55 protein-coding genes, 1 tRNA gene, 2 pseudogenes and 1 riboswitch (1 of these 59 only partly in view) are annotated in these 56,676 nt (G+C 66.0%); of the genes and pseudogenes, 43 read left to right on the top strand and 15 right to left on the bottom strand.

What is annotated here, in order from left to right; genetic code table 11:
* The 3 genes from QNO00_RS07125 to QNO00_RS07135 form a co-directional block, all read left to right on the top strand.
* Nucleotides 1-1,492 (top strand): HNH endonuclease (locus QNO00_RS07125; RefSeq protein WP_284024078.1); only part of this gene is annotated, 1,492 nt, incomplete at its 5' end.
* A 38-nt stretch (nt 1,493-1,530) separates the two neighbouring features.
* Nucleotides 1,531-3,144 (top strand): bifunctional phosphoribosylaminoimidazolecarboxamide formyltransferase/IMP cyclohydrolase, encoded by a 1,614-nt coding sequence (gene purH, locus QNO00_RS07130; protein WP_284024079.1) that lies wholly within the window; start codon nt 1,531-1,533, stop codon nt 3,142-3,144.
* 175 nt (nt 3,145-3,319) lie between these two features.
* Nucleotides 3,320-4,540, top strand: coding sequence for an NADP-dependent isocitrate dehydrogenase (locus tag QNO00_RS07135; RefSeq protein ID WP_284015433.1), 1,221 nt, complete (start codon nt 3,320-3,322; stop codon nt 4,538-4,540).
* Between the two features lie 266 nt (nt 4,541-4,806).
* On the opposite strand, the pseudogene QNO00_RS07140 reads toward QNO00_RS07135, so the two are convergent.
* Together QNO00_RS07140 and QNO00_RS07145 are read right to left on the bottom strand one after the other, a co-directional pair.
* A pseudogene (locus tag QNO00_RS07140) lies at nt 4,807-5,199 on the bottom strand (Hsp20/alpha crystallin family protein); the annotation flags it as partial.
* A gap of 184 nt (nt 5,200-5,383) precedes the next feature.
* The gene (locus QNO00_RS07145) at nt 5,384-6,853 is read right to left on the bottom strand and encodes a glutamate-cysteine ligase family protein (protein ID WP_229964614.1); all 1,470 of its coding nucleotides are present in this window, start codon (nt 6,851-6,853) and stop codon (nt 5,384-5,386) included.
* A gap of 366 nt (nt 6,854-7,219) precedes the next feature.
* On the opposite strand from QNO00_RS07145, the gene QNO00_RS07150 reads away from it, so the two are divergent.
* Genes QNO00_RS07150 through QNO00_RS07165 form a run of 4 tightly spaced genes read left to right on the top strand, consistent with a single transcriptional unit; the run spans nt 7,220 to nt 9,278 of the window.
* Complete coding sequence (locus QNO00_RS07150) at nt 7,220-8,008, top strand: hypothetical protein (RefSeq protein WP_284024319.1); 789 nt, start codon at nt 7,220-7,222, stop codon at nt 8,006-8,008.
* A complete protein-coding gene (locus tag QNO00_RS07155) occupies nt 8,008-8,427 on the top strand; it encodes a phage holin family protein (protein ID WP_229964615.1) in 420 nt (139 codons plus the stop codon). The genes QNO00_RS07150 and QNO00_RS07155 overlap by 1 nt, the downstream gene beginning before the upstream one ends.
* Complete coding sequence (locus QNO00_RS07160) at nt 8,424-9,032, top strand: DUF3618 domain-containing protein (protein WP_284024080.1); 609 nt, start codon at nt 8,424-8,426, stop codon at nt 9,030-9,032. Before QNO00_RS07155 ends, QNO00_RS07160 begins: the two co-directional genes overlap by 4 nt.
* Nucleotides 9,033-9,086: 54 nt before the next feature.
* Nucleotides 9,087-9,278, top strand: coding sequence for a hypothetical protein (locus QNO00_RS07165; RefSeq protein ID WP_284024081.1), 192 nt, complete (start codon nt 9,087-9,089; stop codon nt 9,276-9,278).
* A 34-nt stretch (nt 9,279-9,312) separates the two neighbouring features.
* On the opposite strand, the gene QNO00_RS07170 is transcribed toward QNO00_RS07165, so the two are convergent.
* The 3 genes from QNO00_RS07170 to purU all read right to left on the bottom strand — a co-directional run bounded on the left by QNO00_RS07170 (nt 9,313) and on the right by purU (nt 12,049).
* Complete coding sequence (locus QNO00_RS07170) at nt 9,313-10,368, bottom strand: Gfo/Idh/MocA family protein (RefSeq protein ID WP_284024082.1); 1,056 nt, start codon at nt 10,366-10,368, stop codon at nt 9,313-9,315.
* A 238-nt stretch (nt 10,369-10,606) separates the two neighbouring features.
* Nucleotides 10,607-11,131: a gamma carbonic anhydrase family protein gene (locus QNO00_RS07175; RefSeq protein WP_284024083.1), complete on the bottom strand. Its 525-nt coding sequence runs from the start codon at nt 11,129-11,131 to the stop codon at nt 10,607-10,609.
* Between the two features lie 63 nt (nt 11,132-11,194).
* A complete protein-coding gene (gene purU / locus QNO00_RS07180; RefSeq protein ID WP_229965034.1) occupies nt 11,195-12,049 on the bottom strand; it encodes a formyltetrahydrofolate deformylase in 855 nt (284 codons plus the stop codon).
* 79 nt (nt 12,050-12,128) lie between these two features.
* On the opposite strand from purU, the gene QNO00_RS07185 reads away from it, so the two are divergent.
* Nucleotides 12,129-12,665 (top strand): GNAT family N-acetyltransferase, encoded by a 537-nt coding sequence (locus QNO00_RS07185; RefSeq protein WP_229964620.1) that lies wholly within the window; start codon nt 12,129-12,131, stop codon nt 12,663-12,665.
* A gap of 5 nt (nt 12,666-12,670) precedes the next feature.
* On the opposite strand, the gene QNO00_RS07190 is transcribed toward QNO00_RS07185, so the two are convergent.
* The gene (locus QNO00_RS07190; RefSeq protein ID WP_284024084.1) at nt 12,671-13,747 is read right to left on the bottom strand and encodes an NAD(P)-binding domain-containing protein; all 1,077 of its coding nucleotides are present in this window, start codon (nt 13,745-13,747) and stop codon (nt 12,671-12,673) included.
* A 127-nt stretch (nt 13,748-13,874) separates the two neighbouring features.
* Nucleotides 13,875-13,962: riboswitch (ZMP/ZTP riboswitch) on the top strand.
* A gap of 84 nt (nt 13,963-14,046) precedes the next feature.
* Between QNO00_RS07190 and glyA the strand changes: the two genes are divergently transcribed.
* The 5 genes from glyA (at nt 14,047) to QNO00_RS07215 (ending at nt 19,079) form a co-directional block, all read left to right on the top strand.
* The gene (glyA, locus tag QNO00_RS07195) at nt 14,047-15,330 is read left to right on the top strand and encodes a serine hydroxymethyltransferase (RefSeq protein WP_502863194.1); all 1,284 of its coding nucleotides are present in this window, start codon (nt 14,047-14,049) and stop codon (nt 15,328-15,330) included.
* Nucleotides 15,331-15,335: 5 nt separating this feature from the next.
* Complete coding sequence (locus QNO00_RS07200; protein ID WP_284024085.1) at nt 15,336-16,328, top strand: bifunctional methylenetetrahydrofolate dehydrogenase/methenyltetrahydrofolate cyclohydrolase; 993 nt, start codon at nt 15,336-15,338, stop codon at nt 16,326-16,328.
* Between the two features lie 78 nt (nt 16,329-16,406).
* Nucleotides 16,407-17,372, top strand: a complete 966-nt coding sequence (locus QNO00_RS07205) for an ABC transporter ATP-binding protein (protein ID WP_229964623.1) — start codon at nt 16,407-16,409, stop codon at nt 17,370-17,372.
* Nucleotides 17,365-18,270 (top strand): ABC transporter permease, encoded by a 906-nt coding sequence (locus QNO00_RS07210; RefSeq protein WP_229964624.1) that lies wholly within the window; start codon nt 17,365-17,367, stop codon nt 18,268-18,270. The genes QNO00_RS07205 and QNO00_RS07210 overlap by 8 nt, the downstream gene beginning before the upstream one ends.
* A complete protein-coding gene (locus QNO00_RS07215; protein ID WP_229964625.1) occupies nt 18,267-19,079 on the top strand; it encodes an ABC transporter permease in 813 nt (270 codons plus the stop codon). Before QNO00_RS07210 ends, QNO00_RS07215 begins: the two co-directional genes overlap by 4 nt.
* Here QNO00_RS07215 and QNO00_RS07220 read toward each other — a convergent pair.
* On the bottom strand, nt 19,042-19,611 hold the full coding sequence (locus tag QNO00_RS07220) for an O-acetyl-ADP-ribose deacetylase (RefSeq protein WP_284024086.1): 570 nt from the start codon (nt 19,609-19,611) through the stop codon (nt 19,042-19,044). The genes QNO00_RS07215 and QNO00_RS07220 overlap by 38 nt on opposite strands.
* A 190-nt stretch (nt 19,612-19,801) precedes the next feature.
* Here QNO00_RS07220 and QNO00_RS07225 point away from each other — a divergent pair, with 190 nt between their 5' ends.
* The 5 genes from QNO00_RS07225 to QNO00_RS07245 all read left to right on the top strand — a co-directional run bounded on the left by QNO00_RS07225 (nt 19,802) and on the right by QNO00_RS07245 (nt 23,752).
* Nucleotides 19,802-20,554 carry an SDR family NAD(P)-dependent oxidoreductase gene (locus QNO00_RS07225; RefSeq protein ID WP_229964627.1) on the top strand — a complete coding sequence of 251 codons (753 nt, stop codon included), beginning with the start codon at nt 19,802-19,804 and terminating at the stop codon, nt 20,552-20,554.
* Between the two features lie 112 nt (nt 20,555-20,666).
* Nucleotides 20,667-21,182: a hypothetical protein gene (locus QNO00_RS07230; protein ID WP_284024087.1), complete on the top strand. Its 516-nt coding sequence runs from the start codon at nt 20,667-20,669 to the stop codon at nt 21,180-21,182.
* Between the two features lie 93 nt (nt 21,183-21,275).
* Nucleotides 21,276-22,124: an exodeoxyribonuclease III gene (locus QNO00_RS07235; RefSeq protein WP_284024088.1), complete on the top strand. Its 849-nt coding sequence runs from the start codon at nt 21,276-21,278 to the stop codon at nt 22,122-22,124.
* Between the two features lie 11 nt (nt 22,125-22,135).
* Nucleotides 22,136-23,170, top strand: a complete 1,035-nt coding sequence (gene trpS, locus QNO00_RS07240; protein WP_284024089.1) for a tryptophan--tRNA ligase — start codon at nt 22,136-22,138, stop codon at nt 23,168-23,170.
* A 3-nt stretch (nt 23,171-23,173) separates the two neighbouring features.
* Nucleotides 23,174-23,752, top strand: coding sequence for a 2'-5' RNA ligase family protein (locus tag QNO00_RS07245; RefSeq protein WP_284024090.1), 579 nt, complete (start codon nt 23,174-23,176; stop codon nt 23,750-23,752).
* Here QNO00_RS07245 and QNO00_RS07250 read toward each other — a convergent pair.
* From QNO00_RS07250 to sdhC, 5 genes are all read right to left on the bottom strand, one after another.
* Nucleotides 23,749-24,513, bottom strand: coding sequence for an alpha/beta hydrolase family protein (locus QNO00_RS07250; protein WP_284024091.1), 765 nt, complete (start codon nt 24,511-24,513; stop codon nt 23,749-23,751). The genes QNO00_RS07245 and QNO00_RS07250 overlap by 4 nt on opposite strands.
* A gap of 112 nt (nt 24,514-24,625) precedes the next feature.
* Entirely contained in the window at nt 24,626-25,402 is a 777-nt protein-coding gene (locus QNO00_RS07255; RefSeq protein WP_284024092.1) for a succinate dehydrogenase iron-sulfur subunit, read from the bottom strand.
* Nucleotides 25,402-27,168 (bottom strand): succinate dehydrogenase flavoprotein subunit, encoded by a 1,767-nt coding sequence (sdhA, locus tag QNO00_RS07260; RefSeq protein WP_229964634.1) that lies wholly within the window; start codon nt 27,166-27,168, stop codon nt 25,402-25,404. The genes QNO00_RS07255 and sdhA overlap by 1 nt, the downstream gene beginning before the upstream one ends.
* 76 nt (nt 27,169-27,244) lie before the next feature.
* On the bottom strand, nt 27,245-27,724 hold the full coding sequence (locus tag QNO00_RS07265; RefSeq protein ID WP_229964635.1) for a succinate dehydrogenase hydrophobic membrane anchor subunit: 480 nt from the start codon (nt 27,722-27,724) through the stop codon (nt 27,245-27,247).
* Between the two features lie 3 nt (nt 27,725-27,727).
* Nucleotides 27,728-28,108 (bottom strand): succinate dehydrogenase, cytochrome b556 subunit, encoded by a 381-nt coding sequence (sdhC, locus tag QNO00_RS07270; protein WP_229964636.1) that lies wholly within the window; start codon nt 28,106-28,108, stop codon nt 27,728-27,730.
* A gap of 261 nt (nt 28,109-28,369) precedes the next feature.
* Here sdhC and QNO00_RS07275 point away from each other — a divergent pair, with 261 nt between their 5' ends.
* The 18 genes and pseudogenes from QNO00_RS07275 to QNO00_RS07355 all read left to right on the top strand — a co-directional run bounded on the left by QNO00_RS07275 (nt 28,370) and on the right by QNO00_RS07355 (nt 48,353).
* Nucleotides 28,370-29,509, top strand: a complete 1,140-nt coding sequence (locus tag QNO00_RS07275) for a mannose-1-phosphate guanylyltransferase (protein ID WP_229964637.1) — start codon at nt 28,370-28,372, stop codon at nt 29,507-29,509.
* 117 nt (nt 29,510-29,626) lie between these two features.
* Nucleotides 29,627-30,793 carry an amidohydrolase gene (locus QNO00_RS07280; RefSeq protein ID WP_229965036.1) on the top strand — a complete coding sequence of 389 codons (1,167 nt, stop codon included), beginning with the start codon at nt 29,627-29,629 and terminating at the stop codon, nt 30,791-30,793.
* Nucleotides 30,794-31,056: 263 nt separating this feature from the next.
* The gene (locus QNO00_RS07285) at nt 31,057-32,166 is read left to right on the top strand and encodes a BMP family lipoprotein (protein ID WP_229964638.1); all 1,110 of its coding nucleotides are present in this window, start codon (nt 31,057-31,059) and stop codon (nt 32,164-32,166) included.
* Nucleotides 32,167-32,301: 135 nt separating this feature from the next.
* Entirely contained in the window at nt 32,302-33,864 is a 1,563-nt protein-coding gene (locus tag QNO00_RS07290) for an ABC transporter ATP-binding protein (protein ID WP_284024093.1), read from the top strand.
* Entirely contained in the window at nt 33,861-35,228 is a 1,368-nt protein-coding gene (locus QNO00_RS07295) for an ABC transporter permease (RefSeq protein ID WP_502863199.1), read from the top strand. The genes QNO00_RS07290 and QNO00_RS07295 overlap by 4 nt, the downstream gene beginning before the upstream one ends.
* Nucleotides 35,225-36,514: an ABC transporter permease gene (locus QNO00_RS07300; RefSeq protein ID WP_229964640.1), complete on the top strand. Its 1,290-nt coding sequence runs from the start codon at nt 35,225-35,227 to the stop codon at nt 36,512-36,514. The genes QNO00_RS07295 and QNO00_RS07300 overlap by 4 nt, the downstream gene beginning before the upstream one ends.
* Before the next feature lie 14 nt (nt 36,515-36,528).
* Nucleotides 36,529-36,966, top strand: a complete 438-nt coding sequence (locus tag QNO00_RS07305; RefSeq protein ID WP_229964641.1) for a cytidine deaminase — start codon at nt 36,529-36,531, stop codon at nt 36,964-36,966.
* Nucleotides 36,963-38,252, top strand: coding sequence for a thymidine phosphorylase (locus QNO00_RS07310; protein ID WP_284024094.1), 1,290 nt, complete (start codon nt 36,963-36,965; stop codon nt 38,250-38,252). The genes QNO00_RS07305 and QNO00_RS07310 overlap by 4 nt, the downstream gene beginning before the upstream one ends.
* Nucleotides 38,253-38,447: 195 nt before the next feature.
* Nucleotides 38,448-39,134 (top strand): DedA family protein, encoded by a 687-nt coding sequence (locus QNO00_RS07315; RefSeq protein ID WP_229965038.1) that lies wholly within the window; start codon nt 38,448-38,450, stop codon nt 39,132-39,134.
* 44 nt (nt 39,135-39,178) lie between these two features.
* Entirely contained in the window at nt 39,179-40,342 is a 1,164-nt protein-coding gene (locus QNO00_RS07320) for an adenosine deaminase (RefSeq protein WP_284024095.1), read from the top strand.
* Entirely contained in the window at nt 40,335-41,027 is a 693-nt protein-coding gene (locus QNO00_RS07325; RefSeq protein ID WP_331461752.1) for a MazG nucleotide pyrophosphohydrolase domain-containing protein, read from the top strand. The genes QNO00_RS07320 and QNO00_RS07325 overlap by 8 nt, the downstream gene beginning before the upstream one ends.
* Nucleotides 41,028-41,197: 170 nt before the next feature.
* Nucleotides 41,198-42,481: a phosphopyruvate hydratase gene (gene eno / locus QNO00_RS07330; protein ID WP_229964644.1), complete on the top strand. Its 1,284-nt coding sequence runs from the start codon at nt 41,198-41,200 to the stop codon at nt 42,479-42,481.
* A 196-nt stretch (nt 42,482-42,677) separates the two neighbouring features.
* Nucleotides 42,678-43,532 (top strand): FtsB family cell division protein, encoded by an 855-nt coding sequence (locus tag QNO00_RS07335; RefSeq protein ID WP_284024096.1) that lies wholly within the window; start codon nt 42,678-42,680, stop codon nt 43,530-43,532.
* Between the two features lie 123 nt (nt 43,533-43,655).
* Nucleotides 43,656-44,225 (top strand): annotated as a pseudogene (locus QNO00_RS17360) (DUF501 domain-containing protein); the annotation flags it as partial.
* Nucleotides 44,226-44,390: 165 nt separating this feature from the next.
* Entirely contained in the window at nt 44,391-45,335 is a 945-nt protein-coding gene (locus tag QNO00_RS17365; protein WP_229965040.1) for a Ppx/GppA phosphatase family protein, read from the top strand.
* Nucleotides 45,332-46,741, top strand: coding sequence for a S8 family serine peptidase (locus QNO00_RS07345; RefSeq protein WP_284024098.1), 1,410 nt, complete (start codon nt 45,332-45,334; stop codon nt 46,739-46,741). Before QNO00_RS17365 ends, QNO00_RS07345 begins: the two co-directional genes overlap by 4 nt.
* 31 nt (nt 46,742-46,772) lie before the next feature.
* The gene (locus QNO00_RS07350) at nt 46,773-48,158 is read left to right on the top strand and encodes an NAD(P)/FAD-dependent oxidoreductase (protein WP_284024099.1); all 1,386 of its coding nucleotides are present in this window, start codon (nt 46,773-46,775) and stop codon (nt 48,156-48,158) included.
* A gap of 119 nt (nt 48,159-48,277) precedes the next feature.
* A tRNA-Leu gene (locus QNO00_RS07355) sits at nt 48,278-48,353 on the top strand.
* 6 nt (nt 48,354-48,359) lie between these two features.
* On the opposite strand, the gene QNO00_RS07360 is transcribed toward QNO00_RS07355, so the two are convergent.
* A complete protein-coding gene (locus QNO00_RS07360) occupies nt 48,360-48,662 on the bottom strand; it encodes a hypothetical protein (RefSeq protein ID WP_284024100.1) in 303 nt (100 codons plus the stop codon).
* Between the two features lie 232 nt (nt 48,663-48,894).
* Between QNO00_RS07360 and QNO00_RS07365 the strand changes: the two genes are divergently transcribed.
* The 7 genes from QNO00_RS07365 (at nt 48,895) to QNO00_RS07395 (ending at nt 55,765) form a co-directional block, all read left to right on the top strand.
* Entirely contained in the window at nt 48,895-49,152 is a 258-nt protein-coding gene (locus tag QNO00_RS07365) for a hypothetical protein (protein WP_229964649.1), read from the top strand.
* Nucleotides 49,153-49,296: 144 nt separating this feature from the next.
* Complete coding sequence (locus QNO00_RS07370) at nt 49,297-50,310, top strand: LacI family DNA-binding transcriptional regulator (protein ID WP_284024101.1); 1,014 nt, start codon at nt 49,297-49,299, stop codon at nt 50,308-50,310.
* Nucleotides 50,307-51,857: a sugar ABC transporter ATP-binding protein gene (locus QNO00_RS07375; protein ID WP_229964651.1), complete on the top strand. Its 1,551-nt coding sequence runs from the start codon at nt 50,307-50,309 to the stop codon at nt 51,855-51,857. The genes QNO00_RS07370 and QNO00_RS07375 overlap by 4 nt, the downstream gene beginning before the upstream one ends.
* Nucleotides 51,854-52,852 carry an ABC transporter permease gene (locus tag QNO00_RS07380; RefSeq protein WP_229964652.1) on the top strand — a complete coding sequence of 333 codons (999 nt, stop codon included), beginning with the start codon at nt 51,854-51,856 and terminating at the stop codon, nt 52,850-52,852. Before QNO00_RS07375 ends, QNO00_RS07380 begins: the two co-directional genes overlap by 4 nt.
* 23 nt (nt 52,853-52,875) lie before the next feature.
* On the top strand, nt 52,876-53,817 hold the full coding sequence (locus tag QNO00_RS07385) for a substrate-binding domain-containing protein (protein WP_229964653.1): 942 nt from the start codon (nt 52,876-52,878) through the stop codon (nt 53,815-53,817).
* Nucleotides 53,814-54,197, top strand: a complete 384-nt coding sequence (gene rbsD, locus QNO00_RS07390; protein WP_284024102.1) for a D-ribose pyranase — start codon at nt 53,814-53,816, stop codon at nt 54,195-54,197. The genes QNO00_RS07385 and rbsD overlap by 4 nt, the downstream gene beginning before the upstream one ends.
* 170 nt (nt 54,198-54,367) lie before the next feature.
* Entirely contained in the window at nt 54,368-55,765 is a 1,398-nt protein-coding gene (locus QNO00_RS07395) for an ABC transporter substrate-binding protein (RefSeq protein WP_229964655.1), read from the top strand.
* 79 nt (nt 55,766-55,844) lie between these two features.
* Here the strand turns inward: QNO00_RS07395 and QNO00_RS07400 are convergent, their stop codons facing one another.
* A complete protein-coding gene (locus QNO00_RS07400) occupies nt 55,845-56,591 on the bottom strand; it encodes an ABC transporter ATP-binding protein (RefSeq protein WP_284024103.1) in 747 nt (248 codons plus the stop codon).
* Nucleotides 56,588-56,676, bottom strand: the 3' end of a protein-coding gene (locus QNO00_RS07405) for an ABC transporter ATP-binding protein (RefSeq protein WP_502863204.1). It continues 934 nt past the right edge of the window; the window shows 89 of its 1,023 coding nt (coding positions 935-1,023); its start codon lies beyond the right edge, outside the window; the stop codon is at nt 56,588-56,590. Before QNO00_RS07405 ends, QNO00_RS07400 begins: the two co-directional genes overlap by 4 nt.

Raw genomic sequence — 56,676 nt, forward strand, 5'->3', positions numbered from 1 at the left:
CGAAATGCCGCACACCCTGCACGCCCTCTCGACCGGGGTGATCAACGAGTGGCGGGCCACGCTCCTGGTCCGCGAGACCGCCTGCCTGACCCTGGCCGACCGGCAGAAAGTCGATGAACAGATCGCCGGGAACCCCGCGGAACTGGAACAGCTCGGAGACCGGAAGCTGATCGCCCGGATCAAGTCCCTGTCCTACGGTCTGGACCCGCATGCCGTGGTCAACCGTGCCGCGCATGCCGTTTCCCAACGGTATGTGTCCTGCCGTCCGGCCCCGGACACCATGACGTATCTGACCGCGCTGCTGCCGGTGGCGCAAGGGGTGGGGGTCTTCGCGGCGTTGACCCGGGACGCGGACCGGCTGCGGGCGTCCGGGGACCCGCGGACGAAGGGCCAGATCATGGCCGACACCCTCGTGGAACGCACCACCGGGCAGGCCCGGGCCGAGGACGTGCGGGTCGAGGTGCAGCTGATCATGACGGACCGGACCCTGCTGCACGGCATCCTGCCCCCAGACACAAACACAGGCACAGACGCGGGCACGGGCACAAATACAGGCACGGGCACAAATACGGACACGGGCACGAATACAGTTGCGGACACGGCTGCGGAGCTGGACGCTGCCAGGACATCTGCGGACACCAAAGACCCCGAGACCACGAGCTGTGGCGGGATAGCAGCCGGCCGGCAAACGGAATCCTTCGTGCCCGACGGAGCCGAACCGGCCGTGCTGGCCGGATACGGAATCGTTCCCGCGCAGTGGGCCCGGGACCTGATCCGCGGTCCCGACCCGGTTCCGGACGATGCCAGCCCGGACAACCCGGATCCCGGGGACAGAGACCAGGCCCGGAGTCCCGCCCCTGATCCGGCCCGTGGTCCCGCCCCTAATCCGGTCCGCGATCCCGCCACTAATCCCGCCCGTAATCCGGCCCCTAACTGGGCCCGTGATCCGGGCAGCGCCACAGCCGGCTGGGGTACCGTGGCGCGGCGGCCCGATCCGCGCACCGAAGTCTGGCTCCGCCGGCTCTACGTCGCACCGAACTCCGGGCAGCTGACCGCGATGGATTCCCGGGCACGGCTCGTACCCGGCGGCCTGGCCCGGCTGATCGCAGCCCGCGACCAGATCTGCCGAACCCCGTGGTGCGGAGCACCGATCCGCCACTACGACCACATCACCCCCGTCCGCAACGGCGGACCAACCAGTGCCGAGAACATTCAAGGACTCTGCGAGGCCTGCAACCAGGCCAAGGAAGCACCAGGCTGGAGCGCACACGCGGTCGGGGATCGCCAACCGGACCGCCACACAGTGGACACGATCACTCCTACCGGACACACCTACCGGTCCGCGGCGCCGCAACTCCCGGAATCAGCTGCTTCCCGTGCTTCCACAGCGCCAATCGCGAGGTCTCCCGGCACCGGTGAAGCCAGCACAGCTTCCAGCTTCACACTCAGCCGGAGGAGTTCACACTCTGCCCGAGACAGTCGTGTGACCTAAACTAAAGCCATCGACACCCCCTCATTTTGGAGAATTGCGTGAGCTCACAGCCGCTGAACCGTGTTCCTATCCGCCGGGCCCTGATCTCGGTCTACGACAAGACGGGCCTGACGGAACTCGCGCAGGGCCTGGCTGCTGCCGGAGTGAGCATCGTGTCCACCGGATCCACCGCTAAGCAGATTGCCGCAGCCGGAGTCGAGGTGACCGAGGTAGCCGATGTCACCGGATTCAACGAGTGCCTCGACGGTCGGGTCAAGACACTGCATCCGCGTATCCATGCCGGGATCCTCGCTGACCGCCGCCGTGAGGATCACGTGGCGCAGCTTGAGGAAATGGAAATTGAACCCTTCGATCTGGTGGTCGTAAACCTCTACCCGTTTGTCCAGACCGTGAAGTCCGGCGCCAGCCAGGACGAGGTGGTCGAGCAGATCGACATCGGCGGACCGTCCATGGTCCGCGCCGCTGCCAAGAACCACCCATCGGTGGCCGTCGTGGTGGACCCGGACAAGTATGCCGCCGTGGTTACGGCTGCCGCAGAGGGTGGCTTCGATCTGAACCAGCGACGCCGCCTGGCCGCCGAAGCGTTTGCCTCCACGGCAGCCTACGACACTGCGGTTGCCGCGTGGACTGCGGAACAGTTCGGCGACGGGACTGAGGAAGGCTCCAGCTGGCCGGCCTACACCGGCCTGGCTCTGGAACGGTCCGAAGTGCTGCGCTACGGCGAAAACCCGCACCAGGACGCGGCCCTCTATGTGGACAAGAGTGCTCTGCCCGGGGTTGCCCAGGCCGACCAGCTGCACGGCAAGGCGATGTCTTACAACAACTACGTCGACGCCGATGCCGCCCTGCGCGCGGCCTTTGACTTCGACCTGCCGGCCGTCGCCATCATCAAGCACGCAAATCCCTGCGGTGTGGCGGTAGCTTCCCCGGGTGCAGCCGATCCCATCGCCGACGCGCATGCGAAGGCCCACGCCTGTGACCCGGTTTCCGCTTTTGGCGGCGTCATCGCTGCCAACCGCACGGTCACGGCAGGAATGGCCACCTCGGTCAAGGACATCTTCACCGAAGTGGTGATCGCTCCCGACTTTGACCCCGAGGCCGTGGAAATCCTCTCAGCGAAGAAGAACATCCGCCTGTTGACGCTGCCGGAAGGCTATGGCCGGAACGTTGCAGAATTCCGCCAGGTCTCGGGAGGCATGCTGATCCAGAAGTCCGACAAGATGCAGGCCGAAGGGGACAACCCCGAGAACTGGACCCTGGTGTCCGGCAGCGCCGCCGACGAGGCTACGCTGGCCGATCTCGCCTTTGCCTGGACGGCAGTGCGCGCGGCCAAGTCCAACGCCATCCTTCTGGCACAGAACGGTGCTTCCGTAGGTGTGGGCATGGGCCAGGTCAACCGGGTGGATTCCTGCCGGCTCGCCGTCGAGCGCGCCAACAGCCTGGGCGGCCCGGACGAGGACCGCGCCAGCGGTTCCGTGGCGGCGTCGGACGCCTTTTTCCCCTTTGCCGACGGACTGCAGATCCTCATCGATGCCGGCATCCGCGCCGTCGTCCAGCCCGGGGGATCCATCCGCGACAGTGAAGTCATTGAAGCAGCCAACGCTGCAGGCGTGACCATGTACTTCACCGGCGCCCGGCACTTCTTCCACTAAGAGCCGCACCCCGCCGGCAGCTGATCTCCGGGACCGCGCGAGTCATCTGCCGTCCCGGAGTTTAGGGCGGCCCGAGTGGGCTGTGGCATAGTTGGACACAAATACAGACCAAAAAGACGGGCTCCGTCATGCCATTCGGCATGCACGGGCGCCCACCAACACACAAGGAGACCGTGTGGCTGAGAAAATCAAGGTTGTGGGTTCTGTTGTAGAACTCGACGGCGACGAGATGACCCGTATCATCTGGCAGTTCATCAAGGACCGCCTGATCAACCCGTACCTCGACGTAGACCTGAAGTACTACGACCTCTCCATCCAGAACCGCGATGCCACTGATGACCAGGTCACCATTGATGCTGCAAACGCCATCAAGGAACACGGCGTGGGCGTCAAGTGCGCAACCATCACTCCGGATGAAGCCCGCGTCGAAGAATTCGGCCTGAAGAAGATGTGGGTTTCCCCGAACGGGACCATCCGCAACATCCTCGGCGGCGTTGTCTTCCGCGAACCGATCATCATTTCCAACATCCCGCGCCTGGTGCCGGGCTGGAACAAGCCGATCATCATTGGCCGCCACGCACACGGCGACCAGTACAAGGCCACCAACTTCAAGGTTCCCGGTGCCGGCACCCTGACGCTGACCTACACCCCGAAGGACGGCGGGGAAGAAATCAAGACCCAGGTCGTCACTTACGGTGACGACGGCGGCGTGGCCATGGGCATGTACAACTTCAACGACTCCATCCGCGACTTTGCCCGGGCGTCCTTCGCCTACGGCCTGCAGCGGAACTACCCGGTGTACCTCTCCACCAAGAACACGATCCTGAAGGCCTACGACGGCCAGTTCAAGGACCTGTTCCAGGAAGTCTTCGACGCCGAGTTCAAGGACCAGTTCGAAGCAGCCGGCCTCACCTACGAGCACCGCCTGATCGATGACATGGTGGCCTCCGCGATGAAGTGGGAAGGCGGCTACGTCTGGGCCTGCAAGAACTACGACGGCGACGTCCAGTCCGACACCGTGGCGCAGGGCTTCGGCTCGCTGGGCCTGATGACCTCAGTGCTGATGACCCCGGACGGCAAGACCGTCGAGGCCGAAGCAGCACACGGCACGGTCACGCGCCACTACCGCCAGCACCAGCAGGGCAAGCCCACCTCCACGAACCCGATCGCCTCGATCTTCGCGTGGACCCGTGGCCTGATGCACCGCGGCAAGCTGGACAACACCCCCGAGGTCATCAGCTTCGCTGAAACCCTCGAAGACGTTGTCATCAAGACCGTCGAGTCCGGCAAGATGACCAAGGACCTCGCGGCCCTGGTCGGCCCGGAGCAGGGATACCTGACCACCGAGGAATTCCTCGCTGAGCTCGATGCCAACCTGAAGACCCGCCTGGGCTAAGCTCCGGACGCTTCAACGCACGACGACGGCGGCGCCTCACCTGACAAGGGTGGGGCGCCGCCGTCGTTAAAGCCGGTCCGTTAGATGCCCGAACCCTGGTCGCCGGAGGAAGCTGGTCCGGTTCCGGAACCAGAGCCGGACCCGGAGCCGGAGCCGGAACTGCCCGAAGCGGAGCCGGATCCCCCCGAACCGGAGCTGCTGGAAGCCGAGGAGCTCACCGATTCGGAACTGGACTGGCCGCTGATGGTATTCGAATCCTTGTAGGAGGAAGACACCTCGATCTTGCGCGGCTTCGCCCGTTCGCTGACCGGAATCAGTACGCTGAGGACGCCGTTCTCGTACTTGGCGGAGATGCCCTCAATATTGATTCCCTGACCGAGGTTCAGCTGGCGCAGGAACGAGCCGGACTCACGTTCCCGGGTCAGCCAGGTGACGGTGTCAGCCGCCTGGATGGTGCGCTCAGCCCGGATGGTCAGCAGCTGGCCGTCCACATCCACGTCGACGGAACCCGGATCAATGCCCGGAAGATCGGCATTCAGGATGTAGTGGTCGCCCTCACGGTAGAGGTCGATGGGCATCAGCCGCAGCCGCTGCCGGGGATCAAGCAGGGCTCCTGCCATCCGGTCGAGCTCTCGGAATGGATCGAACTTCATGGCCATTTGTCATCAACTCCTTACGCCCACCTGCAAGGCAGGCGAATCGATATTCGGAACTTCAGAACGGTCGATAACTTGAGTCGTCTCGGCTCAAGAATGAAATTAGATTAGCACTCGGCATATGTGAGTGCCAGAACCTGGAGGAGTTTTTGGGCCCGGAGAGGCAATATTTTTTTCTTCGGATCCGTCAGTCCACCGGCCACTCATGGACCGGGGCATTGGTGTGCATATTCTCCCAGTACCGCTTGGACATTTCGGCCAGGGCAGCGGTTCGTTCCATGCCCTGGCTCTCAAGCCGCCGCAGGTAGGCGATCTGCCAGGATGCTCCGTTTTGTTCGGTGCGGGCCCTTTCCCGGATGACGTCCAGATAGCGGCCGATCAGCTGGTCGTCCACGCCGAGCTCCTGGAGCCCTGAGGCCGCCTGAGGAATCAGATGCCGAATGATCAGTTCTGCGACAGGTATTTCACCGATGCCCGGCCAGTAGAGGGTAGCCTCCAGTCCCAAGCGTGCGCAGGTCAGGAAGTTGTCCGCGGCGCTCTTGAAAGCCATTCGGCTCCAAAGCGGGCGGTCAGCGGTCCGCAGGTACTGGACCAGGCCGTAGAAGAACGCTGCGTTGGCGACCACATCCAGCACCGTCGGCCCGGCGGGCAGGACCCGGTTCTCCAGCCTCAGATTGGGGGCATGTTCGCCGGGGTCGTAGATCGGCCGGTTCCAGCGGTAAACCGTTCCGTTGTGCAGGCGCAATTCCGGGAGCAACGGCGCTCCGGCGGCAGTGGAGCCTCCGCTGCTGCGGGACAGCTCCGGCAGCAGCGCCGGAAAGTAGCGGACATTTTCCTCGAAGAGGTCAAAAATCGAGGTGATCCACCGTTCGCCAAACCATACCCGCGGTCGCACCCCCTGGTTCCTCATCTCCGGCGGGCGGGTGTCAATGGCCTGTTTGAAAAGCTCAATCCGGGTTTCGTGCCAGAGGATGTGCTCCAAGAAAATGGGGGAGTTGGCTGCCAGGGCAATCTGCGGAGCGGCGATGATCTGGGCGGCGTTCCACGCCGGAGCAAAGTCCTCCGGACTGACCTCCAGATGCAGCTGTACCGAGGTGCATGCCGCCTCGGGGGAAATGTTCTTGGCGTAGAACGACAGCGGCTCCGCTCCGCGGAGGTCCACGTGCACATCTTCCCCGCGCGCCTGGAGAACCGACGTGTTCAGGGCTGCATACCGCTTGCCGGCGCTGAGCCACTCCTTGTCCTCCAGCAGGGCCGGCTGGAGCGTGGGCAAAATCCCGACCATGAGAATTTCGGTGTTCACTTCGGCAGCGCGGGTGTCAGCCCGGTTTAGCTGATAACGCAGGGAATCTTCGAGATCCCGCAGGCCACGGCCGCCGATGGCCAGGGCAGGGTGGTTCATTTCGATGTTGAACGCACCGATCTCGGTCTGGAAGGCCGGATCGGCAATTTGCTGCAAAACAGCAGTGTTTCGGAGTGCCGGGGAGAAGTCCTGATTGGTCAGGTTCAGCTCAAGCTCGAGGCCAATGCTGGCGGTGTCGGCGAATGTTGCCGTTGAAAGGTAACCGGCAAACCGGTCGAGGTTTTCGAGCAGGCGCTGGCGGTATCGCGTGCGCTGCTCCCGGCTGTACGTTTTGCTGTTAACTTCGGCGCCCATCGTCTGAAGATAACCATGGGCGCCGAGGGATGTATAGCGTGCCCCGCCCGCAAAACTGAAAATGACGGGCGCCGGCGAGGCAAAAAGACGCTTCAGCGTGTTGCTGCCACCGGCCCGGACGCCGCACGGGGCCTGCGGATCCACAGCGTCGGCTGCAGTGGCACAAGCGGTGGTGCATTACCGGGCCGGCCGCGGTGCCCCGCTGCTCTGTCCGGGCGGACGGCCGGGCTGTATTGTAAGTGTACTTACTACGACTTTACGAACGCGTACTAAGTGTGCTTATTATCGTGTAAACAGTGCAGCTGATTCCCAGCGGCACAGGATTCTGATTCTTCATCCGCAACGATTCAGGAAAGAGTAGTGACGATGACGGAAAACGAGTGGCCCAGAGACGGAAGCCATGCAGCGACCACACCCCAGGGCGGTTCATCCGACACCAAGTCCGCCAAGGCCGGTGCAGCTAAGGACGAGGCCTCAGGGCTTGCGCAGGACGCCGCCGGCAGCGCCCAGCATGTCGCCGAAACAGCGAAGTCCGAGGCCGCCGACGTCGCCTCTGAAGTGACGGCCAACGCCAAGGACCTGTTTAATCAGGCCCGCAGCGACCTCACCGACCAGGCGGGCGCCCAGCAGCAGAAGGTCGCCGAAGGACTCCGGTCCGTGGCGGGCGAGCTGCAGTCGATGGCTGATAACTCGGATCAGCCCGGAGTCGCTTCGGACCTGGTCCGTCAGGCAGCGGAACGCTCCTCGTCAGTGGCCGAATGGCTCGACAGCCGCAACCCCGGTTCCCTGGTCGAAGAGGTCAAGGGCTTCGCCCGGCAGCGTCCGGTTGCCTTCCTCGCCCTCGCCGCCGGTGCAGGCTTCCTTGCCGGGCGCTTGAACAAGGGCCTGAGTGCAGGTCTGCCCGCAGGCACGGCCACCGCCGCACCGGCCGCCCCGCGGACCGGCACGGTGACCACGCCCGAAACCATTTACCCGCCCGCGCCGACCGAGCAGCCCACCTACACGGGCACGGGCACCGTGAACGCAGGGGGAGCGGCCAACGATCCGTTTGGCGCGGAACCCACGCTTCCCGCGGGACGTCCGCCCTCCTCGGATGACCAGCTGCCCGCTTCGGGAACCCGGGGCAGCGATCCGTTTAGCGGTGGCCAGCACTGATGAGTAGCGAAATCCCTGAACCGCCCCCGACGAAGGCTGAGAGTACGTCCCTTGGGGACCTGCTGGGGCAAGTAACCGCGGACATGTCCACCCTCATGCGTCAGGAGGTGGAACTGGCAAAGGTCGAGCTGAAGCAGTCTGCCACCCGTGCGGGCAAGGGGGCAGGGATGTTTGCCGGTGCAGCAGTGGCCGGCTACTTCGTCCTGCTGTTCCTCTCGATCGCGCTCTGGCAGGCCCTCGGGCACCTGATCGGCTTGGGCTGGTCAGGGCTCGTGGTCGCTGTGATCTGGGCGATTATTGCCGCTGTCCTGGCGATGCGTGGCCGCACTGAAATGCGCAAGGTCCGAGGCATGCCTCAGACGTCGGAGACCCTGCAGGAAATTCCCGGAACCCTTAAACCGAATGAGGACCCACGATGAGCGACAATCCCGACGCTATCCGAGCAGACATTGAAGAGACCCGCCGCCGCCTCGGAAGCAACGTAGACGCCGTAGCGGACAAAGTCACCCCGTCCCATATTGTCCAGCGGCAGACCGACAAGGTGAAGGACGCCGTGTTTGGTGTCAGGGACAACGTAAAGGACAAAGTGATGGGAGCAGCTGATTCTATGACTGACAAGGTTCAGACCGGCACGGGCACCGCCTCCGACGGTCTCTCGCGCGCCGGCACCGCAGCAGGTGAAGCGCCGCAGAAACTCACCGCCAAGGCGCAGGGCAATCCCATCGCCGCAGGGCTCATCGCGTTTGGCGCGGGGCTGCTGGCAGCCTCCCTGATCCCGGCCAGCGAGAAGGAACGCGTAGCTGCGGACAACCTCAAGACCGCGGCCGAGCCGCTGACCTCCCAGGTCACCGACACAGCCAAGGAAATGGCGCAGGGCCTCAAGGAGCCGGCTCAGGAAGCCATGGAAAACGTGAAGGCAACGGCTGCTGAAGCGGCTCAGAACGTCAAGCAGGAAGGCCAGAGCGCTGCCGATGATGTGAAGGGCAAGGCCTCAGACGCACAGGACAACGTCCGGAACGCCTGAGTTTTCCCTTCCGCCAGACCCCACGAAGTCTCATGACCTGAACAGGAGATTCGAATGGAAATTGGCAAGCAGCAGATCATCGATTTGATCAAGAAGCGCGGCGGCGACGACAAGGCCGGACAGGCTGAGGCGGAGTTGCCGGATCAGGTGGACACGGAGAAGGACTCGGGCCTGCTTAGCAAGTTCGGGATTGACCCCAAGGACTTGCTGGGCAAGATTCCCGGCCTGGGCGGTCTCGGCGGCTAACTGCACCGTAACCGAAAACCGAAATAACACCGATCTACGGAAGCGGTCCTGCCTCCCGCGGGACCGCTTTCCTGTGGGCTCGGTGCCCGGTTGGGCCGCTGCTCGCCGGCCGGACGTCGTCGGCGGGATACCGCACACCCATCTGGGATCTGGCGTTGTCAAAAAGGCGCATTGTCTGCAGCGAGTGGTCCCAGCTCATGGTGGGGGACTCCGGCAGGCCTGACTGAATGCAGCGGGTGGCTTCGCGCAGCTCGTACGTGTAGCCGTTGCCGACCTGCGGAAACCGCTCCACCCGCTCCTCGCCCTGATACGGCGAAACGGTCAGTTCCACCGGGTTGTGCAGCGGCGCTCCGGTCCGCAGCCACCCCTTGGTTCCGGAAATGGTGGCAGTGCGGGTACCCGAGGAAACCAATGACGACATCAGCTGGGCAGCGGCACCGGAGGAGTACGTCAGGAGCAGGGCGTTTTGCTTGTCGATGCCGTCGCCGGTGAGGGTTCCGACGGCGGACACCCGCTCCGGAAATCCCAAGGCGCCAACGGCCAGCGTGAGCGGATAAACGGTGAGATCCAGCAGTGCTCCGCCGCCGGCCTCCGGGTCCCACCAGCCGGCGGGACTGCCGGCAGCCGGGAAGCCCAGGTCTGCCTGAATCCAGCCCACGTCACCGAGCTCGCCGCTGGCCAGGATTTCCCAGATCCGGTTGACGCAGGGCAGGAACCGCGTCCACACGGCCTCCATCAGGAAAAGCCCGCGGGAGGCCGCGATCCCGATGAGGTCCTCCGTCTCCCGGGCGTTGATGGTCAGGGACTTCTCGCAGACCACATGCTTCCCGGCCAGCAGCGCAGCCCGGGAAATCTCATAGTGCTGCGCGTGCGGGGCAGCCACATAGACGACATCAACCTCCGGATCGTCCACGAGCTGGCGGTACCCCTTGCCCCGCTCGGTGTCGAAGCACGCACGCGCAAATCCGAACCGGTCGGCGAACTCCACCGCTGAGGCCTCGCCGCGCGAACTTACGGCCTGCAGCACAGCGTCCTCCAGCCGGGCGATGTCCTCGGTAACTTTGGCGGCGACATTGCCCGTCGCGACCACACCCCACCTCAGCGTTCTTCCGGTTTTCCGAACCGGGCTCGGTGCCCCCGGAGATACACACGGCGGCGTGGGAATGTGCGGGGCGTTCATGGTCCTCTTCTCTGAGAAGCACTCGCAAGTGCGTTTCTCACTCTAGGGTCCATGCCGCACGGCGCCTAGGGACTGCTCCAACCCAGGGGCCGGAGTCCGGAAAAAAGCGGCCCCGGCCCAGCCCGTCAGGTGTGCAAAGCCGGCGGAGTCAGACCGCGTGCAACGCCTCGCGGTGCGCGGCCGCCGTCTCGAGGTAGTTCGCCGCGTTGGCCCGGACGCCGTCGAACTCGTCATCGGTGAGCTGGCGCCGGACCTTGGCGGGCACCCCGGCGACCAGGGAACGCGGCGGGATGAGTGTGCCTTCCAGGACGACGGCGCCGGCGGCCACCAGCGAGCCGGCACCCACCACGGCGCCGTTCATGACCGTGGCGCTCATGCCGATCAGGCAGTCGTCCTCGATGGTGCAGCCGTGGACCACGGCGTTGTGGCCGATGCTGACGCGCTCGCCGACGGTGGTGGGGAATCCCGGATCGGCATGGAGCACCACGTTGTCCTGCAGATTGCTGCCGGCGCCGACGCGGATGGAATTGGAGTCTCCGCGGACGCAGACTCCGTAGAAGGCGCTGGATCCCGGGCCCATGACGACGTCGCCGATCAGCGAGGCGGTGGGGGCGAGGAAGACTGACGGGTCGATGTCCGGGGTCTTGCCCCGGAGTGAAATAACGTGTGCCATCCGGTCAGCCTAGCCGGGCCCCGCCGCCGGAGTGGTGACGGCGGGGCCGGGCGGACCGCCGTGTCAGTTGAAGACGATGGTCCGCTTCCCATCCAGCAGTACCCGGTGCTCGGCGTGCCACTGCACAGCCTTGGACAGCGTCCGGCCTTCGACGTCGCTGCCCAGTGCGGCCAGCTGCGGGGCGGAGCGGGCGTGGTCCACGCGGATAACTTCCTGTTCGATGATCGGTCCTTCATCCAGGTCCGAGGTGACGTAGTGCGCGGTTGCGCCGATCAGCTTCACGCCGCGGGCGTGTGCCTGGTGGTACGGCCTGGCACCCTTGAACGAGGGCAGGAAGGAATGGTGGATGTTGATCGCCCGGCCGGACAGATCACTGCACAGGTCGTTGCTGAGGATCTGCATGTAGCGGGCCAGCACCACCAGCTCGATGTCCAGGTCCTGCATCAGGCCGCGCAGTTCATTTTCTGCCGCCTCCTTGCCGGCCGGGGTTACCGGAATGTGGTGGAACGGGATGCCGTAGAAGGCGGCCAGCCCGGCGAGGTCCTTGTGGTTGGACACAATCGCCGGAATCTCGATCGGCAGGGTTCCGGCACGCTGGCGGAAGAGGAGGTCATTCAGGCAGTGGCCGGACTTGGAGGCCATGATCAGGGTGCGCACCGGAGCGCCGGCGGTGAACAGCTGCCACTCCATGCCGAAGGCCCGGGCCACCGGCGCCAGGGTTTCCCGGACTTCCGCGCGGGTGCCGGGGGCGGTGAAGTCCACGCGCATGAAGAAGGTTCCGGTTTCGGCGCTGCCGTACTGCTGGGATTCAGTGATGTTTCCCCGCGCGGCGACGAGGCCGCCGGAGACGGCATGCACGATGCCCGGTTGGTCCGGGCAGGACAGGGTGAGCGTGTAGGCGGAAGCGGCGGGGGCCATGGCTGTGGCAGGGGGAGTGGGAAAGTCAGTCACCCTTTCAAGGTTACCTGCCGGACAGGGGCTCCCTTAGGCTAAGAAAATGGACGTAACCTTCATGCCGCTCTCTGACAGGGACGACGAAGAGCTGGTCAAGTTCCTGACCACCAACAGCTTTCCGTACCACCGCATCACGGCGCCTTCCGAGGAGCTGGTGCGTCAGCTGATTGTGGACGGGCGCTTTGAAGCCGACGGCGTCTGCACCTACTGGGTCTACGGCGACAACCGCCGGCTCGGCCTGGTCATCGTGGAGCGGCTGGAAAGCCAGTGCCCCACCTTCGACCTGCGGTTGTTGGAGGAAGCCCGCGGGCACGGCGCAGGGGTGCCGGTGCTGCAGGCCCTGACCGGGTTGGTCTTTGCCGACCGGCCGGCGGCTAACCGGTTTGCCGGCCGGACGCGTGAAGACAACACGGCCATGCGCAAGACCTTCCTCCGGTCGGGGTTCCTGAAGGAAGCCCACTACCGCGATGACTGGCTGCTGGACGACGGCGGCCGGATCGCCTCGGTCACCTACGCGATGCTGCGCAGCGACTGGGAACAGGGGACCCTGACGGGGTTCGACTGGGAGGACGTGGAGTAAGCCGCCTAGCCCGTTCCGAGCAGCTCCAGTGCAGCCGTCGCCGCCGCCCGTCCCGCCCGGGTGGCGCCGAGCGTAGAGGAAGACTCTCCGTAGCCCACCAGGAACAGCTGCGGCAGCTTCTGTACGCGGGGACCGTCCATGCGGATGCCGCCCCCGGGCTCCCGCAGGTGCAGGGGAGCGAGATGATCCAGCGAAGCACGGAACCCGGTGGCCCAGAGAATAACGTCGGCTTCGGCTGTGCTGCCGTCGGCGAAGACCGCCCCGTCCGCGGTGATTCGGGAAAGCGGACCGCGGGAGACGAGGACGCCGTCGTCGATCCCTTGCTGATAGGCGGCGGTCAGCGGCAGTTTTGTCGCGGCCACGACGCTGAGCGGGGGAAGCCCGGCCCGTGTGCGCTCGCTGACCTGCCGCTCGACGTCCCGGCCCCAGTCCGCGTCAAAGGGCGTGCGGGTGAAGTCGGGCGGCCTGCGGGTGGACCAGATGGTGCGGGCACCGGCGTCGTGCAGCTGCAGCAGGAACTGCACCGCAGACGTTCCGCCGCCCACCACCAGGACGCGGCGGCCGGCGAAATCCGCGGCGCTGCTGAAGTCGTGGGTGTGCAGCTGGGTTCCGCCGAAGTTCTCCCGCCCCGGATAGGACGGCCAGTGCGGCTTGTCCCAGGTTCCCGTGGCATTGATGACCGCCCGCGCCCGCCAGGAGCCACCGCTGGTTTCGAGGCGCAGCCTCCCCTTCCCTGCGGGGGAGACCCGGTGCACGCGGACCGGCCGCTGCACGTGCAGCCCGAACTCGGTTTCATAGTCGCCGTAATAGCGGGTCACGACCGACGACGCCGGTTCCCGGGGATTCGGGGTGCCCAGCGGCGAACGGGGCAGGTCGTGGATTCCGTGGACGGAGCCGAGGGTCAGCGAATCCCAGCGGTGGCGCCAGGCACCGCCGGGTCCTTCGTTGGCATCCAGCACGACAAAACCGGACCCCGCCGCCAGGCCGCGGCGCTGCAGATAGTAGGCGGCGCTCAGCCCGGCCTGTCCGGCACCGATGACGGCGACCTCCACTTCGACGCCGTCCGCTTGGTCCTGCCCCATCGCCCTGCCCTCTTCGTCAATTCCGACTGGTTCCGCTCGGTTCCGCTCCGTGCGCACCTGGTACAACCCGCCCGCCCCCGGAACCTATTCCGCCGCACCGGCATCCGGCAGCGCTCATCCGGTACGATCGATATGTCGCAACTGGCGTTGGGTGGGTCACCACCAGGGAGCGGCGAAGCACCACAGACCACGGATCGCACGCCTGGGCCGACGGTCACGCCTTCTGTTCGTCATGCCCGGATCTCCGGGGGTGCCGGCAGGTAGCCTGACCCATAGAACCCCTTCCTCAGGAGATCCTTGTGAGACTGTCCACCCAGCCCGTGACTGACGCCAAATTGTCCGACGTCGATCCGGAAATCGCCGCCGTCCTGAACGACGAGCTGGCTCGCCAGCGCAACACGCTGGAAATGATCGCGTCGGAGAACTTCGCCCCGCGGTCAGTCCTGGAAGCCCAGGGCTCCGTCCTGACGAACAAATATGCCGAGGGATATCCGGGCCGCCGCTACTACGGGGGCTGCGAGCACGTCGATGTCGCCGAGAACCTGGCGATCCAGCGGGTGAAAGCCCTGTTCGGCGCCGAGTTCGCCAATGTCCAGCCGCATTCCGGAGCCTCCGCGAACGCCGCTGCCCTTGCCGCGATGATGTCGCCCGGCGACAAGCTGATGGGACTGAACCTCGCCCACGGCGGCCACCTGACCCACGGCATGAAGCTGAATTTCTCCGGCAAGCTGTACGAAGTGGCCGCCTACGGGGTGGATGAGGACACCTGCCGGGTGGACATGGACAAGGTCCGCGAGCAGGCCCTCGCGGAGCGCCCGCAGGTTATCGTCGCCGGCTGGTCCGCCTATCCGCGGCAGCTGGACTTTGACGCGTTCCGCTCCGTCGCCGATGAGGTCGGTGCGCTCCTGTGGACCGACATGGCACACTTTGCCGGCCTCGTGGCCGCCGGCCTGCACCCGAACCCGGTGCCGGCCTCCGACGTCGTGACCTCCACCGTGCACAAGACCCTCGCCGGTCCGCGTTCGGGCATCATCCTGGCCAAGGAGCAGTTCGGGAAGAAGCTGAATTCGGCCGTCTTCCCCGGCCAGCAGGGCGGCCCGCTGATGCACGTCATCGCTGCCAAGGCCGTGGCGTTCAAGATTGCCGGCTCAGAGGAATTCCGGGAACGCCAGGAACGCATCCTCGAGGGCGCCCGGATCATTGCGGACCGCCTGAACGCCGCAGACGTCGCCGGAAACGGGGTGTCAGTCCTCACCGGGGGCACCGATGTGCACCTCATCCTGGTGGACCTGCGCCACTCGGCGCTGGACGGAAAGCAGGCCGAGGACCTGCTGCACTCCGTGGGCATCACCGTGAACCGCAACTCGGTACCGTTCGATCCGCGCCCGCCGATGGTTACTTCCGGGCTGCGGATCGGCACCCCGGCCCTGGCCACCCGCGGCTTTGGGGCACAGGAGTTCACCGAGGTGGCGGAGATCATTGCCGCGACACTGAAACCGGCCCCCGACGTCGACGCACTGCGGGCGCGGGTCACCGCGCTGGCCGAGAATTTCCCGCTGTATCCGGGACAGGAAGAGTGGTAACGAGCATGGAGAAGGGAAGCAACATGGAAGGCACGAAGGACAGCTTGGAGAACGGCGTGAACCTCGGCTGGGAGAAGAAGGAACGGACCGACTTCGGCACCCCGGTCGCCGCCCGGATCCTCGACGGCCGCAAGGCTGCCAAGGACATCAAGGACGAACTGGCGCAGCGCGTCGCGGTCCTGAAGGACGAATACGGCATCACTCCGGGACTGGGAACCGTGCTGGTGGGTGAGGATCCGGCCTCGCACTCCTACGTGGGCGGCAAGCACAAGGACTGCGCTCAAGTGGGCATCAACTCGGTCCGCCGGGACCTGCCGGAGGACATCAGCCAGGAAGACCTGGAAAAGGTGATCGACGAGCTGAATGCCGACCCCGGCACCACCGGTTACATCGTCCAGCTGCCGCTGCCGGCGCAGATCGACACCAACGCCATCCTGGAACGGATCGCCCCGGAAAAGGATGCCGACGGCCTGCACCCGGTGAACCTGGGACGCCTGGTCCTCAACGTCAGCGAACCCATGACCTCGCCGCTGCCCTGCACCCCGCACGGGATCGTGCAGCTGCTGGTGCGCAACGGCATCTCGCTCACCGGCAAGAACGTTCTCGTGGTGGGCCGCGGCGTGACGGTGGGCCGGCCGCTGGGCCTGCTGCTGACCCGCCGGCCGATCAACGCCACAGTGACGCTCGCGCACACCGGAACCGTGGACCTGCTGGAGCACCTGCGCGCCGCCGACGTGGTGGTGGCCGCTGCCGGATTCCCGGAAATGATCAAGGCCGAGGACCTCAAGCCCGGAGCCATCGTGCTCGACGTCGGAGTCACCCGGGTCACCGATCCGGACACCGGCAAAACCACCCTCACCGGTGACGTGGAGAAGGCCGCGGCCGACGTCGCATCCTGGATCTCCCCGAATCCCGGGGGAGTGGGCCCGATGACCCGGGCCATGCTGCTCTCCAACGTGGTGGAAGCCGCGGAGCGCGCCGCCGGGATCCTTCCCTAGGCACGTCCCGAGCACCTCCGGAAGGCCCCGCGGACGCCCTGTTCCGCGGGGTCTTCATCTTTGCACTAGGCTGTTGCTGTGCCGCAGATCACACCGACCGCAACTGTCCCCAGGACCGCCTCCTCAACCGTCATCTCCGCCCGGAACCTCCGCAAAACCTACGGCGATTTTGCCGCCGTGGACGGGATCAGCTTCGACGTCCCGGCGGGGGAGTCCTTCGGGCTCCTCGGCCCCAACGGCGCCGGCAAGTCCACCACCATGAAAATGATCGGCGGCGTGTCATCGCGCTCCTCCGGGGACCTCACCGTCATGGGACTGGACCCGGACCGGTACGGACCCGAGGTGCGCGCCCACCTGGGGGTGGTGCCGCAGCAGGACAACCTTGATGAAGACCTGCGCGTGCGTGAGAACCTCCTGGCCTACGGCCGGTACTTCGGCCTGCCCAAGAGCTATCTGGGCCCCAAGGCGGACGAGCTGCTGGAATTCGCCCAGCTCACCGACAAGGCCAAGGCCAAGTTGGAATCCCTCTCCGGCGGAATGAAGCGGCGGCTGACCATCGCCCGGTCGCTCATCAACGACCCCAAGATCCTGCTGCTGGATGAACCCACCACGGGACTGGACCCGCAGGCACGGCATATCCTCTGGGACCGGTTGTTCCGGCTGAAGGAAGCCGGCGTCACACTGATCCTGACCACCCACTACATGGACGAGGCCGAGCAGCTCTGCGACCGCCTGGTTGTGGTGGACAAGGGAAGGATCATGGCGGAAGGATCTCCTGCCGCCCTGATCCGTGAGTACTCCACCCGGGAGGTGCTGGAACTGCGCTTTGGTTCCGAGCGCAACACCACGGTGGCAGGCGAACTGCAGGGAATCGGGGACCGCCTCGAAACCCTCCCGGACCGCGTCCTGATCTACGCAGACGACGGCGAGGCCGCCCTGGAAGCGGTCAGCTCCCGCGGGCTGCGCCCCATTACCTCGCTGGTGCGCCGCTCCTCCCTGGAGGACGTGTTCCTCCGGCTCACCGGACGGAGCCTCGTTGACTGAGCGGCAGCCATCAGGCGCGCCGGTGGGGGAAGCGGGGACAAACCGGGATGCCGTGCTTGGTCTGCGTTCTCCGCTGACCCCGGAGCAGACAGCTGCCCGGGCGAAGCGCTTCGGCGCCATCTACTATGCCGAGCACTGGATCAGGCGCATGCGCGGCTACGGCTGGACCGTGCTCATGACGGCGGTGGGCACCCCTCTGGTGTACCTCTTTGGCATGGGCGTGGGGCTGGCGTCGCTGGTGGACAGCGGCGATGCGGCGTTCGACGCCGGCAACGGGACCACAGTCTCCTACCTCGTCTTCGTGGCACCGGCCCTGCTGGCCACCGCCGCCATCATGGTGTCGACCGAAGAAAACACCTACATGGTGATGGGCGGCTTCCGCTGGCAACGCACCTACTACGGTCCCAACGCGTCGCCGCTGTCCAGTAACCAGCTGGTGGACGGGCACCTGATCGGATTCTCGGTCCGGATGCTGATTACCACCGCCCCGTACTTTGTGTTCCTGCTGCTCTTCGGCGCAGTGGAGCAGCCGGGCACCGGCTGGCTGATGATTTTCACCGCGATTCTCGGCGGCGTGGCCTTCGGGCTGCCCCTGCTGGCCTTCAGCGCGTCGCTGGAGCAAGACAAGGGGCAGTTCGCCATGGTGCAGCGCTTCATTGTGATGCCGCTGTTCCTGTTCTCCGGCACCTTCTTTCCGCTGGATGCCCTGCCCGGGGCCATCCGCTGGATCGGCTGGATTTCTCCGCTGTGGCACTCCACCGAGCTCGGCCGGGTCCTCAGCTACGGCTACGCCGAACCGCCGGCGCTGACCGCTGTGCACGTGGCGTATTTGCTGCTCCTGGCCCTGGTCGGCTGGATCCTGGCGCGCCGGAACTTCACTCGAAGGTTGGGAAAATGACGACGCAGCTGGAGCCGGCTGACCGCTTTTTGGGCTCACTCTATGCCCGCAACATCCGTGCCGTCTTTGCCCGCGGGCTCAAAGCCACCTGGGGGAGCAACTGGTCAATCATGATCAGCGGATTCGTGGAACCGGTGCTCTATCTGATGGCCATGGGCATTGGATTGGGATCCCTGATTGGCACTGTTGCCGGCCCGGGAGGCGAACAGATCGGGTACGCCAACTACATTGCCCCGGCGCTGCTGGCCGTCTCCGCGATGAACGGTGCCGTCTATGACTCCACCATGAACGTGTTCTTCAAGCTGAATTACGCCAAGCTCTACGAAGGCATGCTCGCCACGTCGCTGGGCCCGTTAGACGTCGCGCTCGGGGAAATCCTGCTTGCCCTGCTGCGCGGGGCCATGTACGCCACCGGCTTCACGGCCGTCATGGCGGCCATGGGCCTTGTGACCTCTCCTTGGGCGCTGCTCATGATTCCCGCCGCCGTGGTGGTGGCCTTCGGCTTTGCCTCCTTCGGCATGGCGATCACCAGCTGCATGAAGACCTTTCAGCAGCTGGAGTGGGTGAACTTTGTCATGCTGCCCATGTTCCTGTTCTCCGCGACCTTCTATCCGCTGAGCGTGTACCCCGGGGGCGTCCAGTGGGTGATCCAGGCGCTGCCGCTGTGGCACGGGGTGGAAATGATGCGCCAACTCAGCGTGGGGCTGCTGACCTGGTCCACCGCGGGACACCTGCTGTACTTCGTGGTGATGATCGGGCTGGGGCTGGTGGTCACGACCCGGCGTCTTCGGGTCCTGTTCCTGAAGTAACGGTGCCTGAAGCAGCGGACAGCTCCTGCCACACGGACCGGAAGATCTGCTCGGTGGCGGCGCCAAAGAGCACGAAGTCCACCGACCGAACGGTGCGGGCCGGATAGTCCCGGACCGTGCTCAGCCCCACCCGGGCCACCGTCGCCGGGTTCCAGCCGTAAACGCCGGCGCTGATGGCGGGAAAGGCCACGGTCTCGGCGCCGAGCTCCTCGGCGATGTCCAGCGCCCGCCGGAAGCAGGAGGCCAGCAGCGCCGGATCGGTTTCCCCGGCGCGGGCGTTCGGGCCAACCGTATGGATGACCCAGCGGGCAGGAAGGTCGAAACCCGGGGTGGCCGCAGCCTCGCCGGTGGGCAGGCCCTGCGCCCAGGTCCCTGACCGCAGCTCCCGGCAGGCTGCCAGCAGGGCCGGTCCCGCGGCGCGGTGGATGGCGCCGTCCACGCCGCCGCCGCCAAGCAGTGAGGAATTGGCGGCGTTCACGATGGCGTCGGCTGTGCTGGCGGTAATGTCTCCGGCGGTGATGTGAATCTGCATGCGGCCAGTCTTCCACCGGTTCGGCCGGGCCCGCCAGTTCCCCTCTGAACCCGGTGCAGCTGCGCCGCTGCCTTCCGCAACCGCAGGCGGAACGGGATCATGGGACGAAAGGGCGCCGCCGTGTGCCGGACCGCCGAAGCACACGCCAGCATCACGCCCGCAGCACCGGGCGGAACCGGAGGAGTTTGCCATGGCTGATCAATTCGCGGGAAAGACCGCCCTCGTCACGGGCGCGGGATCGGGGATCGGCAAGGCAGCGGCAATCGCGCTGGCGGCGGAAGGCGCCAGGGTGGTGGTCAACGACGTCGACCTGGAAGCGGCACAGGCCGTGGTGAACGAGATCTCGGCGGCCGGCGGAACCGCAGCACCCTCGGTCGGTGACGTCGGCAGCGCCGAGGACGTGAAGGGAGCGGTGGCCACTGCCGTCAATGAGTTCGGCGGCCTGCACCTGGCCTTCAACAACGCCGGCATCAGCGGCCCGCTCGGCCTGCTCACCGAAATAGACCTCGAAGGCTACCGGCGCGTCATTGACGTCAACCTCAACTCGGTGTTCTACGGGATGTACTACCAGATCCCGGAAATGCTGAAGGCCGGCGGCGGCGCGATCGTGAACACGTCCTCCATCCTGGGCATGGTCGGATCCGGGACCGCCGTCCCGTACGTCACGGCCAAGCACGGGGTGACGGGGATGACCCGCGCCGCCGCGCTGGGTTACGCGGACCAGGGCATCCGCATCAATTCAGTGCATCCGGGCTACATCGACACCCCGCTGCTCGAAGCGCTGCCGGGGGAGGTCTACGCCGCGCTGGTGCGAATGCATCCGGCGGGAAGGCTGGGTACCGCAGACGAGGTGGCGCAGGTGGTCCTGTTCCTGCTGTCGGACCGCGCGGCCTTTGTCACCGGCGCCCAGTACGCAGTGGACGGTGCCTACACCACGCAATAGGCCGGCCGCCGTCGAGCCGTTTTGCCGAGGGACCTCCGGGGCTTCGGGTACTTCGATTTCGCCTCGGGAGGACGTTTTAACGGCTGGGCTCCGAGTTTGAGACAATGAAGCCATGCAGTCGCTCCCCAACGGCAAAATGCCGCAGCCCTCGTCCAAAGCCCGCCGTGGAGTAAGCCAGAAAATGGCTACCTTCGGCATGACCCTCATGCTGCTTGTGTTCCTTGTGGCCGTGGTGTTTGCGGCGAACGAGAACGACGTCGTGGGGTGGCTGGTCGTCATCATCTCGCTGGGCTGGCTGTGCCTGTTTGCCTTCGTGGTCTTCAGTGTCCGCGGAGCTGCCCGCAAGGCCGGCGCGAAGCTTGCCGAAGCGCAGGACAACCTCACCCGGGCGGCCGGCGGCGCTCCCGCCGTGCAGGTCGTTGACGAGGCCACCACCATCCGCGACCAGAAGCTGGACCACAGCTTCAAAATCGTCCAGGTGCAGTCCCGCGTGATCCGGGAGAACCTCGGCAAGGACGAAGACCAGGTCAGCCGGGCCCTGGAAACCATTGAGATTACCTCCCACAACGCACGCTCCATGATCAAGAAGGACGACGGCGGCCCGGTCGAGGGCACCCTGGTGGACTAGCACCGCACCCCCGCCCCAGCACCGCCCGCGCGGACCCTCTGCGGCCCGCGCTCCAAGATGAACCGCATGCTACTGAGGAGTATGGTTATTCGCGTGAGTTTGGCATCAGCAGGAGAAGCCGCCGGTCCGGCAAAGACGCTGCGCATTGCAACGGTGAACGTGAACGGCATCCGCGCCGCCTACAAGCGCGGGATGGCCGACTGGCTGGCGGAGCGGGAGGTCGACATCCTCTGCCTGCAGGAAGTCCGCGCCCCCGACGCCGTGGTCCGGGAACTTCTCGGCGACGACTGGCAGATCCTGCACGCCGAAGCTGAAGCCAAGGGCCGCGCCGGGGTGGCCATCGCCTCCAGGATCGCCCCCGTGGCCACCCGCGAGCACATCGGTGACGACTACTTTGCGCTCTCCGGCCGCTGGGTCGAAGCCGACTTCAAGGTGCCGGTTGACGGCGCCGAAAAGCTGCTGACGGTGGTGAGCGCCTACGTCCATTCCGGCGAGGTGGACACCCCCAAGCAGGTCGACAAGTATCGTTTCCTGGACGTCATGACCGAACGGCTGCCCGCGCTGAAGCAGCAGAGCGACTTTGTCCTGCTGGTGGGCGACCTCAACGTCGGGCACACGCCCCTGGACATTAAGAACTGGAAGGGCAACGTCAAGCGCGCCGGCTTCCTCCCCGAGGAACGCGCCTACTTTGACCGGTTCTTCAGCGACGAGATCGGCTACACGGACGTGGCCCGCAAGCTTGCCGGCGACGTTCCCGGCCCGTACACCTGGTGGTCCTGGCGCGGTCAGGCCTTCGACAACGACAGCGGTTGGCGCATCGACTACCAGCTGGCCACGCCCGGGCTGGCCGAACGCGCCGTCTCCGCCGTCGTCGACCGGGCCGCCACCTACGACAGCCGCTTCTCAGACCACGCTCCCGTAGTGGTCGACTACCAGTTCTGAGGGTCAACACCATGAGCACATCCACCGCCACCGGCCGCCAGCGCATCCTCTCGGGGATGCAGCCCTCGGCAGACTCCCTGCACCTGGGCAACTACCTCGGCGCCCTGGTGAACTGGGTCCGGCTCCAGGAGGAGTACGACGCGTACTTCTTCATTCCGGACCTGCACGCCATCACCGTGCCGCAGGACCCGGCGGACCTGCGCCAGCGCACCCGCGTCACCGCCGCCCAGTACATCGCCGGCGGCGTCGATGTGAACAAGGCCACCCTGTTTGTCCAGTCCCAGGTTCCCGAGCACGCGCAGCTGGCCTGGGTCCTGAACTGCCTGACCGGATTCGGCGAAGCTTCCCGGATGACGCAGTTCAAGGACAAGCAGCAGCGCTTCGGCGCCGACGCGGCGTCCGTGGGCCTGTTCACGTACCCGATCCTGCAGGTCGCCGACATCCTGCTGTACAACCCCCACGGCGTGCCCGTGGGCGAAGACCAGCGCCAGCATGTTGAGCTCAGCCGTGACCTGGCCAAGCGCTTCAACTCCCGCTACGGCGACACCTTCATCATTCCGGAGGTGTTTGTGCAGAAGGAAGCAGCGAAAATCTACGACCTGCAGAACCCGACGGCGAAGATGTCCAAGTCGGCGGCGTCCCCCGCCGGGCTGATCAACCTGCTGGATCCGGACAAGGTCATCGCCAAGCGGATCAAGTCAGCGGTGACCGACGACGGCGCCGAGATCCGCTTCGACCGCGAGGCCAAGCCCGGCATCTCCAACCTGCTGTCCATTTTCTCGCTGGTTACCGGCCGGAGCGTGGACACCCTGGTGAAGGAGTACGAAGGGAAAATGTACGGCCACCTCAAGGTGGACCTGGCCGAGGCCGTCACGGAGCATGTCCGTCCGATCCGCGAACGGGCCCTGTTCCTGCTCGAGGATCCGGCTGAACTTGACCGTCTCCTGGCTGTGGGAGCCGCCAAGGCCCGGGAAACGGCATCCGCTACACTGGCCGATGTGTACAGCAAAGTAGGTTTTCTACCTTTGGGCTCCACAGCGGTCTGACCGATGACTCTTTGGAATCCGATGATCCAGGCAGACACCGTCGAGGGCGTCGACGGCAGTTCGGCCGCGCCCGGCTGCACCTGCGTGGGCATCGTGATCGGGGTGCCGGAGCCCATGGCAGCCGAGCTGCGCCGGGCTCGGGCCTCCTTCGGAGATCCGCTGGCGGCCGTCATCCCGGCACACATCACCGTCGTGACCACCACGCAGACCGACGACTGGGAAGCAACCGCTGCGCATGTGCGCCGGGTGGCCCGCAAGCACGCCCCGTTTGACGTCTCGCTGCGCGGCACTGCGACGTTCCGGCCGGTGTCGCCGGTGGTCTATCTCCAGCTCGACGAGGGCTACGACGAGTGCACCGCCCTGCACAAGGAAATGCAGAGCGGTCCGCTGGCCCGGGACCTGCCCTTTCCCTACCATCCCCATGTTACGGTGGCCCACGACGTGAGCGACGCCGGCATGGACAGCGCCATGCAGACCCTGCGCCACTATGATGCCCGCTTCACCGTGAGCACCATTGGGCTGTACGAGCACGATGCGACCGGGCTCTGGAAGCTCCGCGAGGAAGTCCCCCTCCGGGCCTAGGCGCTCAGGTAGACGCCGGCCCAGGCGGCGATGATGTCCGCCGCCCGGCTGGTCTGGGCGCGGTCCACCATCAGGTGGTCGCTGCCCTCCAACGAGATGAAATTCCGGGGATGCCGCGCCACGGAGAAAATCTCGCTCGCATTGTCGATGCCCACCGTGTTGTCGGTGGGGGAGTGCATGACCAGCAGGGGCAGGTGCAGCTCGCGGATGCATTCGGTCAGGTTCTGCGCGGCAAGGTCGTGCAGCAGCTCCTCCCGGATCTGCAGGCTGCGGCCGCCCAGGTCGACCTGCGCCGATCCCTCCTGCCGGATGGTCTGCATCTCCTCTTCGAAGAGGTGCATGACATGGGAAGGCCGGAAGGGTGCGCCGATGGTCACCACGGCGTCCAGTTCCGGGATGCTTCCGGCCGCGGCGAGGACCGCCGCTCCGCCGAGGGAATGCCCGATCAGCAGGGAAACCTTGCGCCCCTGCGCGTGCAGGAAGCCGACGGCGCTGGAGACGTCGGCGACTTTGGTGCTGAACGTGCCGTCCTCCCACGCGCCGCCGGAGCCGCCCAGGCCCGCGGCGTCGTAGCGCAGGACGCCGATGCCGTGCCCGGCCAGGGCCTTGGAAATCCGCGACGCGGCAGCGCTGTTCTTGCCCAGCGTGAAGCCGTGGCAGAACACCGCCCAAGCCCTGGCTTCGCCGTCGGGCAGGTCAAGCGTGCCGGCGAGCGTGGTGTTGTTGACGCCGGGAAAGGATACGGATTCGAACGTGGGCATGGTTCACCTTAGCGGGCGGAGCGGAAGGGGCAAGCAAAAAAGGCAAGCAAAAAGCGGCGCCCGCAGCCCTTGATGGACTGTGGACGCCGCCTCCGGCTGGTGCCTGGCGGAACTAGACCGAGCGGCTCAGGATGGCCTGCTTGACCTCGGCAATGGCCTTGGTGACCTGGATGCCGCGCGGGCAGGCTTCGCTGCAGTTGAAGGTGGTGCGGCAGCGCCACACGCCTTCCTTGTCGTTCAGGATCTCCAGGCGCATGTCTCCGGCGTCGTCGCGCGAGTCGAAGATGAAGCGGTGGGCGTTGACGATGGCGGCCGGACCAAAGTACTGGCCGTCGGTCCAGAACACCGGGCACGAGGACGTGCAGGCGGCGCAGAGGATGCACTTGGTGGTGTCGTCGAACCGCTCACGGTCCTCGGCGGACTGCAGGCGTTCCTTCGTGGGCTCGTGGCCCTTGGTGATCAGGAACGGCATGATCTCGCGGTAGGACTGGAAGAACGGCTCCATGTCCACGATCAGGTCCTTCTCCACCGGCAGGCCCTTGATGGGTTCCACGAGGATGGGCTTGGACGTGTCCAGGTCCTTCAGCAGCGTCTTGCAGGCCAGGCGGTTGCGGCCGTTGATGCGCATGGCATCGGATCCGCAGACGCCGTGGGCGCAGGAACGGCGGAAGGAGACGGAACCGTCATGCTCCCACTTGACCTTGTGCAGGGCATCCAGCACGCGGTCGGTGCCGTACATGGTCAGCTTCCACTCGTCCCAGTATCCTTCGTCGGATACCTCGGGGTTGTAGCGGCGAACCTTCAGCGTGATCTCGAAGGAGGGAATTTCCCCGCCCACAGATGCGGGCAGTTCAATCTTGGAGGCGGGCTCCGCAATTTCCGTTGTCATTAGTACTTCCTCACCATCGGCTCGTAGCGCGTGAAGATGACCGGCTTGGTGTCCAGTCGAATGCCCGCTGTGTTCTCGGCATTGGCGGCTTCGTCAACCTTGTACGCCATTGAATGCTTCATGAAGTTTTCGTCGTCGCGCTCCGGGAAGTCCTCGCGGAAGTGCCCGCCGCGGGATTCTTCGCGGTGCAGCGCCGCCACGGTCATGACCTTGGCCAGTTCCAGCAGGAAGCCCAGTTCCACGGCCTCCAGCAGATCCAGGTTGAAGCGCTTGCCCTTGTCCTGGACGCTGATCTTCCGGTACCGCTCTTCGAAGGAGGCAATGTCGGTCAGGACCTGGTTGAGGGTTTCCGCAGTGCGGAACACCTGCATGTTGGCATCCATGGTGTTCTGCAGGTCGCGGCGGATTTCGGCAACGCGTTCCGTTCCCTCCGAGTTGCGGACCAGGTCCAGCAGCTCGACGGTGGCAGCTTCCGGATCTTCCGGCAGGTCAACGAAATCGGCTGTCAGGGCGTACTCGGCGGCATAGATGCCGGCGCGCTTGCCGAAGACGTTGATGTCCAGCAGGGAGTTGGTGCCCAGCCGGTTGGAGCCGTGCACCGAAACGCAGGCCACTTCGCCGGCGGCATACAGGCCGGGAATAACGGTGTCGTTGTCCTGCAGCACCTCGGCCTTGATGTTGGTCGGGATGCCGCCCATGGCGTAGTGCGCGGTCGGGAAGACCGGCACCGGCTCCGTGTACGGCTCCACACCCAGGTAGGTGCGGGCGAACTCGGTGATGTCCGGGAGCTTGGCGTCAATGTGCGCCGGCTCCAGGTGCGTCAGGTCCAGGAGGACGTAGTCCTTGTTCGGGCCGCAACCGCGGCCTTCGCGGACCTCATTGGCCATGGAACGGGCCACGATGTCGCGGGGTGCGAGGTCCTTGATGGTCGGAGCGTAACGCTCCATGAAGCGCTCACCCTCGGAGTTGCGCAGGATCGCGCCTTCGCCGCGGGCTGCTTCGGAAAGCAGGATGCCCAGGCCTGCGAGGCCTGTCGGATGGAACTGGAAGAACTCCATGTCCTCCAGCGGAATGCCGCGGCGGAACGCGATGCCCATGCCGTCACCGGTGAGGGTGTGCGCGTTGGAGGTGGTCTTGAAGACCTTGCCCGCGCCGCCGGAGGCGAAGACCACGGACTTGGCCTGGAAGACGTGCAGTTCGCCGCTGGCCAGGTCGTAGGAAACAACACCGGCAACGCGCTTCTGGCCAAACGAGTCAGTGACCGTCAGCAGGTCGAGCACATAGTACTCGTTGTAGAACTCCACGTTGTGCTTGACGCAGTTTTGGTACAGGGTCTGCAGGATCATGTGGCCGGTGCGGTCGGCCGCGTAGCAGGCACGGCGGACCGGTGCCTTGCCGTGGTCGCGGGTGTGACCGCCGAAACGGCGCTGATCAATGCGGCCTTCGGGCGTGCGGTTGAACGGCAGGCCCATCTTTTCCAGGTCCAGCACGGCGTCGATGGCCTCTTTGGCCATGACCTCCGCAGCGTCCTGGTCGACCAGGTAATCGCCGCCCTTGACCGTGTCAAAGGTGTGCCATTCCCAGTTGTCTTCTTCGACGTTGGCCAGTGCTGCGCACATGCCGCCCTGCGCTGCACCAGTGTGCGAGCGGGTGGGGTACAGCTTGGTCAGTACCGCCGTGCGTGCGCGCTGCCCGGATTCGATTGCGGCACGCATACCGGCGCCGCCGGCGCCGACAATAACGACGTCGTACTTATGGACCTGCATAGCAGATGCTCTTTCTGTTGAAACTTGTGAATCGTTCGTGGTGGTCGCACCCCGTCAGGGGTGCGACCGTGCGCGGTTACGCCTTGCAGAAGTCCGCGAGCAGCTCCGTGGGAGCGCCGGCGGGGCAGGGGTCGAAGGTGAAGATCACCAGGGTGCCGAGCACGATAATCACGAGCGAAGCAATGTAGAGAATGCTCTTCAACGCCATCCGGGTGGAGTTCTTGTCAGCGTAGTCATTGATGATGACGCGGACGCCGTTGGTGCCGTGCAGCATGGCAAGCCACAGCATGACCAGGTCCCAGACCTGCCACAGCGGGCTGGCCCACTTGCCGGCGACGAAGCCGAAGTCCACTGCGTGGATGCCGTCGCCCACCATGAGGTTGACGAAGAGGTGCGTGAAGATCAGGACGATCAGGATGGCACCGGAGATGCGCATGAACAACCATGCCAGCATCTCGAAGTTGCCTTTGCCGCCCGGGGTACGGGCGTACTTGGGGGAAATCCGGCCGGAGCGCGGAGCCTCGATGGAGACGGCCTCGTTGGTTGATGTACTCATGGCTTAGTGGCCCCCGAAAACGATGGGAAGGTGGCGAATGGAGAAACCGATCATCGTGATCACCCAAAGACCGACGACGCTCCACAGCATCTGGCGCTGGTACTTCGGGCCCTTCTTCCAAAAATCGATCAGGATCACGCGTACGCCGTTAAAGGCGTGGAACACGATGGCGGCAACGAGGCCGAGTTCGCCGAGGCCCATGATGGGGTTCTTGTACGCGCCGATCACTACGTTGTAGGCCTCCGGTGAAACACGCACCAGTGAGGTATCCAAAACGTGGACCAAAAGGAAGAAGAAGATCACCACGCCGGTAATGCGATGCGCAACCCACGACCACTGGCCTTCACGGCCGCGGTAGAGAGTGCCTGCTGGTAACTTCGACACTGAATTTTCCTCCCTGCAACGCAAGCGGCGCTGGCGTGTCTTCCACGCAGTGATGACGCCGGTGCGACAGCAATATAAGCTCAAGCATAATCTAGGTCTCCCCGGGAACGCTTTCAATTTAGGACGCCCTATCATGTGACCCTCGTTACACTCTGCGGGGGTCCTCCAGCCGGGCGGATTACCCTCCGCGGCGGCACCGGGCAGAAGTCACGAAGCCCGGTTCCGGCGGACTCGCCGCTCCGTCGGCTAATCTTGGCTTTGATGAGTACAGAACAGGTAAGCCCTAATCCTTCCTCAGCGGACTTTGACCGCTTTTACGGCGTCATCCCCGCCGGCGGCGTCGGAACCCGCCTGTGGCCGTTGTCCCGTGCAGCTGCGCCCAAGTTCCTTCATGACCTGACGGGCTCCGGCTCGACGCTCATCCGGGCCACCTACGACCGGCTGCGCCCGCTCAGCGGCGACCGAGTCATGGTTGTCACGGGAACGCTGCACCGCGAGGCAGTGCGGAAGCAGCTTCCGGAAATCACCGGCAAAAACCTGGTGCTGGAGCTGGAGCCGAAGGATTCCGCGGCGGCCATCGGTCTTGCCGCGGCCATCCTCTATAAGCGGGATCCGAACATCATCATGGGGTCCTTTGCCGCCGACCAGGTCATCACTCCGGTCGAGGTGTTCCAGGACGCCGTGCGGGAAGCCATCCACACCGCCGCGCAGGGGTACATCGTCACCATCGGCATCCATCCGACCCACCCGGCCACCGGATTCGGGTACATCAGGGCCGGCGACAAACTGGACATCGCCGGGGCCCCCAGCGCACACGCCGTCGTCGAATTCGTGGAAAAGCCCTCGGGAGACGTGGCGCGCACCTACCTCGCTAACGGACGCTACAGCTGGAACGCGGGAATGTTCGTGGCTCCGGTGGACCTGATGCTCAAGCACCTGGAAGCGAACGAGCCGGATCTCTATGCCGGCCTGATGGAAATTGCCGAGGCCTGGGACACCCCGGCGCGGCGCGAGGTGGTGCGCCGGATCTGGCCCACGCTGCCCAAGATTGCCATTGACTACGCCGTGGCGGAGCCCGCGGCGGCAGCCGGCGACGTGGCCATGATCCCGGGCATCTTCAACTGGGACGACGTCGGAGACTTTGCCGCCATCGGACGGCTCAACCCGGCCGCGGAGAACAGCGACCTCACGGTCATGGGGGAAGGGGCGCGGGTCTACTCGGAGAATGCCTCCGGCATTGTGGTTTCCGACACCAAGCGCGTCATCGCCCTGATCGGCATCGAGGATGTGGTGATCGTCGATACCCTGGACGCGCTGCTGGTTACCACCAAGGAACACGCCCAGGAAGTAAAAAAGGCAGTGGAGCACCTCAAGGCCAGCGGCGACACCGACGTCCTGTAACGGCAGATGGATGCTTGCGGGACGGAACATCGTCACACGGTTCCCGTAACAGCAGCCTCAGTGGCTAACCTTGAAGCTGTGCCTACTATCCCACTGAACAGCTCCCCGGTTCCGTCGATGCGCGGAAGTGTTGCTCCGCTGCTGGGGGAGCTGATCGCTTTCCGGCGGGACCTGCACCGGCACCCGGAACTGTCAACGAAGGAATTCCGCACCACCGACAGGATTGTCGAAGCCCTGGCCTCGGCGGGGCTGCACCCCGTGCGCCTGGAGGGCACCGGCGCCTACGTGGACATAGGGGACGGGCCGCTGCGGATTGGACTGCGCGCGGACATCGACGCCCTGCCGGTCCTGGAGGAAACAGGCCTTCCGTACGCGTCGGTCAACACCGGCATCACGCACGCGTGCGGCCACGACATCCACACCACCGTCATGGTGGGGGTGGCGCAGGTCCTTGCCAGGCTGAACGCCGCGGGCAACCTCGGCGGCCGGGTCCGGATCATCTTCCAGCCCGCTGAGGAAGTCATGCCCGGCGGCGCGCTGGGCGTCATTCGGCAGGGCGTCCTGGAGGGGATGCCGCGCATCGTGGCACTGCACTGCGACCCCCGGATCGACGTCGGCCAGGTGGGCACCCGGATTGGAGCCATTACTTCCGCCTCGGACACCATCCGGATCGAGCTCACGGGCCGGGGCGGACACACGTCGCGCCCGCACCTGACGGAGGACCTGGTTTTCGCGTTGGCCGAGATTGCGGTCAGCGTCCCCGCCGTGCTGTCCCGGCGGATCGACGTGCGCAGCGGAGTGTCGGTGGTCTGGGGGCAGATGCACGCAGGCTCCGCGCCCAACGCGATCCCGGGCCACGGCTTCATGTCCGGCACCATGCGCTGCCTGGATGCCGAAGCCTGGTACGCGGCCGGTGAGCTGCTGGACGACGTCGTTCGGCAGATTGCCGCGCCTTTCCGCGTGGACGTCACGATGGAACACACGAGGGGAGTGCCGCCGGTCATCAACACCGATGCGGAAACCAGCCTGATCGAAGCCGCTGCCCGGGCCGAACTGGGGGAGGACTCCATCGTCCTGGCGCCGCAGTCGATGGGCGGGGAAGACTTCGCCTGGATGACGCAGGCCGTTCCCGGCGCCCTGATGCGGCTGGGCACCCGGACTCCCGGCGGCGAAACGTTCGACCTGCACCGGGGCGACTACAACCCGGATGAACTGGCCATCAGCTCCGGCGTGAGCGTCATGGCCGCTGCGGCGGTGCGGGCCGCCCGCGGCCTGCGCCACTAGTTTCAGCGGCGGCCTGCGGGTTTCACCGATGGATGTCATGCGACGCCGGTCCGCGTAATTTGCTTGCAAATAATAACAACATGTAAACAATGTCCCTCCAAGAGCGTTATCTGGCTCACACTCGCCGCCGAAAGCCCATAGGATAGGCATGCCGCGGTCCACTGATGGACGGAGCGCTGCGCCACGCGACGCCCGGATGCTCTTCGCGAGCGTTCGAACAGAATAATCCTGCGCGTGGCACCCATTTCATTCCTGGAGGAACATTGAAGAACTCCCCGCGCAGCTTCAAGCGCAACGCAGGCGTTTCCGCAGCCATGCTCGGCGTCTCGGCACTCCTGCTTACCGGCTGCGGTGCCGCGCCCGAGGAAGAGGCAGATTCCACCGGCGCAGCCAACGCCAACAGCGACTTCCGGGCGTGCATCGTCTCCGACGAAGGCGGCTTTGACGACCGCTCCTTCAACCAGTCCAGCTACGAGGGCCTGAAGGCCGCCGAGGCGGACCTCGGCATCGAGGTTTCCGAGGCCCAGTCGCAGTCCGAGACCGACTTCCTTCCGAACCTTGACTCCATGATCAGCGAAGGCTGCAACCTCACCGTGACGGTCGGGTTCCTCCTGGCTGACGCGACCAAGGAAGTGGCCACCGCCAACCCGGACAGCAACTTTGCCATCGTCGATGACAACACCATCGAGCTGGATAACGTCAAGCCGATCATCTACGACACGGCTCAGGCTGCCTTCCTGGCCGGCTACGTAGCGGCCGGCACCTCCGAAACCGGCAAGGTGGCCACATACGGCGGCATCAACATCCCCACCGTCACCATCTTCATGGACGGCTTCGCCGACGGCGTGGAGTACTACAACGAAGAGAACAGCGCCGACGTCCAGCTCCTTGGCTGGAACAAGGCGGACCAGACCGGTTCCTTCGTCGGCAACTTCACCGACACCGGTGCCGGCAAGACCACCACCGAGAACTTCCTGAACGAAGGCGCGGACATCATCATGCCCGTTGCCGGCCCGGTGGGCTCCGGCACGCTGGATGCCGTCGTCGAAGCCAACGCCAACGGCGGCAGCAACAAGGTTGTCTGGGTTGACTCCGACGGCTTCGAAACGAACGATGTGGGTACCGAGTTCATCCTGACCTCGGTCATGAAGCTCATGGGCGAGGCAGTGGAAGAAGTCATCGCCTCCGACGTCGAAGGTAACTTCGACGCCACCCCGTACGTCGGCACCCTGGAGAACGGCGGCGTCGCACTGGCTCCGTACCATGACCAGGAAAGCGCCGTTCCTGACGATGTGAAGACGGCCGTCGACGAGATCAAGGCTCAGATCATCGCCGGCGACATCACAGTGGAATCCGCCGCCAGCCCCAAATAGTCTGGGGTAAGGCAGCTTTCCTGAACCGCCGTTCGTCCGGCTGCGTTGCAGCGGGCGGACGGCGGTTCCTTTTGTTCCGGGTAGCCTTCCTTAGGAGGCGCCCAACACTCAGACACGAACAGATTGGTTGGGGTTGTGAAACTCGAACTCAAGGGCATCACCAAGCGCTTCGGCGCCTTGGTTGCCAACGACCACATAGACCTGGTGATCGAACCGGGCCAGGTGCACAGCCTTCTCGGCGAAAACGGGGCGGGCAAGTCAACGCTGATGAACGTCCTTTACGGCCTCTACGAACCGTCAGAGGGACAAATCCTGGTCAACGACAAACCGGTTGCCTTCTCCGGCCCCGGTGATGCCATGGCCGCCGGAATCGGGATGGTCCACCAGCACTTCATGCTGGTGCCGGTCTTCACCGTCGCGGAGAACGTGGCACTGGGCCATGAAACCACCAAGTTCGCGGGTGCGCTGAACCTGGAAACCACGCGGGAGCGCATCCGGAAGATCTCCGACCAGTACGGGTTCGACGTTGACCCCGATGCCGTCGTCGAAGACCTCCCCGTGGGTGTGCAGCAGCGGGTCGAAATTATCAAGGCGCTGATCCGGGATGCCGAAGTGCTGATCCTGGATGAGCCCACGGCCGTGCTCACGCCCCGGGAAACGGATGAGCTGCTGGCCATCATGCGCCAGCTCACCGCGGACGGAAAATCAGTAGTCTTCATCTCGCACAAGCTGCGCGAGGTCAAAGCCGTCTCCGACGTCATCACAGTGATCCGGCGCGGCAAGGTTGTGGGCGACGCCGCCCCGGGAGCCTCCACCACCGAACTGGCTTCCCTGATGGTTGGCCGCTCCGTGAACCTGACGCTCAACAAGGCTCCGGCGGAACCCGGCGCCGTCACCTTCTCCGTCCGGGACCTCGTCGTGCTTTCCGACACCGGCCAGCCCGTCGTCGACCACCTGAGCTTTGGCATCGCCAAGGGGGAGATCCTCGCCGTCGCCGGCGTGCAGGGCAACGGCCAGACGGAACTCACCGAGGCCATCATGGGGCTGCAGGACCATGTCACCGGCTCCATCAACCTCGACGGACAGGAACTCGTCGGCCGCCGCGTGGACCAGGTCATCGACGCCGGCGTGGGCTTCGTGCCCGAGGACCGCAGCGTCGACGGACTAGTCGGCCCTTTCACGGTTGCTGAAAACCTGATCCTCAACCGGTACAACAAGCCCCCGTTCGCCAAGGGCCTGTCCATGCGTCCAGCCGTCGTGGCAGCCAACGCCGCCGAGAAAATCGACGAGTTCGACATTCGGACCCAGTCCGCCCACGCGGCCGCCGGGACACTGTCCGGAGGCAACCAGCAGAAAGTGGTGATGGCCCGTGAGCTGTCCCGCCCCCTTTCGCTGTTCATCGCCTCCCAGCCCACCCGCGGCGTCGACGTCGGGTCGATCGAGTTCCTGCACAAGCGGATCGTGGCCGAGCGCGACGGCGGGACGCCGGTTCTGATTGTCTCCACCGAACTGGACGAGGTCCTGGAGCTGGCGGACCGCATCGCGGTGCTGTACGGCGGCAGGCTCATGGGCATTGTCCCGGGCACCACCTCGCGCGACGTCCTTGGCCTGATGATGGCCGGGATGCCCGCCGAAGAAGCACTTGCGCACGACCGCAACATTCAGCACGACGGCGACATTGAGGGAGGGGCGCAGTGAGCCCGGAGAAAGATAACAGGCAGCAGGGCGAACCCGCCCACCGGAAAGAGGAGGCAGCAGCCGAAGACACCCGGTTGCTGAACGCTGCCGAAACCGCGGGCGGAGCTATGCCGCCGCCCGCCGTTCCCGTCCCCGACTCCGAGCTCCACCCGGAAAGCGGGAACGACTCGGTGCTCCACCGCATCGTTTCCTCCAACGCGCTGGTTTCGGTGCTCTCAGTCGTGATGGCGCTGATCGTCGGCGGGCTGCTGATAGCACTCACCAACGAGGACGTCGCCAGTGCCGCGTCCTACTTCTTCAGCCGCCCGTCGGATCTTTTCGCCGCAGCCTGGTCAGCGGCGTCGGGCGCCTACATCGCCCTCTTCCAGGGATCGGTCTTCAACTTCGAAGCCCAGACCTTCTCCCGGATGATCTATCCGCTGACGCAGACGCTGACAGTGGCGACGCCGCTGATCTGCGCCGGCCTCGGGGTCGCCCTGGCATTCCGTGCCGGCCTGTTCAACATTGGTGCGCAGGGCCAGATCCTGATCGGTGCCACCATGGCCGCCTGGGTTGGCTTCAGCTGGCACCTGCCGGCGGGGCTGCACCTGCTGGTCGTGGTGATCGCGGGGGCGCTGGGCGGTGCCCTTTGGGGCGGCATTGCCGGTCTCCTCAAGGCCCGGACCGGCGCGCACGAAGTCATCGTCACCATCATGCTCAATTACATCGCCATCCAGCTGGTGCTCTTCCTGCTCACGACCCCGGGCTTCCAGCGTCCGGGATCCACCAACCCGATCAGCCCGCAGCTGGATGAAACCGCCATGTTCCCGCCTCTGCTGGGATCCGGGTTCCGCCTGCACTGGGGCTTCGTGATGGCCGTTGCCGCCACGGTGTTCATCTGGTGGCTGCTGAACCGTTCCACCGTGGGCTTTGAGCTGCGGGCAGTCGGCGCCAACCCGGCCGCTGCGCGGAACGCCGGCATCAGCACCACCAAGGGCTACGTGATCGTCATGCTCATCGCCGGTGCCCTCGCCGGACTCGCCGGCGTTGCGCAGGTCTCCGGCACCGAGAAGGTGCTGACCTCCGGCGTGGCAGCCAGCTTCGGCTTCGATGCCATCACGGTTGCCCTGCTCGGCCGCTCCTCCCCGTGGGGAACGTTTGCCGCGGGCATCCTCTTCGGCGCCTTCCGCGCCGGCGGCGTCACCATGCAGACCAGCACCGGAACCAACATCGACATTGTCCTGGTGGTCCAGTCACTGATCGTCCTGTTCATCGCGGCACCCCCGCTGGTCCGCTCCATCTTCAGGATTCCGCCGCCGGGAGCGTTCAAGACGTCCGGCAAGCGCACGACCAAGAACGCCAAGGCAGCCGGAGGAACAGCATGAGCACCGCAACCATCCCCGCCTCCGCCGGCAGGCATGCCGCAGCGCAGGCCATCCGCAGCTGGAAGATCCCGATCATCCTCGGCGCCCTGGCCATTCTCGGCTTCATCCTCTTCGGCCTCGGGTCGCCTTCCGCGGAGGTGACGTTCCGCCTCACCGAGGAGAACGCCGCCATCCAGCTTCCCAACATCGTGGTCTCGGCCCCGGTGCTGGGCTGGATCTCCTCCGTGGTCCTGCTGGCCTCGGCCGCCTGGTCCGCCGTCCTGGTCAGCCGGTTCCAGCACGTGCCGGTTTGGCTCATCGCCATGTTCGCGGTCTTCTTTATCGCCGCGTTCCTCACCTGGTCGGTGGGCAGCGCCCGCAGCCCCAGCGTCGCCGTCTACGGACTGCTGGCGGGGTCGTTCACCCTGGCCTTCCCGCTGATCTTCGGCGCGCTCTCCGGCGTGCTGTGTGAACGCTCCGGCGTCGTGAACATCGCGATCGAGGGTCAGCTGCTCTTCGGCGCGTTTGCCGCCGCCGTCGCCGGAACGCTCTCCGGCAACGCCTTCGTGGGACTCTTCGCCGCCGCAGTTGCCGGTGTGCTGGTCTCGCTGGTGCTGGCCGTGTTCAGCATCAAGTACATCGTGAACCAGGTGATCGTCGGCGTAGTCCTGAACGTCCTGGTCTCCGGGCTGACCGGCTTCCTCTTCTCCACGGTGCTCAGCACCGATCCCGCGAAGTGGAACTCCCCGCCGCGCCTGCCGTCGATTCGGATTCCGTTCCTGGCGGACATTCCGATCATCGGTCCGATCCTGTTCGACCAGTCGGTGATCGGCTACCTGATGTACATCGCCGTGGCGGGCATCTACTTCGGCCTGTTCCACACCCGGTGGGGCCTGCGCACCCGTGCCGTGGGCGAACACCCGAAGGCCGCCGACACCCTCGGCGTGAACGTGAACCGCATGCGGTTCCTGAACGTGCTGGCCGCGGGCGCGGTGGCCGGCGTCGGCGGCGCGTTCTTCACCCTCGTTTCGGTCTCCTCCTTCAACCGGGACATGACGTCCGGGCAGGGCTACATCGCCCTGGCGGCCCTCATCCTGGGCCGGTGGAACCCGATCGGCGCGCTCTTCGCCGCCCTGCTGTTCGGTTTCGCATCGAACCTGCAGTCCGTGCTGAGCCTGCTCGGCACGCCGGTGCCGAACCAGTTCCTGGCCATGCTGCCGTACCTCGTGACCATCTTCGTCGTCGCCGGCGTGGTGGGTAAGTCGCGCGGCCCGGCGGCCAGCGGCATACCGTATATCAAGGGCTGAGGAAGGAACCCCCAATGAATGAATCAGCAGGCACCCCGGCAGGTGCTGCGCCGGACATCGACTGGAACCAACTCCTCGATGCTGCCCGTGCCGCCCTGGAACACGCCTACGTCCCGTACTCGAAGTATCCGGTGGGCGCAGCCGCCCTGACCGACGACGGCCGGGTGATCTCCGGCTGCAACGTCGAAAACGCTTCCTACGGGCTGACGCTGTGCGCTGAATGCTCGCTCGTGAGCTCGCTGCGCATGACCGGAGGCGGCCGCCTCACCGCCTTCACCTGCGTGGACGGCGCCGGGGAAATCCTGATGCCGTGCGGACGCTGCCGGCAGCTGCTCTATGAATTTCGGGCACCGGGCATGCAGTTAATGACAGTAAGCGGCATCCGGACCATGGACGAGGTCCTGCCGGATGCCTTTGGACCGCAGCACTTGGAAGGGCAGGACCGCACATGAGCAGCGAAAAGTTTGACGCCGTGGACATCATCGGGATCAAGCGGGACCGGGGAACCCTGTCCCCGGAGCAGATCGACTGGACGATCGACGCCTACACCCGCGGGGCGATAGCCGATGAGCAGATGGCCGCGCTGAACATGGCAATCCTGCTCAACGGCATGAGCCGGCAGGAAATCTCCCGCTGGACCACCGCCATGATCAATTCGGGCGTCCGGATGGACTTCTCCTCGCTGGGGAAAGCCACCACTGACAAGCACTCCACCGGTGGGGTGGGGGACAAGATCACCCTGCCGCTGGCACCCCTGGTCGCCGTGTTCGGCGTCGCCGTGCCGCAGCTCTCCGGCCGCGGCCTCGGCCACACCGGCGGCACCCTGGACAAGCTGGAGGCCATCCCGGGATGGCGGGCCAACCTGTCCAACGAGGAAATCATGGCCCAGCTGGCCGACGTCGGCGCCGTCATCTGCGCCGCCGGCACCGGACTGGCTCCGGCGGACAAGAAGCTGTACGCGCTGCGCGACGTGACCGGAACGGTGGAGGCCATTCCGCTGATCGCCTCCTCCATCATGAGCAAGAAGATCGCCGAGGGCACCGGATCACTGGTGCTCGACGTGAAGGTGGGCTCCGGGGCGTTCATGAAGAATGAAGCCAACGCCCGTGAACTGGCCGAAACCATGGTGGCACTCGGACAGGACGCCGGAGTGAACACCGTGGCGCTGCTGACCAACATGTCCACCCCGCTGGGCCTGACCGCAGGCAATGCCATCGAGGTGGAGGAATCAGTGGAGGTCCTGGCCGGCGGCGGTCCGGCCGACGTCGTCGAACTGACGGTCCGGCTGGCCGAGGAAATGCTCGCCGCGGCCGGCATCCCGGATGCCGACCCGGCGGCTGCCCTGCGGGACGGCCGGGCCATGGACGTCTGGCGGCGCATGATTTCCGCCCAGGGCGGGGACCCGGCGGCTGCGCTGCCGCAGGCGCGGGAATCGGAAACCATCCTGGCGCCCGCCGACGGCGTCCTGATGGAGCTGGACGCCCTGTCCGTGGGCGTGGCTGCCTGGCGGCTGGGAGCAGGACGTGCCCGCAAGGAGGATGTGGTGCAGGCCGGCGCCGGCGTCCGCCTGCATGCCAAGCCCGGAGCCACCGTCCGGGCCGGCCAGCCGCTGATGACCCTGCTTACCGATACACCGGAGAAGTTCGACCGGGCCCGCGAGGCGCTGGAAAACGCCGTCGTCATTGCTCCCGAAGGATCCCGCCCCGCGCAGAAGCTGATCATCGACCGCATCGGCTAGGCACCGCCCATCGGCCGTGCTGAACCGCCGGCCGCCGCCCGCCGCCCCGCCCTGCCCCACCTGCCCGCCCTGCCCCGGCCCGGGCGGGCGGGCAGGCGGCGGGCGCGGGGTTGGCGGGCACCAATGAGTTGATGGCATCGTTATAGATACCAGAGACCAATCCGAGGGAGCCGACTGGACGTGCTGAGCGCCGCAGTGGACAGTGTCAACAATTTCATCCTGACCTCCGCCGATGAGCCGTGGGTTTACTTCGCATTATTCGCGTTCTGCCTGATCGACGGCTTCTTTCCGCCGGTTCCCAGCGAATCCCTGGTAGTGGGACTGTCGGCGCTGGTGGCCACCGGAGCCGGCCCCAACCTGTGGCTGGTGGCAGCGGCAGCGGCCGGCGGAGCCTTTCTGGGCGACAACCTGGCCTACCTGATGGGACGGCGGATCGGCACCGAACGGTACCGCTGGATGCGCGGACCGCGGATGCAGCGAGGCTTCGTGTGGGCCCGCAAGGAACTGGACAAGCGGGCCGTGTCGCTGATCCTGATTGCCCGCTTCATTCCGATCGGACGCGTGGTCGTCAACCTGACCGCCGGCGCCACCGGCTTCCCCCGCCGGTTGTTCGTCAGCCTGACCACCATGTCGGCCTTGGTCTGGGCAGCCTACAGCGTTGCCATTGGCGCGCTTGCCGGTTCCTGGTTCGAGGACAACCATCTCCTGGGCGTCGTGGTCGCGATCGCCGTCGCAATGGTCCTCGGGCTGGTCATTGACCGGCTCATCACCAAGCTTCGCGGCCCCACGCCGCTGAAGACCCCCAAAGACGCAGCGCGCCCCGGAGACGCAGAGCTCCCCGCCGAGGAAGCCGCGCAGCGGGTGCCGAACGAAACGCCCTAGGCACGCGCACCAACGAGTGCCGCAGCTCACGTAGAGTTGGCAGCGTGACTGAGCCTATTCTGCTTCCCGCCTCTGACCCGCGCCTCGACATCCGCAGCCTGCCCAAGGTCTCGCTGCACGACCACCTCGACGGCGGCCTGCGCCCTGCCACCATCATCGAACTTGCCGCGGAGGTTGGCCACGAGCTTCCCTCCACGGACCCGGTTGCACTCGGTGAGTGGTTCCGCGAGTCCGCGGATTCAGGTTCGCTGCCGCGCTACCTGGAAACCTTTGACCACACCATTGCCGTGATGCAGACCCGCGAAGGCCTGTCCCGGGTGGCACGCGAGTTCGTGGAGGATCTGGCCGACGACGGCGTTGTCTACGCCGAGATCCGCTGGGCACCCGAGCAGCACCTGCAGGGCGGCCTGAGCCTGGACGAAGCCGTGGAAGCCGTCCAGGAGGGCCTGGACGCCGGTGTGGACGCCGTGGAAGCGAGCGGCCGCCTGATCCAGGTGGGGCAGCTCATCACCGCCATGCGCCACGCCGACCGTGCCATGGAAATCGCAGAGCTGGCCGTCCGGCACCGCCACAACGGTGCCTCCGGCTTTGACATCGCCGGCGCGGAAGACGGCTTCCCGGCCTCGCGTTTCAGCGAGGCATTCACCTACTTGGCCGAAAACCAGTTCCCGGTCACCGTGCACGCCGGCGAAGCCGCCGGAGTGGACAGCATCCGGGACGCACTGGTCCACGGCCGGGCGCTGCGCCTGGGTCACGGCGTGCGCATCGCCGAGGACATCAATGTTGAGTTCGACAACGAGGACGCCGAAGACAGTCCGGCCGGTGCAGGGGACGACAGCGCCGTGGGCATGGTGACCATCGGCCAGGTGGCCGGATGGGTCCGGGACCGCGGCATTCCGCTGGAAATCTGCCCCTCGTCCAACCTGCAGACCGGTGCCATCGCCTCCTTCGGCGGGGACATCGAATCCCATCCGATCGACCTGCTCTACCAGACCGGTTTCCAGGTCACGGTGAACACCGACAACCGGCTGATGAGCGGTGTTACGCTCACCGGCGAGTTCGAACTGCTCGCGGACACCTTCAACTATGACCTCGACGACATCCTCGAACTCACCATGAATGCGGTCGACGCCGCGTTCCTGCCACTGGAGGAGCGCGACGCCCTGGCCGCCTACGTCACTGAAGGCTTCAACCAGCTCCGTGGCTGATTCGGCCCCCGGCACTTCCGGCGATGACCTCGGCCAGCGGTTCACCCGGCTGGCCGAGGTCATCGCTGTCCTGCGGGAGCGCTGTCCCTGGACGGCCGCGCTCACCCATGAGTCCCTCCTGGAATATCTCATCGAGGAGGCCTACGAGGTGGCCGAGGCCGTGGAAACCGGCCACACCGGGCCGGAAGACGCGCAGGAGCTGGCGGGGGAGCTCGGCGACGTCCTGTTCCAGGTGCTTCTGCACGCCCGGCTTCAGGAAGAATCCGGCCACTTTGGCATCGGCGACGTGGTGGATTCGCTAACGGCCAAAATGATTCGGCGCAATCCGCATGTCTTCGCCCCCGACGGCTCCGTCCGGGAAAGCACCACCGACGATCCAGCCGAAATCGAACGCGCCTGGGACGACGTGAAGAAGCAGGAAAAACCAGGGAGAACCTCACCCTTCGACGGCATCCCCGCCGGGCTTCCGGCCCTCCTGCTGGCCGCGAAAGCCCAGGACCGGGCCCGCCGCGCCGGGATTCCGGTACCTGCAGCGGACCCGGCGAACCGGCCGCTGCCGCCGTGGCACGGTGAGGAAGAGCTGGGAGATCACCTGTTCGCCGTCGTGCGCCAGGCGCAGGCCCAGGGGCTGGATGCCGAAGCCGCGCTGCGGTCCGCGGTCCGCCGTTTCACCGCCGGCGCCTAGCCGGGCCGGGAGCCCTGCAGGCGGCTGCGGAGCCTACCGCAGGGCCATTATGGCGGTGCAGGGCCTTACTACGGCGCGGGTTTCAACTAGTCTGGAACCAGACAGCGGAGCTTGGCTCATTGCCTGCCGCTGTAGTTACCCCTAGCGTTCCAACGAACAGGAGCATTCCCATGGCAATCATCGATGCCATTCACGCCCGCGAAATCCTGGATTCCCGTGGAAACCCCACCATTGAGGTGGAGGTTCTGCTTGATGATGACACGTTCGGCCGCGCCGCGGTCCCCTCCGGCGCCTCGACCGGCGCCTTCGAAGCCAACGAACGCCGCGACGGCGAAAAGACCCGCTACCAGGGCAAGGGCGTGCTGCAGGCCGTTGAAGCGGTCATCGAGCAGATCCAGCCGGCCCTGCTGGGCTTCGACGCCGCCGACCAGCGTGCCATCGACCAGGCGATGATTGACCTGGACGGAACCGAGAACAAGTCCAACCTGGGCGCCAACGCCATGCTGGGCGTCTCCCTGGCCGTGGCACGCGCCGCCGCCGAATCAGCGGCGCTGCCGCTGTACCGCTACCTCGGCGGACCCAACGCGCACGTCCTGCCGGTCCCGCTGATGAACATCCTCAACGGCGGTTCGCACGCCGACTCCGACGTCGACATCCAGGAGTTCATGATTGTTCCCCTGGGCGCACAGACCTACTCGGAGGGCCTGCGCTGGGGAGTTGAGGTCTACCACAACCTCAAGGCCGTCCTGAAGGAAAAGGGCCTGTCCACCGGACTCGGCGACGAGGGCGGGTTCGCCCCGAACCTGCCGTCCAACCGTGCCGCCCTGGACCTGATCCTCGAGGCCATCACGCGTGCCGGCTACACCCCCGGCGCCGACATCGCCCTCGCCCTGGACGTTGCCGCCTCCGAGTTCTACAAGGACGGCTCCTACCTGTTCGAAGGCACCAACCGCTCCGCTGCGGAAATGTCCGCGTACTACGAGGAACTGGTCCGGGACTACCCGCTGGTTTCCATCGAGGACCCGCTGGATGAGGAAGACTGGGACGGCTGGAAGACGCTGACCGCGTCCATCGGCGACAAGGTGCAGATCGTGGGCGACGACCTGTTCGTCACCAACCCGGTCCGCCTCGAGACCGGCATCAAGAACAACGCCGCGAACTCCCTGCTGGTCAAGGTCAACCAGATCGGCACCCTGTCCGAAACCCTGGATGCCATCACCATGGCCCAGCGCGCCGGCTACACCACCATCACCTCGCACCGCTCCGGCGAAACCGAGGACACCACCATCGCCGACATCTGCGTGGCCACCAACGCCGGCCAGATCAAGACCGGCGCCCCGGCCCGCTCCGAGCGCGTAGCAAAGTACAACCAGCTGCTGCGCATCGAGGAAGAGCTCGACGACGCCGCACGTTACGCAGGACGCAGCGCGTTCCCGCGTTTCACGGCAGAGTAAGCCTGCTGCTGGTGGGTACCCTCGTTAATGAGGGTGCCCGCCAGCTGTGTTTAAGCCACTGTGTCGTTTAACCACTGTGTCGTTTAACCACAGTGTCGTTTAGACCCCTGTGTTTGAATCACTGTTCGTTTTGAGCGGTGGGTTTAGCTGTTGTTCTTTTGCCGTTCCGCCAGGTTGTTTTGAATCAAGGAGTTCCATGCCCACCCGACGTCCGAAAGTCCCCAAAGCAGGTTCAGCGGGGGACGGCGCCGCGGCCGAGACCGTCTCCGGCCCCGGCGGGAGCCGGCCGGAGCGGCGACGGAGCCCTGCTGCTGATCCGGACACCATCAGTGCCACGAAGCCGGTGGACGGAGCCCGCGGCGCCGGATCGGGTGCCGCGAAACGTGCACCTGCTCCGGGCGCCCCGGCAAAAACGCCGGCGACGGCCGCCCCGGCCAAGCCAGCCAAAGCCGCCGCGGCGAAAACGCCTCGGGCCAAGGCAGCGCCAGCCAAACCTGCTCCCACAAAAGCAGCGGCCGGGAAGCTCTCCGGCACGAAAGCCGACGATGCCGCAGCCAAGGCCACAACCGCGAAGGCGGCCGCTGCCGGCAGGTTCCGGCGGCGGTCCCTGGCACAGGCTCCGGCAGCGTTGTCCGGAACGGGCGCAGACGAAGTCTCCGATGACCTGCGCCCGGTTCCGGCAAAGGCCTTTTCCGGCCGCCTCCTGGTCCTGGCCATGGTGACCTTGGTCGTAACGGTGCTGCTGGCACCGTCGGTGAGCACTTATCTGCATCAGCGCTCGGAAATTTCCGCGCTGGAAGCGGAAATCGCCAGTGAGAAGGAGACGGCCCGCAACCTGGAAACGCAGCTGGGCCGCTGGGAGGACCCCAACTACATAAAGCAGCAGGCCCGGGAACGCATCTTCCTGGTGATGCCGGGGGAGACCCGCTACCTCGTCAAGGGGGAGCACGGAGTGGAAAACGCCGCGCAGGAGGCGCAGGAGGAAACGGAAGACCTGCAGTGGGTCGACGCCCTCTGGGACTCCGTGAAGCGGTCGGCTGCGGCGCAGTAGGCCCGCTGCCGGCGCGGGGCCGCCGCGGCGGCGGCCCCGGCGTCGTTCTGCGCACAGTAATCTTAGAAACGCAGACATTATTAGCCCGGGCCTCGTCCAGGCCCCCAGGAAGGAACCTCCGGCATGACCCAGCAGCAGCTCACCCCCACCTCCGAAGACTTGGAGACACTGAGCCGTCAGCTCGGCAGGCCGGCGCGCGACGTCGTGGAAATCGGCGCGCGCTGCGTCTGCGGCAACCCCCTCGTGGCCACCACGGCACCGCGCCTCAGCAACGGCATTCCCTTTCCCACCACCTACTATTTGGCGCACCCGGTCATCACTGCCGCAGTCTCCCGGCTCGAAGCCGCCGGCGTCATGAACGAAATGACCGAGCGGCTGGAACAGGACCCCGAGCTCGCCGCCCGTTACCGGGCAGCGCACGAGGCGTACCTTCAGGTGCGGAACGACATCGGTGCCCGCACCGGCGTCGGCCCCGTTCCCGAGATCGACGGCGTCTCCGCCGGCGGGATGCCCACCCGGGTGAAGTGCCTCCACGTCCTCGTGGGCCACTCTCTGGCCGCAGGTCCCGGAGTCAACCCGCTGGGTGATGAAGCCCTGGACCGCATTTCCCCCTGGTGGACCCGCGATCGCTGTTACTGTGAGGGCGCGTGGGACACCGCAAGTGCGGTGCCGAGCCGTGATCTGAGCCGGCACACCAAAACCCAGGGCCTCTCCGCGGAGGAGCTGGACGCCAAGCGCGCCGCCCGCCGCGAGGCCGCTAAAGCCGAGGCCAACACCGCTGACGCGGCCGACACCGACCAGCAGGGGGACGAAGTGCCGGACCAGAGTGAAGTGCAGAACCAGGGTGCTGCTTCAACGGTGCGGGTTGCCGCCGTCGACTGCGGCACCAACTCCATCCGCCTGCTGATTGCCGACGTGGCGCAGGACGGCCCGCCCCGGCTGACCGACGTCGTCCGCCTGATGCGGGTCAACCGGCTCGGACAGGGTGTGGACGCCACCGGCCGCCTGGCCCCCGAGGCCTTGGAACGGACCTTCGAGGCCGCCGACGAGTACGCCGCCCTGATCCGGGAGCACGGAGCCGAGCGGATCCGCTTCGTCGCCACCTCGGCCAGCCGCGACGCCGAAAACCGCGCCGAGTTCGTTGACGGCATCCGGGAGCGGCTGGGCGTTGAGCCCGAAGTCATCAGCGGCGACGAAGAGGCAGCGCTGTCCTTCGCCGGAGCCACCAGCGTCCTGGGCGGAAGCAACGGCTCCAAGACCCTGGTGGTGGACCTCGGCGGCGGCAGCACCGAGTTTGTGCTGGGCACCTCCGAGGGCGTACTGGCGGCCAAGAGCACCGACATGGGCTGCGTCCGGTACACCGAACGGCACCTCACCTCCAATCCGCCAACCGAGGCGCAGATCGCCCTTGCCCGCGGTGACGTCCTGGACATGATCGCGCAGGTTCTGACCACTGTGCCGCTGGCCGAAGCCGACCGCCTGGTGGGCGTGGCCGGGACGATCACCACGGTGACGGCCCACGCCCTGCACCTGCCCGAGTACTCACCCAGTGCCATCCACGGCACCGAGCTCGACACCGCCCGGATAGACCACGCCGCTTCGGAGCTGCTGCACATGGACCGGGATGCCCGTGCGGCACTGCCGTACATGCATCCGGGCCGCGTGGACGTGATCGGCGCCGGTGCGCTGATTTGGCAGACGATCGTGGACCGGGTCGCGGAACTCACCGACGGGGCGGTCTCCTCCGCAGTGACCAGCGAGCACGACATCCTGGACGGCATAGCTCTGAGCGTAGCGCGGTGACGGATCCGTCGGCGGTTCCCGGGCTGCCACGGAGAAGGATCCACGCGGTCCTGCTGGCGGCGCTGCTCGCGCTGACCCTGCTTCCGGCTGCCCCGGCCTCCGCCGACGAATGGCGCGACAAGCAGTACTGGCTCGCTGACTCCGGGTTCGACGAGGCCTGGAAGGTGAGCCAGGGCGCAGGCGTCAAGGTCGCGGTGATCGATACCGGAATCGATCCCACCCATCCGGATCTGGCGGGAGCCGTCACCGGCGGCACCGACGTCTCCGGTGCCGGGGACCCGGCCGGCAGCCGGGGACTGGGCAACAACCCGTCCCACGGCACCCTGGTGGCGACACTGCTGGCAGGGCGCGGCCACGCCCCTGACGTTGCGCCGGACCCGAGCCCGACGAGCAGGACTAAAGAGACGGCCAAGCCCCCGGCGCCCGCCAAATCCGAGGGCATCATCGGCGTGGCACCCAAAGCCGAGCTGCTGGCGGTCTCCGCCTGGATCGGACCCGACAACCCGGCCGGCATCCCCATCGAGGACCAGATTCCGGACGCCATCCGGTGGGCCGTGGACAACGGAGCCCAGGTAATCAACATGTCGCTGGGCAGCTCCTCCACATCCTGGCCGGAGAGCTGGGACTCAGCCTTCCTGTACGCCGAGCAGCAGGACGTTGTGGTCGTGGTCGCCGCCGGCAACCGCAGCGTCGGCATGGTGCAAGTGGGAGCCCCGGCCACCATCCCCGGTGTGCTGACCGTGGCCGGTGTCGACCGGAACGGTGAAGCGAGTCGGTATTCCTCCTCCGAAGGAATCAGCATCGGCGTTGCCGCCCCGGCGGAAAACCTGGTGGGGGGCCTGCCCGGCGAGGCGATCCGGTACGCGGACTGGAGCGGAACTTCCGGCGCTGCGCCCCTGGTAGCGGGAACCGCGGCCCTGATCCGATCCGCCTATCCCGACCTCAGCGCCGCAGACGTCATTAACCGGATCATCAGCACCACCCGCGAGGCCGGCGCGCCGGGACAGGACACCCTGTACGGCTACGGCATCCTGGATGCCGGCGCGGCCCTGACCTCCGATGTTCCCTCCGTCGCGGCGAACCCGCTGGGCAACATTGCGGACTGGATCCGGATCCACCGCCGCGATGCCTCCACAGCCCCGGCCTCCGATGCTCCGGTTGCCGTCGAGCCGCAGGAACCGGACCTGCCGGAGCCCACGGTTCCGGTGGCGCTGCCGCCGGACAGGGGGTCCGATCCGCTGCCCGCAGCGCTGGTCCTGGGCTTCGGCGGACTGCTGCTGGGAGTCACCGCCGCAGGCACTGCAGCGGTGGTTCGCGCGCGTCGCCGGACGGGGGACGACACGGGGCAAGATGCTGTTGCCGAGGACACCGAAACCGGTCAGCTGAAACACTCCAATCTCTCGTGAAGGTTTTCACAAACTCGGGTAGGATGAGGGCATGGCATCTACGACACAGTTTTCAGACCGTCCCCGCGTCCTGGTAGTTGGCGGTGGCTACGTAGGTCTCTATGTAGCGAAAAACCTCCAGAAGAAGGTCAAGGATGAGGGCGGGATCGTCACAGTTGTCGATCCGCTGCCCTACATGACGTACCAGCCCTTCCTTCCCGAAGTGGCCGCCGGCACGATCGAGGCCCGCGATGCCGTCGTGTCCCACCGCATGCACCTGAAGAACACCGAGCTGATCACCGGCAAGGTCACTTCCATCAACCACGCTGCCCGCACCGCCACCATTGAGCCGGGCGACGGCGGCGAGCCGTTCGAGCTGCCCTACCAGGATGTTGTCCTGGCCGCCGGCTCGATCACCCGCACCTTCCCGATCCCGGGCCTCGCCGAGGCCGGCATCGGCATGAAGAGCATCGAAGAAGCAATGGCGACCCGCAACCACGTGCTTGAGCGCATCGAATCCGCATCGCTCATGCCCGCTGGCCCGGAGCGCGACCGCGCCCTGACCTTCGTCGTCGTCGGCGGCGGCTTTGCCGGCATCGAAACCCTGACCGAGCTCGAAGACATGGCCCGCGATGCCGTCCGGATCAACGACCGCCTGCGCCGCGAAGACCTCCGCTTCGTCCTGATCGAGGCCATGGGCCGCGTCATGCCCGAGGTCAAGCCGGACCAGGCCGAGTGGGTTGTTGCCAGCATGCGTGAGCGCGGCATCGAAGTCCTGCTGAACACCTCGCTGGCGTCCGCCGAGAACGGCGTGCTCAAGCTGATCAACATGGCTGACAAGTCCCCGGCCGGCGAGTTCGGTGCGGATACCCTGATTTGGACCGCCGGCGTGCAGGCCAACCCGATGGTCCGCGCCACTGACTTCCCGATCGACGAGCGCGGCCGCGTCCGCGCCAACGCCGAACTGCGCATCACCGGCGAGAACGGCCCCCTCGACGGCGCCTGGGCCGCCGGCGACGTCTCCGCCGTTCCCGACCTGTCCGGCGGCGGGGTCGGCGGGTTCTGCGTTCCGAACGCCCAGCACGCCGTCCGCCAGGCGAAGCTGCTGGCCAAGAACCTCCTGGCCGCCCGCTACGGCATCGGCAGCGTTGAGGAATACAACCACAAGAGCCTCGGCGCCGTTGCCGGCCTGGGCCAGTACAAGGGCGTTGCCAACATCATGGGCTTCGGCCTCAAGGGCTTCCCGGCCTGGCTGGCACACCGCGGCTACCACGGCCTGGCCATGCCGATGTTCGAGCGCAAGTTCCGCGTCGTCTCCGGCTGGCTCCTGAACGTGAGCTACGGCCGCGACCTGACCTCCCTGCGCAACCTGAACAACCCGCGCGAGGGCTTCCGGTCGGCCGCCACGCCGGCCAAGAAGACCGAAGCTGCCAAGTAGCGCTTCCGCTTCAGCAGAACACGTACGACGGCGGTTCCTCCCCTTGGGGAGGGGCTGCCGTCGTTGTTTCTGCGGCGGGGCGGGGATCCAGTAGGCTTGAGCAGAAGCTTTCCGCTTCCGCCCCAGTAGCCCAATGGCAGAGGCAGTGGACTTAAAATCCATGTGTTGTCGGTTCGAGTCCGACCTGGGGTACCACTGTTGTCAGCGGGCCGGCTGCTGCGCCGGGTCCGCTCGTCGCTCGTCCGTTCGTTGCGCCGGGTCCACCACTCCGGGTTCATCGGGATGCGCCACCCGCAGGTGCGAGGTGACGAGCCGGACGGCTTCCTCCTCCGTGCCGACGTCGTACTCCCAGCTGCAGGAACAGCAGCGCGCGTGCGGTGTCCCGTCGGCAGCCACTGAAACCCCCCAGGCTTCCCCGGGAAGCAGATAGAAGCCTCCGTAGGTGCCGGAGAACTCCCTCAGCGGGCTGTCCTCCATCTGACGGTGATGGCTCTGCTCGATCATGGGAGCTATTCGGTGAGCGGGACCAGGGCGGATGGGCCGAAGCGGGCACTTATTTGCCCAAAGGGTTATTGCCGCGGAGCGTATTCGAGGTACTGCGGGGTTCCGGCGCGCAGAGGCCCGTCAGTAGCATGAATCAATAGCATAAAACGGAACGCGGAACCCTTATCCGGGCGGTGCCGCAGGGATAAGCAGGACAAACGGGAACGCCGCCCCCACTGCGCCGGGAGCGGTCATGAGCGATGCCCTGAGAATCGAAAATCCGTCCGAAGACACCTATCTGCTGCGCAACGTCAGCGGACACGTGCTTGGCCACGTGGTTGTTGACGGATCCAGGGTGGGCGTGAACACCAAGAACCTGCCCGCCGGAATGGACCTGGCCGATGGCGAGGCCGTGGAGTTCCACATGTACCACCGCGGGGGAGTGCCCCTGCCAAAGGACCTGTACATCAAATGGGACGGCGCCGCGGAGTGGGACGTTATTCCCGTCTAGCCTCCGTCGAAACCCTCCCCGGACGCCCCCTCGCGCCGGCCTGTAACCCAAGGCACGAAGCGTCGTGTTTGACGGCACACATGATCTGCACCATACTTGGAATCGATTCCATGGAATCGATTCCACAACGGTGTAGGGAGCAGAGTGCGGTCAACGACGATCAAGGACGTGGCGAGGCTGGCCGGCGTCTCGGCAGCCACGGCTTCCCGGGTGCTGTCCGGGCATTCCGCCACCTCCGAAGACGCCCGCCAGGCGGTCCGCGATGCCGCCGCTGAGCTCGGCTTCCGCCCCAACGCCCAGGCCCGCTCGCTGCGCAAGACCAGCACCCAGACCATCGGCCTGCTGCTGCCCGACATCCGCAACCCCTTCTTCGCCGACCTGGCCCACGCCGTCGAGCAGCGCGCCCGCGAATTTCAGTACCTCACCCTCTTCGGCAACGCCAACGAAAGCCAGGAGCAGCAGGAGCGCTACCTCGACGTCATGCTCTCCCAGCGCGTGGACGGCCTGATCGCCGCACCCCAGGGCGAAGCCCGGAGCCTGGTGGGCCTCTTGGCCGGCGAGGTGCCCACGGTGTTCGTGGACCGCGTGGTTGACGGCGCCAAGGTTCCCAGCGTCACTGCCGACAACGGAAGCGGAATCGCCGACGCCGTCCGCCACCTCACCGAGCTGGGGCACCGTCGGATCGGCTACATTGCCGGTCCCCAGTCGACGTCCACGGGACGCGAGCGGCTGCAGGCCTACCGCGGCGCCGTCGCCGAAACCGGGGCGGACGACGACGGCGACCTGGTGTTCCTCGGCGACTTCCAGTCCGCCAGCGGTGCGGCCGGGGCACGCCGGCTGTTGGACCTTCCCGCCCCGCCCACGGCGCTGCTCGCCGCGGACAGCCTGATGAGCATCGGCGCTGTCGGCGTCTGCAACGAGCGCGGACTGGCCATCGGTGCCGACCTGGCCTTCGTGGCCTACGACGACATCGAAGCCTTCACGCTGCTCAACCCGGCGCTGACCGTCATAACCCACGACGTCCATGCCATGGGGCGGCTTGCCGTTGACCTGCTGCTCGCTGAAATCGCCGGGGAATCCCCGGCCTCCGTGGTGCTGCCGAGCAGGCTCATCATCCGCGGCTCGACCCCGCCCCTTCCAGGAGGAACCCCAGCATGAAAGAGAATCCCATCCTGAATGAGAATCCCATCCTGACCCTTGAGGGCGTCAGCAAGTCCTTTGGCCCGGTGACGGTGATCGACGGCGTCACCGTCAACGTGCGCCCGGGCAAGGTCCAGGTGCTCCTGGGCGAAAACGGTGCCGGCAAATCCACCCTGATCAAGATGATGTCCGGGGTCTACCAGCCCGACGGCGGCCGGATCCTCGTGGACGGCAAGCCGGTTTCCCTGCCGGACACCAAGGCTGCCGAAGCCCACGGCATCGCCACCATCCACCAGGAACTGAACCTGGTGGGGTCCATGAGCGTGGCCGAGAACATCTGCCTGGGCCGGATGCCGCGCAAATACGGGCTGGTGGACCGCCGCGCCATGAAGGCTCAGGCCCGGGCGGCGCTGGACCTGATCGGCCTCGACGTGGACCTGGACCAGCCGGTGGGGGAGCTGGGCATCGCCCGGCAGCAGTTGGTGGAAATCGCCAAGGCCCTGAGCCTGAACGCCCGGATGCTGATTCTTGACGAGCCGACGGCGGCGCTGACCAACCGCGAAATCGCCTCCCTGTTCTCCGTCGTCGAGGACCTGCGCCGGAAGGGTGTGGGCATGGTGTTCATTTCCCACCACCTGGACGAAATCGCCGCGATCGGGGACTCGGTATCCGTGCTCCGGGACGGCAAGTTCATCGCCGAGGTCCCCGCCGACACGCACGAAGATGAGCTGGTCCGCCTGATGGTGGGACGGGACATCGACCAGCAGTTCCCCCGCCGGCGTGAATTCACCGGTCCGGCGCAGACGCTGCTGCAGGTGCAGGGACTGTCAATGAAGGGCTTGATCCACGACGTGTCGTTCTCGGTTGCGGCCGGGGAAGTCGTCTCCCTGGCCGGGCTGATGGGCGCGGGCCGGACCGAGGTGGTGCGTGCCATCGCCGGCGCGGACTCCTATACCTCCGGAACGGTCACCGTTCGCGGAAAACAGCTGCCCAAGGCCGACATCGGAGCGGCCATCCGCGCCGGCCTCGGCCACGTGCCCGAGGACCGCAAGGTGCAGGGCCTGGTGCTCGGGGCGGCAGTCAACGACAACATCGGCTATGCCACCCTCGCCGCCACGGCAAAGGCCGGCGTGGTGGACTTCGCCGGCCAGCGCAAACGTGCCCAAGAGGTGGCGGACCGGCTGCGGATCCGCATGCACAGCCTGGACCAGGCGGTGGGATCCCTCTCCGGAGGCAACCAGCAGAAGGCGGTTTTTGCCCGCTGGATCGTGGCCGGATCAACCGTGCTGCTGCTGGACGAACCGACCCGGGGCGTCGATGTGGGCGCCAAGGTGGAGATCTACGAACTGATCAACGCAATCACCGCAGCCGGCGGCGCCGTCGTCATGGTGTCCAGCGAACTGCCGGAGGTGCTGGGCATGAGTGACCGCATCCTGGTGATGAGCGGCGGTCACATAGCCGGTGAACTCGACGCCGGCGAAGCCACACAGGACGCCGTGATGTCGCTGGCGGTGCGCGACATACAGCGTGATTTGGAAGACCAACTGATGAAGGACGGATCATGAACAACGCAGCGGTGCAGACACCGGAAAAGGCCACGCGGAAGCAGGCACCGGACACCGGGGCGCGGGTTAAGAAGTTCCTGGCGGACAACGGGGCGCTGGTGGGCCTCGTGGTCCTGGGCCTGGCGCTCTTTATTGCCACGCCCGACTTCCTGACCGGCCCGAACCTGCTGAACATCGGCATTCAGGCTTCGGTGATTGCCGTACTGGCCTTCGGCATGACCTTCGTGATCGTGGCCGCCGGCATCGACCTCTCGGTGGGTTCGGTGGCGGCCCTGTCCGCCATGGGTTCGGCGTGGATGTTCACGCAGGGCAACCTCCCCGGCTGGCTGGCGCTGGCCGGCGGACTGCTGATCGGAACCCTGAGCGGCGCCGTCAGCGGCTTCGCCGTTGCCTACGGCCGGCTGCCGTCCTTCATCGCCACCCTGGCCATGCTCAGCGTCGCCCGCGGCCTCACCCTGGTCCTCTCCGACGGCCGGCCCATCGCCACCGCCCCCGAGGTGTCCTTCCTGGGCGGAAATGTGGGTCCCATTCCGATGCCCATCGTGGTCCTGGTGATCGCCGGCATCGCCGCTGCCCTGATCCTGAACTACACGGTGATCGGCCGCTACATGTACGCGGTGGGCGGCAACACCGAAGCGGCCCGCCTTTCCGGCATCCCGGTCCGCCGGGTGCTGGTCACCGTCTTCGCGCTGTCCGGGCTCTTCGCCGCGCTGGCCGGACTCCTGCTCTCCGGACGTCTTGATTCGGCCCAGCCCCAGGCCGCGTCCGGCTATGAGCTGGACGCGATTGCCGCCGTCGTCATTGGCGGGGCCTCGCTGGCCGGCGGCGTCGGGCGCATCAGCGGCACCCTCATCGGCGCCCTCGTCCTTGTGGTGATCCGCAACGGCCTGAACCTGCTGAACGTCTCCTCCTTCTGGCAGCAGGTCGTCATCGGCCTGGTGATCGCCCTCGCCGTCGGCGCGGACGCCCTGCGCCGGAAAAATTCCACCCACTAACCCCCCCACAAAAGGAAAAAACAATGAAGTTCTCCTCCGCCCGTAAGACCGCGGCAGTGACCGTATCCCTGGGACTGCTGCTGGCCACCACCGCCTGCAACCGCGGCGACGACGCCGCGGCGGCAGGGGGCACCGTCACCCTGGCCGTGTCCACCCTGAACAATCCCTTCTTCGTTGAACTGCGCGACGGCGCGCAGTCAGCGGCCGAAGCCGCCGGTCTGGACCTCGAGGTCCTGGACGCCCAGAACGATTCCGCCACCCAGACCAACCAGCTGGCCACCGCAGCCACGTCCGGAACCGAAGGCGTCATCATCAACCCCGTCGATTCCGATGCAGCCGCCGCCTCCGTCAGCCCGCTGCTGAGCGCCGAAACCCCGATTGTGGCCGTGGACCGCACGGTGAACGGCGCGGAGATCCAGTCCCTGGTTTCCAGCGACAACAAGGCCGGCGGACGCCAGGCGGCCGACGAGCTGGCCAAGGCCATGGGCGGCGAAGGCGAAATCATCATCCTCCAGGGAGTGGCCGGAACCTCGGCCAGCCGCGACCGCGGCGCCGGCTTCGCCGAGGGGCTCAAGGCCTACCCCGGCATCAAGGTGGCGGCACAGCAGACGGCGAACTTCGACCGCGCCGAAGCGCTGAACGTGGCCACCAACCTGCTGCAGGCCCATTCCGGCGTCACGGGCATCTTCGCCGAAAACGATGAAATGGCACTGGGCGCCATCCAGGCGCTGGGCAACCGTGCCGGTTCCGACGTCAGCGTGGTCGGCTTTGACGGCACCGAGGGCGGTTTCAAGGCAGTCCAGGACGGCACCATGACCGCCACCATTGCCCAGCAGCCCGCCGAACTGGGCAAGCGGTCCGTGGAGGTCCTGGCCCAGCTGCTGGACGGCGAAACCGTGGAATCCAGCATTCCGGTGCCGGTCACCACAGTGACCACCGAAAACGTGGCTGACTTCGTCTCGTGAAAAAAACCGGCATCCTCAACGCACCCCTGAACGCCGCAATCGGCAGGCTCGGACACGGGCACCTGGTAGTGGTCGCTGACTGCGGCCTGCCGATTCCCGACGGTGTCCCTGCCGTCGACCTGGCCCTGGTCCAGGGCATCCCTTCCTTTTCCGATGTGCTGGGCGCACTGCTGGACGAAATCGAGGTCGAAGGGGCGATCATGGCTGAGGAGGCCGGCGGCACCGCCGTTGACAGCCTGCTGGCGCAGGCCGGGCTTCAGCCCGAAACGGTGACCCATGAGGAGTTCAAGGCGCTGCTCCCGTCCGTGCGGCTGATCGTGCGGACGGGAGAGGCCACGCCCTATGCCAACGTCATCTTGCGCAGCGGAGTGACCTTCTAACCCGCGTCCGTGTCCCGGGCAAGTGGTAAAGCGGCACTATGTGACGAGAGTTACAAGGACGTAACCCTAAACTCTTATGTTTGACTCATTATTCAACTAGCTTTCTTCTCATCAGGAATACCTGAAAACGGCATCAAAGGCCTCCGCCTTTCGATCGGGGAGAAAAATCTATGACTGCACTACGCACCACGAGTCGCCTTGGCCTGGGAGACGGATATAGCCGGGCGGCGAAAATCGCGGCGCTCGGGCTCGGCCTGGCAATGTTCGCAACAGCCTGCGGCGGAGAGAACGCACCCTCTGCCGAGTCCACCGGATCGGAATCCGCAACCGCATCTGCTGCCGCTTCCTCAGCGGTCAGCTGCCCGCCCAATGAAGGCGGCAAGGGCGAAGACCCGGGGACCAAGGGTGACCCCGCGGCAGTGCCCGCTTCCACCGGCACGACGGCGTCGCCGTTGAAGATCGGTTCGCTGCTTCCCACCACGGGTGCCCTGGCGTTCCTCGGCCCGCCCGAGATCGCCGGCGTGAACCTGGCTGTCGAAGAAGTAAACGCGGCCGGCGGTGTCCTGGGCCAGCCGATGGAGGTTGTGCACCGGGATTCCGGCGACACTACCACTGACATTGCCACCCAGTCCGTCACCGATCTGCTGAGCCAGGGTGTCAGCGGCATTGTCGGAGCGGCGTCCTCGGGTGTTTCCAAGACCGTCATCGGACAGATCACCGGAGCCGGCGTCATCCAGTTCTCGCCGGCCAACACCTCCCCGGACTTCACCGACTGGGACGACGACGGCCTGTTCTGGCGGACCGCTCCCTCGGACGTGCTGCAGGGGCGCACCCTCGGCAACTACGTCATGACCTGCGGGGCGCAGACCGTCGGCATGATCGTCCTGAACGATGCCTACGGCACCGGCCTGGCGAGCAACATTCGAGGCTCGGTTGAGGCCGCCGGCGGCCAGATCGTTGCGGAAGAAATGTTCAATGAGGGTGAATCCCAGTTCAGCAGCCAGGTGGACGAGGTTGTGGCCGCCAAGCCCGACGCCATTGTTGTCATCAGCTTCGAACAGGCCAAGAGCATTGTTCCGCTGCTGACCGCCAAGGGCATCGATCCCACCCAGCTGTTCCTCGTGGACGGCAACACCTCCGACTACAGCAAGGACCTCGAAGCGGGCACGCTCGAAGGAGCCCAGGGAACCATCCCGGGCCCGTTCGCCTCGGACAACTTCAAGGAATCACTGCTGAAGCTGGACCCGGCCCTGAAGGACTGGGCCTACGCCGGTGAAAGCTACGACGCCGTGACCATGCTGGCCCTGGCCTCAGAGGCGGCAGGCAGCACCGACGGCAAGGCCATGGCCGCCGAACTGCAGGGTGTTTCGGCAGAGGGCGAGAAGTGCTTTGACTACGCAGGCTGCGTGACCATCCTGCGCGGCGGAGGGGACATCGACTACGACGGTTACTCCGGCCCGGTGACCTTCGACGAGAACGGTGACCCGACCGAGGCCTTCATCGGCATCTACCAGTACGACGCCGACAACAAGCCGGTTCCGAGCCGCTCCGAAGAGGGCAAGCTCTAACCAGCGGCAAAACACCGCACCAACGGAACAGCCCCCGCCGATGGCGGGGGCTGTTCCGTTGGTGCCGGGTGGTGAATGCCTACGCGGTGTCCGCCAGGGTCCCCAGATAGAGCTGGATGACCTTCGGGTCCTTCATCAGGTCACGGCCGGTGCCCGTGTAGGCGTCGCGGCCCTGGTCCAGGACGTAGGCGCGGTCACAGATCTGCAGGCAGCGGCGCGCATTCTGCTCCACCATGATCACGGAAACCCCCGCCCGGTTGATCTCATGGACCCGCAGGAATGCTTCATCCTGCTTCACGGGGGAGAGCCCGGCAGAGGGTTCGTCCAGCAGCAGCACCGCCGGCTCCATCATGAGTGCCCGGCCCATGGCCACCATCTGGCGCTCGCCGCCGGACAGCGACCCGGCACGCTGGGCGCGCCGCGTGCGCAGCTCGGGAAACAGGTCCGCCACAAAGTCGAAACGCTCCTTGAACCGCTTCGGCGCCTGGAACAGGCCCATCTGCAGGTTCTCCTCGATGGTCAGGGACGGGAACACGTTGTTGTTCTGCGGGACGAAGCCCACGCCGCGGCTGACCAGCTTGTTGGCCTTCAGCCCGGTGATGTCCTGTCCGCGGACCACAACGGTCCCGGAGTGCACCTTCACCAGGCCGAACATTGCCTTGAGCAGGGTCGATTTTCCGGCTCCGTTGGGGCCGATAATGCCGATCAGCTCGCCGCGGCGGGCTTCGATGCTGCAGCCGTTGAGGATGTTTACGCCCGGAATGTATCCGGCCACCAAATCGGTCACTTTGACGACGGAATCGCCCTCGAATGCCTCGGCAGTCATGCCTGTTCCTTCCGTTCATCGATGTGCCTGCCGACCGCGCCGTCAGGTTCGGTGCCCACGGAGGACTCCGGATCGTGCTCCAGCT

The organism is Arthrobacter sp. zg-Y1219, from assembly GCF_030125545.1.
GTDB lineage: Bacteria > Actinomycetota > Actinomycetes > Actinomycetales > Micrococcaceae > Arthrobacter_B.

Bases quoted from the DNA above. Each gene is read 5' to 3' on its own strand.
- QNO00_RS07145 (WP_229964614.1), bottom strand. From the start codon at position 6,853: ATGGGCGCCGAAGTTAACAGCAAAACGTACAGCCGGGAGCAGCGCACG.
- QNO00_RS07150 (WP_284024319.1), top strand. From the start codon at position 7,220: ATGACGGAAAACGAGTGGCCCAGAGACGGAAGCCATGCAGCGACCACA.
- QNO00_RS07155 (WP_229964615.1), top strand. From the start codon at position 8,008: ATGAGTAGCGAAATCCCTGAACCGCCCCCGACGAAGGCTGAGAGTACG.
- QNO00_RS07160 (WP_284024080.1), top strand. From the start codon at position 8,424: ATGAGCGACAATCCCGACGCTATCCGAGCAGACATTGAAGAGACCCGC.
- QNO00_RS07165 (WP_284024081.1), top strand. From the start codon at position 9,087: ATGGAAATTGGCAAGCAGCAGATCATCGATTTGATCAAGAAGCGCGGC.
- QNO00_RS07175 (WP_284024083.1), bottom strand. From the start codon at position 11,131: ATGGCACACGTTATTTCACTCCGGGGCAAGACCCCGGACATCGACCCG.
- purU (WP_229965034.1), bottom strand. From the start codon at position 12,049: ATGGCCCCCGCCGCTTCCGCCTACACGCTCACCCTGTCCTGCCCGGAC.
- QNO00_RS07185 (WP_229964620.1), top strand. From the start codon at position 12,129: ATGGACGTAACCTTCATGCCGCTCTCTGACAGGGACGACGAAGAGCTG.
- QNO00_RS07190 (WP_284024084.1), bottom strand. From the start codon at position 13,747: ATGGGGCAGGACCAAGCGGACGGCGTCGAAGTGGAGGTCGCCGTCATC.
- QNO00_RS07200 (WP_284024085.1), top strand. From the start codon at position 15,336: ATGGAGAAGGGAAGCAACATGGAAGGCACGAAGGACAGCTTGGAGAAC.
- QNO00_RS07215 (WP_229964625.1), top strand. From the start codon at position 18,267: ATGACGACGCAGCTGGAGCCGGCTGACCGCTTTTTGGGCTCACTCTAT.
- QNO00_RS07220 (WP_284024086.1), bottom strand. From the start codon at position 19,611: ATGCAGATTCACATCACCGCCGGAGACATTACCGCCAGCACAGCCGAC.
- QNO00_RS07225 (WP_229964627.1), top strand. From the start codon at position 19,802: ATGGCTGATCAATTCGCGGGAAAGACCGCCCTCGTCACGGGCGCGGGA.
- QNO00_RS07230 (WP_284024087.1), top strand. From the start codon at position 20,667: ATGCAGTCGCTCCCCAACGGCAAAATGCCGCAGCCCTCGTCCAAAGCC.
- trpS (WP_284024089.1), top strand. From the start codon at position 22,136: ATGAGCACATCCACCGCCACCGGCCGCCAGCGCATCCTCTCGGGGATG.
- QNO00_RS07245 (WP_284024090.1), top strand. From the start codon at position 23,174: ATGACTCTTTGGAATCCGATGATCCAGGCAGACACCGTCGAGGGCGTC.
- QNO00_RS07250 (WP_284024091.1), bottom strand. From the start codon at position 24,513: ATGCCCACGTTCGAATCCGTATCCTTTCCCGGCGTCAACAACACCACG.
- QNO00_RS07255 (WP_284024092.1), bottom strand. From the start codon at position 25,402: ATGACAACGGAAATTGCGGAGCCCGCCTCCAAGATTGAACTGCCCGCA.
- sdhA (WP_229964634.1), bottom strand. From the start codon at position 27,168: ATGCAGGTCCATAAGTACGACGTCGTTATTGTCGGCGCCGGCGGCGCC.
- QNO00_RS07265 (WP_229964635.1), bottom strand. From the start codon at position 27,724: ATGAGTACATCAACCAACGAGGCCGTCTCCATCGAGGCTCCGCGCTCC.
- QNO00_RS07275 (WP_229964637.1), top strand. From the start codon at position 28,370: ATGAGTACAGAACAGGTAAGCCCTAATCCTTCCTCAGCGGACTTTGAC.
- QNO00_RS07280 (WP_229965036.1), top strand. From the start codon at position 29,627: ATGCGCGGAAGTGTTGCTCCGCTGCTGGGGGAGCTGATCGCTTTCCGG.
- QNO00_RS07300 (WP_229964640.1), top strand. From the start codon at position 35,225: ATGAGCACCGCAACCATCCCCGCCTCCGCCGGCAGGCATGCCGCAGCG.
- QNO00_RS07305 (WP_229964641.1), top strand. From the start codon at position 36,529: ATGAATGAATCAGCAGGCACCCCGGCAGGTGCTGCGCCGGACATCGAC.
- QNO00_RS07310 (WP_284024094.1), top strand. From the start codon at position 36,963: ATGAGCAGCGAAAAGTTTGACGCCGTGGACATCATCGGGATCAAGCGG.
- eno (WP_229964644.1), top strand. From the start codon at position 41,198: ATGGCAATCATCGATGCCATTCACGCCCGCGAAATCCTGGATTCCCGT.
- QNO00_RS07335 (WP_284024096.1), top strand. From the start codon at position 42,678: ATGCCCACCCGACGTCCGAAAGTCCCCAAAGCAGGTTCAGCGGGGGAC.
- QNO00_RS07350 (WP_284024099.1), top strand. From the start codon at position 46,773: ATGGCATCTACGACACAGTTTTCAGACCGTCCCCGCGTCCTGGTAGTT.
- QNO00_RS07360 (WP_284024100.1), bottom strand. From the start codon at position 48,662: ATGATCGAGCAGAGCCATCACCGTCAGATGGAGGACAGCCCGCTGAGG.
- QNO00_RS07365 (WP_229964649.1), top strand. From the start codon at position 48,895: ATGAGCGATGCCCTGAGAATCGAAAATCCGTCCGAAGACACCTATCTG.
- QNO00_RS07375 (WP_229964651.1), top strand. From the start codon at position 50,307: ATGAAAGAGAATCCCATCCTGAATGAGAATCCCATCCTGACCCTTGAG.
- QNO00_RS07380 (WP_229964652.1), top strand. From the start codon at position 51,854: ATGAACAACGCAGCGGTGCAGACACCGGAAAAGGCCACGCGGAAGCAG.
- QNO00_RS07385 (WP_229964653.1), top strand. From the start codon at position 52,876: ATGAAGTTCTCCTCCGCCCGTAAGACCGCGGCAGTGACCGTATCCCTG.
- QNO00_RS07395 (WP_229964655.1), top strand. From the start codon at position 54,368: ATGACTGCACTACGCACCACGAGTCGCCTTGGCCTGGGAGACGGATAT.
- QNO00_RS07400 (WP_284024103.1), bottom strand. From the start codon at position 56,591: ATGACTGCCGAGGCATTCGAGGGCGATTCCGTCGTCAAAGTGACCGAT.